This is a genomic window from Gelidibacter mesophilus DSM 14095 (genome assembly GCF_000423005.1).
In the GTDB taxonomy this organism is placed as follows: domain Bacteria; phylum Bacteroidota; class Bacteroidia; order Flavobacteriales; family Flavobacteriaceae; genus Gelidibacter; species Gelidibacter mesophilus.
In genome coordinates this window covers 115343-173013 of the sequence record NZ_AUHD01000007.1, presented here as the reverse complement: position 1 = coordinate 173013, position 57671 = coordinate 115343, and the positions used below count along the sequence as shown (strand labels likewise).

Genomic DNA, 57671 nt, shown 5'->3' with positions numbered 1-57671 from the left:
CGCTTGTGAGTAATTAGATGTGGTTTCACGAGACAATTCATTTCCGTCGGCATCTCTATCTACAATATACCATAATGGCAGTCCGTTTTCAGGATTAACACCAGCCCATTCTTTCAAATAATACGTATCCACCGGACGACCTGGCTCTAACATACGTTGCGCAGATCCGGCAATGCCTAATCCGTCACCAACTATGATTGGTCTGACCACATAATCGCCATTAGAATTTTTTGTTTTGTACAACTTGGTTAGCTTATTATTGTTATGACCTAAATTCAAATCAACACTCCAAGTCAAATCTTGATTGCGAATGATATCTCCTCCAATGGAAAGCTCAATCCCCTTGTTCTCCATTTCACCTATATTTTGCCATATACTTGTCACACCTGTTAATCCTGTAATAGGAACTCTATAAAGAATATTTTCTGTATTCTTTTCGTAATAATCAAAAGATAGTCTCAAGCGATTATCAAAAAATGCAGCATCTAAACCTGCACCACCGGTATAGGTCTTTTCCCAAGTTAAGTTTTTATTTCCAATTTGGCTTATCAATGCGCCTGGATTCTGATTATAGCTGGCACCACCAGATACGGCATATAAGTCATACTGAGGATATAATGCACTTGGACGATTTCCAACAGAGCCGTAAGAAGCACGGATTTTCAGAGAATTTATCCAATCAGCATCAAACCATTCCTCGTTGTGGATATTCCAACCCCCACTAATAGAATAGAAATTACCATACTTTGCATTATCACCAAAGTTGGAAGCACCATCTCTACGAAAAGAAACCTGCCCCAAGTACCTATTATCATACGCATAATTAGCATTAAAAAGAACGGATTGTACTGCCCATTCACTGATACCGCCTTTAGTACGCTCTGGTACTGCAACTACATCTAAAATTTCAAAACCTGGAATAAATCCAGTACCAGCCGCATCCAAAGTCTGGCTTGTGTAATCATTAAATTCATAAGCTAACAAACCATTTACGTCGTGATTGCCCCAACTTTTGTCAAATCTTAAAATTTGATTGGTGTATAAACGGGTGTAATCTGATCTGTACTCTTCAATACGTCCGCCTACACTTTCACCTCCACTGGATCGTGGGTCTGTGTAACCACTTGATTTGTAATTGTTATAACGGATGTTGTTAACAGACGAGAATGTCAACCAATCGGTCAGTCTGACATCAAAGTCCATATTTCCCATAAATTCATAGTTCTTGCTACCCCCATGATTCCACTGAAGATCGTACAGGTAGTTGGTACTGGCACTATTTACCCAACTGCTAGAACGGTGTCCAACCAAACTTCCATCTTCATTGTAAGGACTGTCCCATGGTAGATTAGAATACATGGCTGTTGTTGAATACTGACGATCATCCACATCACGTAATGAACCTGTTATCGCAGGTTTTATAGTCAACCAATCCACGGGCTTATATTCCGTTTTGAAACGGAGATTGTAACGCTTATAGTCATAGCCTTTTACAGCACCTTCTTCATCATACATCCCAAGCGACATAAATGAACGAAGGGTTTCAGTACCTCCTTGGATAGAAACATTGTAAGTACGGGTCAAACCTGTCTTCGTTGCCACATCCCACCAATCGAAATTGCTATTGCGCAAATCTGAATTCCAGCGTGGAAAGGAAATTTGATCAGCATTCGCAAACGACGCATAATAATCGTACAATTCAGCACCGTTCATCATTTCTGTGTTTCCGTTATTGAGCAGATTGATACCAACCTTGGTAGAAAAGCTAACACTTGTTTTCCCTATTTTAGCTCGCTTTGTTGTTACTACAATAACGCCATTGGCACCTTGTGAGCCATAAATAGCAGTTGAAGCAGCATCTTTTAAAACGGTCATGGAATCTATGTCATCAGGATTTAATTCTCCTGAACTTGATCCAACTATAACCCCGTCAATAACCCAAAGTGGAGATGTTGTCCCACTTAAAGTAGCTTGACCACGGATGACTACAGCACCTCTTGAACCAGGTTGCCCTGATCCTGATGCTACATATACCCCAGGTGCTTTTCCGTTAAGCATATTTTCTACGGAAGGCGTGGTAACGTTCCTAAGATCATCTCCTTTAACAGTGTTCAATGCGCCTGTTACACTCTCTCTTTTTTGAGTACTGTATCCTACAACAATAACTTCGTCCAAACTAGCAACATCATCTTGCAGAATAATTTTTATTTCAGAGCGACCGCTAACTGGAACCTCTTGTGTAACGAATCCCATAAAGGACACAACTAGTGTGGCGTCACTATTAACGTTTATAGTAAAATTACCATCAAAATCAGATGCAGCACCATTAGAGGTGCCTTTTTCAATAATAGTTGCTCCCGGAACAAACATTCCGGTGCTAGCTTCTGTTATTGTTCCTTTAACCTCAATTTTAGATTGCTGTGCATATGCAGAACCGAAAAGTAAGGTTGAGAATAAAACAAATAATAGTTTCTTCATAAGTATGATTTTAAGTTGTTTTCATTTTAAAAAAAAAATTTTATTGTACTTTATTAATAAGTATCCTTAATCCAATTGTATGGTTTACGTTTTACCCACATGCCTCTTGTAAAGTCAGGGATATCTTGAGGTTCACCATTGTTCTCTATAGAAACTTCTGAAAGCGGGGTAATTGAACTCCATGCCGCAGCATCATAAGCATCCATTGGTGGCGCTATCTTTTCTTTAGCCGACTCAACAAATGAATTCATGACAAAAAAGTCCATTCCCCCATGGCCAGCGTCCATAGCCATTTCTCCATACTTTTTCCATAAAGGATGATCATATTTTTTCAACCATTCGTCAGCCTCATCCCAACGGTGTGGCTTTGATTTGCCCTCTACATAAATTCTACTACCATCAGCTTCCCATAAACCATTGGCGCCTTGCACCCTGAATCCTAAAGAATACGGTCTTGGTAGATTAACGTCGTGGGTAATGATGATGGTTTCGCCATTCGTAGTTTCAACGGTTGTCGTGATAACATCACCCTGTTTAAATTTCAACTTGGCGTTTGGATGATCTTTCCCTCCATTATCAACTATATAATTATGTAATCCGACACCTTTTGAAGCATGGGACGTCAATGAGCTCAATCTATTTCCTCTATTAATATCACACATTACAGCCATAGGCCCCAATCCATGGGTCGGATAGACATCTGCATTTCTTAAAAGTGAATGTTGAGTTCGCCATGCAGATTCAGAAATACCTTTATCACCAAATTCAACGCCTTTACCATAAGCCGATTTACCGTCATTAAATTTTACGCCTCGCAAATCATGTTGATAGCCACATCTAAAGTGCACCAATTCACCAAATACATTTTGTTTGACCATATTTAATACCGCCATAACATCGCGACGGTAATTCACATTTTCAAGAATCATAAGGTGTGATCCTGTTGATTCGTGTGTATTAACCAAATCCCAACATTCTTCCAAAGTGTTGGCCGCTGAAACTTCTAAGCCGGTATATTTTCCAGCCTTCATACTATCTACCGCCATTCTGGTGTGCCATAACCAAGGCGTAGAAATAACAACCGCATCAACCTCTTTCAAATTCAATAGATTCAAATAATCTTGGTCATCTTTGCTAAAAACCTGTGGTTTGGCAAAACCTGCATCCTTGATCATTTTCAATGCAATTTCAATTCTAGCAGGATCGACATCACAAATTGCAGTGATTTCCGTATCCTTTCTTAACAATGCATTATTTAAATGGTTACACCCTCTAAGGCCCACGCCAATAAAAGCCATTTTTAATTTTTGATCAGCGGAGCCTAACATAGCACCAAAGGACAAATTAGGGAGCATCATAATGCCCGCACCAGCCAACGCTGTTTTTTTTACAAAGTCTCTTCTTGAACTCATATTTTGAAATCGTTAATTTTTCGTTAAATAATCTTAACACCAAATGTGAAGTATTACTAATATAATTCGGGGGAAATTTTAGGCGTTTGGGGGGACAACAATTGAAATGATGAAATAATCCCCCTATTTGACGAATATTTTCCTCCAAATTAACCGATACATATCACCGGAAGTCTCTTTGCTTTTATATTATTAATATATTTACAACAAAAGGCAACTCCCGTACATGAGTTGCTGAACCATATGTATCACGTCAGATAATAGCCCTCAATAATTCAAGAATTTGTTCATGTTCAATTTAAAACATTACCTTTTTACGTCCTGTTTTCTTATATTTTCATTTATTCCTGTACGAAGTCAAGATCATGTCAACTTTACCCATTTAACACCTTCTTCTGACAATAGAGCGATTGCAGTAAATAAAACAATCCAGGATGCTTCTGGAAATATATGGATGGTACAAAGTGGCGATATTTACGTCTATGATGGCTATAATTACCGACTCATCACCAACAGTACTATTTTCCCAAATTCGCGAGATTACGAAACCATAAAGGATATTCTGATTGATGATTTCAAGAAAATATGGTTGGTTTCAGCCAAAGGATCATTAACCCAATATGACCCTGATAAAGGCTTTAACGATTTAACGCCACTCATAAAGAAGGAAAAAGTCAGTGCAATCACTTCAAAAAACAAAGAAGTTTGGCTAGCCACAACTAAAGGCAGCATCTATACGTATGTCAACTATAAAATGGACAGTATCACCACTTTCCCGGGACTAGGCAGCACTTTAAAAAACGTCGTGGATATAGCTGTTGGAGAGTCAAGAGACATTTTCTTAAGCACAGGAGATGGTAATGTCATGATGTACGTAATACCATCCCAAAAGCAAGAATATCTAGAGGCACCTTTTAACAATTATCCGGAAAGCTTAAGGTTATTGACGGACAGTTACAATAGATTGTGGATTGGTACAGAAACAAGCGGGCTTTTTCTATATGATATCGCTCGCAAACAGTTTATTCAAGATTCATTTTTTAAAGGAGATACGCAAACTATTAAAAATGAATTATTTCTGAATCTCTATGCTGATTCCAACGGCTTTTTATGGGCCGGAACAGACGGCGGTGGCCTGTATAAAGTGAATTTAGCAACTGGCGAAGTCTTTTTATTCACCAAACAAGTTAATAATGAATCATCCTTAAGCAGTAACACCATTTTACATATCAATGAGGATAATCATCAAAACATTTGGATCACACCTAATTACGGCAACCTAAATATCTTACCCAACGCAGATAATAATATCAATTATCATGAAGGATCTGAAAATCGGGTGCCCAGCAGAATTTTGAGTATTTACAAAGGCACTGACGATGTGCTATGGGCAGGCACCGATGGTTCGGGACTTACTAAAATAACTTTCAATACCGATGGCGGCTCAAGCGAAAAACAGTTTTTCAATGATTTCAATACCAACAAAGGGTTTTATGTACAAAGTATAACTGAAGATAACAGAGGTAATATTTGGATTGGCACCTATAAAAATGGTTTATGGTATTATGATTCCAAAAAAAATCAATTTCGTGAAATCTCAGTTTTAAACAGTAAAAATCAAAAAGCTACTGACGTTCGGACCGTTTATAAAGACAATAAAGGTCGTATATGGGTAGGTTCCAATACCTGTCTGAACATTTATTCTGACAGCTTAGAACTTCTAGCGTCTTTCGAAAACAATCTAAATAGCTTGAAAGGCACTATCGTTGAAAGCATTATGGAGCTGAAAAACGGCACCTTATGGTTTGGAATCTTTGAAGGAGGGCTTTTTCAATTTAATGAAAATCAAAATGAGCTTGCGGCCTCTACTTTTTTAGATTTTTCTATAATCAACGCCAATTTGGACAGACTAAAGAGTGTAAAATCAATTGCAGAAGGCTCCTATAACACTTTATGGCTCATCAATGATGCTGGTAAATTAATGAAATACGATATAAAAAAGAACGCTTACTCTGATTTTGAAGACTTAAAGACACTATCCAACAGGTCGTTAACTGCGGTTATTAACGAAGACAATGATAACTTATGGATCAGTTCAAATAACGGCATTGTCAATTTCAATACGCGAGATTCCATTATAAAAACCTATTACATTACTGACGGACTCCAAGATAATATGTTTTTAGCTAGAAGCGCCTTTAAGGACAAAATGGGGATCATGTATTTTGGGGGATCTAAAGGGCTAAATTATTTCTATCCCAAAGATTTACACAAAAAAAAATCACAGCCCAACCTACAAATAAATAGCATAGAAGTTCTTAACCAACCTGCCGAAGTCTTATTACCGCAACAAGTTAGCAGTGGCGTTGCCAACGTAAAATCATTGCAACTAGAATACAATCAATCTTCATTTTCATTTCGTTTTGCTGCTTTAGACAATATATTATATCCTAAACACTTTTATGCGTATCGCTTAAAAGGTTTTGACAACGATTGGATCTATAGTCATTTGGAACGTTCTGCAACGTATACCAATATCCCTGCAGGCAATTACACCTTTGAGGTTAAGGCAGGCACAAGGGACGACATTTGGGATATTCCTGCCAAAAGTATAAACATCTCTATTGAGCAACCTTTTTGGAACAAACCTTTTGCTTGGGCCATATATGTGTGCTTTTTAATTTTGGGAATTTATGGAATTAGACGTTGGTATGCCTTAAAAAAGAAGCTGTTCGTTGAGAAAGTCAGTCATCAAAATCAGAATGAGCTCCATGAACTAAAAATGAACTTTTTTGCTAAAATGTCCCACGAAATACAAACGCCACTAACCTTAATCCTAGGCCCCATCCAAGACATGATTCTCAACGCCGAAAAAAATGGAAATTTGCTTTTAAAACAGCGTTTAAATATCATTGCTTATAACACCAAGCGTCTTTCTAAAATAGCGTATGAACTGACCTTGGTAAGAAATAAAGAACTCGATAAATCAAGATTGAACGTTATCAAAACAAACTTGTTTAAAAACATTGACGATATTTCACAATCATTTAAGGAATTAGCAAGGAAGAAAAACATAGACTTTACCATTAATTGCCCTAAAAACTTAACGGAAGCATGGTACGACAAAGAAAAAATTGAACATATTATTTACAACCTCCTTTCCAATGCTTTTAAATTCACACCAAAGGAGGGCAACATTCAACTGACTGTAACCCCAATAAATTCAAAGAGAATGGTAAAGGTCTCAGTGACTGATTCTGGCCCAGGGGTTTCAAAGGAAGAACTAAACACCATTTTTGAGCTTTTTTATCAGTCGAACATCGGAAAGAAAAATAAAGGAACCGGTATTGGTTTAGCGCTTACAAAAGAATTAATTGACTTGCATAAGGGGAAAATTGAAGTCGAATCATCAGCAATAAGCGGCACCACATTTACCATAACGTTTCCAATACACGAGGATGCCTATTCAGATCTAGAGAGGATTACAGCCGATTATGACGATGAATCCACACCACTTCTAACGAAAGAGAAAGCAGAACCTACAAAAAACCAAGATCTCAATGTATTGAAGAAAACCATACTCATTGTGGAAGATACTTTAGATTTACAACTCTTTCTAAAAGAACTCTTACAGGATCAATACAATGTCATTCTAGCAGAGAATGGGAAAGAAGGCTATCATTATGCAAAAAGCAACATTCCAGACCTTATTTTAAGTGACATTATGATGCCCGAACTCGATGGCATAGAAATGTGCAAAAAATTACAAGAAGAGCAGCTTACCCAACATATTCCTATTATTTTATTGACCGCAAAAAATTCAACGCAGTCTAAAATAGAGGGATTAAAATCTGGCGCCATAGAATATATCAACAAGCCTTTTAATACGAATGAATTGTTGCTGAAAATTCAAAATATCCTCCTGGCTACAGAGCATATCATCACCAAATACCGTAAGGAAGCTATTTCTAGACCGGCTGTTCCGTTACAAAAATCACAAGATGAGTTATTTCTAGAAAATCTAGTGGCTACTATTAATTTAAGAATGGAAGATTCCAGTTTTAAAATGGAAGATCTGGCAGCCCCGTTAAATATGAGCTATTCAACAATATATAGGAAATGTCAGGCCTTAACCGGACATAGCTTAGTAGATTTTGTAAGAATATTACGCCTAAAGAAAGCAGCAATTTTAATTACTAAAAACGGATTCACAGTTTCAGAAGCAGCTTTTATGACCGGTTTTAACGATCCTAAATATTTTTCAAAATGTTTTAAAAAACAGTTCAAAAAAAATCCTATGAACTTTAAAAATGAAGCACAAAAACTCGGAATTGATGAATATTTAAACAAACATGAAGTGACGTTGTTTTAGTAAAAAACATCTTGAGTATCATTGAAATGCTTAATACTTGAACTCTTAATCAATCATTAACCTATAGACATTAGTTTCTCGTTTCACAAAGCCCAGCTTTTGGTACAGCGTATTAGCTGCAACCCTTTCAGGACTGGAGGTCAAATTAATACTTTTCATACGTTTATTCTTGGCATACGTCATAGAAAAATCCATCAGTTTTATACCAACACCTTTACCCCTGACCGAAGTATCCACCACCACATCCTCTATCCAAATTTTGTCGCCTGTAGGTATTTTGTTCACCACCAAGGTCAATGTGCCCACAATTTCATTGGCATCTTCTGCTATAAAGAGTAAAGTGTTGCCAGAGCCTACAATCGCCTCTAAGTCTTCCTTAGTAGGTAAAACAACATCAGGGGCAAGTAGAGGTATTAATTTCTCAAATGCAGTAACGACTTTGTCTGTAACGGTAGTAAGTTTGTAAATCTTCATAGTACCAAATTTAAGAATTTATTTGACACCAATTCCGTGATCATAATTGAATTCGTACTTTATTATACATCAATGAGTTACATAAAACTAAAGTCGTATTTCGCATCTTTTACTTATTTTTGGACAGATTTTAGTTAATTTAGACAGAAACGAATACCTATGCCAGAACTACCAGAAGTAGAGGGTTATAAAATCTACATAGACAGCACCTGCTTAAATAAAGAAATCACCGCATTTGAATGTCGAGATGCCCGATTGCTGAAAACCGCATCAGCAGATTTTGAAAAGTATCTTGTTAACGAAAAACTGACCGGCACCAAACGGATTGGAAAGTATTTGTTCGTCAAAACTTCGGGCAAAAAAATACTGGTTATCCATTTTGGCATGACCGGTCGTCCCAACTATTATAAGGAAAAAGAAGATCGTCCAAAATATGGCCATATCGTTCTAACCTTTGAAAACGGATTTCACTTTGCCTTTGAAAACAAACGTAAGTTTGGTTGGTGGGATTTGACAGACGCTATTGCAGATTACAAAGCAGCTCGCAAACTCAGTGATGATGCCAGAGACTTAAGTTTAGAGGATTTTAAGACCGCATTGGGCAAACGGAAAACCGCTATCAAAGCTGTTCTTATGGACCAAAGTGTGGCAGCTGGAATTGGTAATTGGATGGCCGATGACATTTTATATCAGTCGAAAATACATCCTGAAAGCAAAGTGCAAGACCTCTCAGAAAAAAACATTGACACCATCTTTAAGGCCATGAAAAATGTGATTGAAGTGGCTATTAAAAACGAGGCCCACTATCCTGATTTTCCTGAATATTTCTTAATCCACAATCGCAAAGAAGGTGCAAAATGTGTTCACACAGGCGCAGAAATAAAGAAAATTAAAGTGGGCGGACGTTCCACATATTTTTCTCCTGAATGGCAAGAATTAGTAAAATAGCACGAATTGGACTCATAAACACCACTGTGGTTGTGCCTTATTTGGGCGTGCCCCAAAAGGGTCGGGCTATCCGTTCCAAGTCCTCGCTTCCCCATTAAAAATCGGGTCGCTCCGGGCTTTCCACTGCTATCCCTCACGCAAAACGTTCAGAACTTTTTAAATCGGCATGACACTACATAAAAGCTTGACGAAGTTTTAAATCATTATTCAATTTGCTCCTGATTTTCTTTATTAGGAAACATCAAGCTGAACATATACCCAAAACCAAAGCAGGATGCTACCCCAAAAAAGGAATACATCAAAAAGTTGATTTCTGTAAAAACGCTGATGTACCATATTAAAAGCGCACTGACCACCAAGCCCATTAAAGTACCTTTGGCATTTGCTTTTTTGGTGAGCATTCCCAAAAGAAACATACCTCCAAGACCTCCCGTAAAAAGCCCTAAAAACCGGTAAAACTGATCCCAAAGCGATTTAATTTCAGAACTTGCCATCCACAGTGCCAAAAGAACACCAAGAACACCCGTTACCATAGTGGCGGCACGCGCAATACGCAAGAGCTTGGTATCATTAACTTTAGGTCTAAAATGTAGATGGAAATCGTTGCAATACGCAGTGGACACCGAATTTAGACTACTACTGATACTCGACATGGCGGCAGAGAAAATTCCCGCTACCAACAAGCCGGAAACACCCATTGGCAACTCTCTTACAATATACCACGGAAAGATGGAATCGTTATTGGAAATGGCTGGCGACAGTTTGCTAGGCATTTCAGAATAAAATATAAACAAGAGCGTCCCTATTCCAAAAAATATTATAGTTGCTGGTAAGGTCAGGACGGCATTGGTATATAAGGTTTTCTGGGAATCCTTAACGCTGGAACTGGTCAAATACCGCTGCACAATAGTTTGATCCGTACCTTGGGTGACCATCGCTGAGGCGAGTCCTCCGATAAACACCACCCAGAATGTGGATTCCGTAAAGTTGAAGTCCATATTGGCAATGTTAAATTTATCCCGTTCCGAAGCATAGGTAATCATATCCCCAAAAGAGGTTTCAGTATGCAACATGATCCATACTACCGCCAAGACACTACCACCAAGCAGTACAATTACTTGCATAACATCGGTCCAAATCACCGCCTCAATCCCCCCAAAAGTCGTATAAAATATGCACAGCACACCCATAATTAAAATACTCGTTTCCACAGGAATTCCGGTGACGATGGAAATGGCCAAAGACGGCAATAACAACACGATCCCAATCCGTCCTAACTGAAATAAAATAAATGAGAGACTCCCAAAAGCACGCGCGGTATAATTAAAACGGTCCTCTAGATATTCATAGGCCGTTTTTATTTTTAGTTTATTAAAAAATGGAATAAACACAAAAGCGATTAAGGGCGTGATGAGTATCGCTGTAATATTCAGGAAAAAGAAAGACCAATCCGTTATAAAAGCTTTGGCAGGAATCGCCATAAAAGTGATGGCGCTCAACAAGGTACCAAAAACGCTCAATCCGGCCGCCCACCACGGAATGCGTCCTCCACCAACAAAGTAATCTTCAGTCGATTTTTGTTTCCGTGCAAAATAAAGACCGATCAAAACGGAGATTAACAGGTATATCGCAAGAATACTATAATTCAAAATTCCGAAAGGATGTGCGGCATCGGCAATTTTGAAATTTTGGACCCCTGAGGTTCGAATCCCTGGCGAAACCTCTCCGGAAACAATTATAAAATCGTCGTTATTTTTAAACGAAAGAGCCGTAACTGGTATTTGGGAAGGCAAACTGGCATAAACAAACCACTTTTTTGTAATAGTATTGTAGGCCAAAATATCCTTCGAAAAACCTGGATGGGTATTTAGAATAGCGTCTCGCCTAGCTATTAATCCATTGGTAATAGAATCGCTTTCCGTACTCCCAATTTCCAAACCAATGGTCTCCAATTCATCAAAAAGCAACGCATCACTACCGCCATACACCATAATATGCATAGACCCCATGACTTCGGCCGAGGCACCCATCAAAACCCTAGGCGCATCTTTTATGAGCAAGTCACCTTCATTGGCCCAGGTTCGGTTTTTAAAATCATAAGATAAATAGGTGGTTACGGCTTCTGACTTCTGACCGGCGATCTCATTTCTACCACCAATCACGAAAAGTTTTTTAGTGGTTTGGGTTTCTTGAATTGCAGTAGCATGAAGTGCTCTTGGAAGTCCAGGAAAATCAGTTAGTTTTTCCCATTTCTGCTTATCTTTTAAAGTTAATCTATAAAATGAATTCGTGCTCCCTTCAGAATTGTTACCTCCAATTAGGTATACAGCATCCTCAAAAAGAACTGCCGATGAAAACGACAAAGGCTCTGGAAGTTTTGGATATTCATTAACTTCCACCTCTTTAGTGGCGCTATTATAAGTCATTAGAAATACTTGGTCACTGATCAGGCTTTCATTATTGCCACCCATGCATAAAATACCTTGGGCTGTAGAAACCGAAGCCGAATAGGCCAATGGGATTGGCAATTGTGTTGCAGATAACCGCCATTGCCCATTCTCAAAAATAAAAATGGCATCGGTCCATGCCTTTTTTCCACCTTCCCAAGGCCGTCCCTCAGGAAAATTGGCACCACCGGCCGCTATATAAACACCATTATGGGTACCGCCAAGCATCCCTGCATAGCCAATGGATTCACTAGTGCCATTTTCCGAAGGTAAACTTGGAAGATCTGCAAGTTCCAATTTTGAAATTTCTTGTCCAAAGAAAGGTATCCAGGCAAGAGTGATGACTAATAAAAGGACCGTTTTCTGAATTTTCTTCATTTTAGGAAAGATTACTTATAAATATTACTGCTTTATTCGGATACCATTTAAATTTCTCTCAAATTTGTAAGACCATGGTTTTACTTAGATGAAACAAACCTAAATCGACAAAAAATCATGCTAATATAATAAAATAGAATTTAATGTATTATGTATTACATAATAATTTGTTAATTTGGGCTCTAAGCCATTTTAATTCTTCAAAAGCCTGTAAATCAAACCATGAAAAAAACACTTGTATTTTTAGTTTTAATATTTATCTATCAAGCTTCGTTTTCGCAAACCGACGTTACTGAAAATGAAATCAAGGCCCATATTCTATTCTTGGCCTCAGAACAGAATGCAGGGCGCTACCCTGGTACTAAAGCCAATCGTGATGTTGTTAACTACATCATCAAAGATTTTAAAGTCCATGGCCTTCTTCCTTTGGAAAAAAATTACCAACAGAAATTTAAGGCTCGTCTCCGTGTTGCCCAAGGAGAACCTGAGAAATCTCTTGCCAAAACCTGTAATGTTGCGGCCTTTCTTGAAGGCAATGACCCTATACTGAAACATGAATATATTATTTTAGGCGCTCATTATGATCATTTAGGAATGGGCGGACCTTCTTCAAAATTCGATAAAAAAAATACAATTCATTATGGTGCTGATGATAATGCCAGTGGCATTGCAACACTCTTGGAAATTGCCGAAAAAGTTGCTGCAAATAAAAAACGCTTAAAACGTAGCGTAATTTTCATTGCTTTTGGTGCCGAGGAACAAGGCTTATTGGGGAGTCAGTATTTTGTTGATAACCCACTTGTGCCATTGTCCCAAATAAAATTGATGATCAATATGGACATGATTGGCCGTTTAAATGAGGCAAATCACGTGTATATGAATGGTGCTGGAACTTTTCCCGGTGGTGTTGAATTTATGCAACAATTAGGCGATTCCTTAAGACTGACACCTATTGTGCATGCAGGTTCCGTAGGAGGCTCAGACCACGTGTCGTTTTTTAAGAAAGATATTTCTGTTTTAGGCATCCATACAGGCGCACATCCACAATACCATAGACCAGAAGATACTGTTGATTTGATAAATATTTCTGGTCAAAAACAGGTAAGTGATTATATTTACAAAGCATTAATGACTTTTACCGCTACTGAATATAAAATGGCGTTTATCCCACAAGAATAAAATACCTTCGTCCATCACCTGTGGTCGTCTGTCGAATTCTTTTCCAAAATTCCCTGTAAGTTTCTATATTTTCAGATTGTTTTTTTTTTAAAATAACGAACCGTAACTAAACATTTATAACCATCAAAAAATGAAAATCACCTTCTTAGCATTAATTGCAATTTTCACGCTCACTAATTGCGAACAGAAAACCAAGTCTTTTACAGCCTCTGAAATTGTGCTTCTCCCACAACCCAATTCTTTAACTGTCAGCGAGGGCTCTTTTGCCATTAAAAATGGTCAACAGATTTTCGCTGATCTTGATGAACAACAAAATGCAGCTGCATCCTTTCAATCTTTTATTTCTGAAACTTCAGGTGTGGAAGCCTCATTGGTCAAAAGTTATGGTGCCTCCATCAGTTTTGAAAAAAATGAGGATGTCATTCCCGAAGGTTATGAGTTAATTGTATCTCCTAAAAAAATCAGCATTTTGGCCAATGATGCCGCCGGCTATTTTTATGCGGTACAAACCTTAAAACAATTAGTTGTCACTGAGAACCAAGAAGGTTCCCAAGACGCCCTTACTTTAGTGCCATCGGTTAGCATAAAAGATAGTCCCAGGTTTAAATGGCGCGCCTTTATGATTGACGACGCTCGCTATTTTCATGGTGAAGCGTTTGCAAAACAGATGATAGATCAAATGGCATTGCTAAAAATGAACACGTTGCACTGGCACTTAGTAGATGATGCAGGCTGGCGCATCGAAATTAAAAAATATCCAAAACTAACTGAAGTGGGCGCATTTCGTACAGATAGCGAAATTGGCACTTGGAAAAGCGGAAAAACATCAGGAGAACCACATGGTGGTTTTTACACCCAAGAACAAATAAAAGCTATTGTAGCCTACGCGGCCGCTCGAAATATCAATGTGGTCCCAGAATTTGAAATGCCCGGTCATGCAAGTGCCGCCATTGCTTCGTATCCTTGGCTGGGCACTGAAGGTAAAGCTATTGACGTTCCAATCGTATTTGGACGTTTGTATGATAATTATGACGTCACCAAACCAGAAGTCATCACCTTTGTCAAAGATGTCTTAGATGAATTATTTGAGTTGTTCCCTTCAGAAGTGATTCATATTGGGGGCGATGAAGTTGGCTATGAAGTTTGGGAGAAGTCGGCGTCTGTTCAGAAATACATGAAAGAACACCACATCAAATCACCTGCTGATTTGCAAATCAATTTCACCAACAAAATCTCTAAATATATTGAAGACAACGGACGACGCATGATGGGCTGGAACGAAATTTTAGGTAAAAACATTCACGCGGATTTTGCGGAAAAGAAAAATGATGCTGAAGCAGAAACCGAATTGGCTAAAAATACCATCGTGCATTTTTGGAAAGGTGATTTGGAATTGTTATCCGATGCCGCCAAAAATGGCTACGCCATCGTTAACTCCTTGCATAGTAGCACTTATTTAGATTACAGTTACCAATCTATCCCTTTAAAAAAAGCTTATCATTTTGATCCTATCCCAGAAGGGTTGGATGCACAGTACCACAAAAATATTTATGGTACAGGCGCCCAAATGTGGAGCGAATGGACCCCAACCAATGCAGACGTTGAGCGTCAGACATTTCCAAGGATAGCGGCTTATGCCGAAGTAGGTTGGACGGAACTTGAAAATAAAGATTACGACAGTTTTAAGGTGGCCCTTAAAAAAATGGAAAATCACTGGGATAGTTTAGGCATCAATTATTTCAAGGATTCTGATAAGCTTGAAGCGGAAGTGGAATAAAATTCATGGCTTCTAGTTTCTAAATAAAAACAAAACCGTCTGAACAATACAAGTTTAGGAAACCATCACTTTTAAAATGATTTCATATATGAAGTATTTCTCATCCTTAGTCGTACTATTACTCATTCTTAATAGCTGCGACACAAAAAAAACAAAAACATTTTCAAATGATGAAGTTTCCATAGTTCCGAAACCTTCAGAAATGGTAATTGCAGAGGGTAGTTATAAGTTCACAAAAGAAACCAAAATATCTGTCGCAAATGATGCTCAAAAACCTGCAGCCAAATATTTATCTGATTTATTTAAAACGGCTATTGGCGATTCTATCACCATTGTGAATACCAAGGAAGATAATGGGGTCATTTTTAGTGAGGATGAATCGCTGACTCGTGAAGCTTATACTCTAGAAGTCACTCCAAAGAAAATAGTTATCAAAGCCAGTGACGCCGCAGGTTACTTTTACGGGGTGCAAACCTTACGTCAATTGCTTCCTCCGAGTATTGAAACCGAAAACAGCGAGGAACAAAATTGGCTGGTTCCGAGCATCTCGATTAAGGATGGACCACGTTTTGCATGGCGGGGGATGCACATGGATTTTAGCCGTCACTTTTTCAGTATGGACGAGGTCAAAACCTTTTTGGACTATATGGCCCTTTATAAACTCAATACCTACCACATGCATCTCACCGATGATCAAGGTTGGCGCATTGAGGTCAAAAAATACCCGTTATTGACCGAAAAAGGGGCTTGGCGCGTGGAAAGCAGCCATGACAAAGCCTGCAAGGAATTGGCAAAAACGGATCCGTCCTTTACCATTGACGAACGGCATTACCACGATCGGGATGGGAAAAAAATGTACGGCGGTTTCTTTACCCAAGACGATATCAAAGACATTATTGCCTATGCTGCTGAACGCCAAATAGAGGTCATCCCTGAAATTGATATGCCCGGACATTTCAAATCGGCCATCGATAATTATCCCTATTTATCCTGCACTGGGGAAGCAGGTTGGGGCGAGCTTTTCTCAACACCAGCCTGTTTGGGAAAAGAGACAACCTATGATTTCACAAAAAACATCCTATCGGAAATCGTCGATTTATTTCCGTCAGAATACATCCATATTGGCGGTGACGAAGTGAATATACAATCGTGGAAGGAATGTCCGCTCTGCCAAAAAGCCATAAAAGACAATCATTTAAAAGATGAACACGAACTACAATCTTTTTTCAACAGAGAGATTGAAGACTTCTTAAAATCAAAAGGAAAACGCATGATGGGTTGGGATGAAATTGTTGAAGGTGGCATCTCTGACAAGACGTCTATGATGTGGTGGCGCAATTGGGCACCGGACATGCTCACCAAAGCTGCCAATAACGGCAATGATATCGTGATGACACCCTGTTTTGAGTATTATTTTGATGCACAACACGAGGTTACCCCTTTTGCGAAAGTGTATAACTACGAGCCCATTCCCGAAGGATTTAACCAAGACCAAAGTAAGTATATATTAGGGGTTCAAGCCAACTTATGGTCGGAAATGATCCCTAATTTCAAGCGCTTGCAGTATATGGCTTTTCCGAGACTATTGGCCTTGGCAGAAACAGCCTGGACTTCAAAAGAGGATAAGGACCATGAGGATTTCGAAAAAAGAATGTTGCGCCAATACGACCGATTGGATGCCTTGGACATCCAATACCACATCCCTTCCGTGACAGGATTTAAGGACAAAGTGGCTTTTTTGGATAAAGCGACCATCGATTTACAAGCGCCTTTAAAAGGTATGGACATCTATTACACCACCGATGGAAGTGTACCGTCTAGGGATTCCAAAAAATATAGTGGCCCATTCGAAATTTCAGAAACGGCCACCTTAAACACGATTGCCTATCGAGGGGAGATTGCAAGCGATGAGAGAACAGCATTGATTGAAAAACAAACCTATATGGAACCTGTTGGGATCACTCCAAAAACAGGTTCCATCAAACGTTGGGCTGGGGAGAAGCAATTTTCTGTAGTGGATGAGGTCACCTTACCAAAAAACGCCAGCTTTACACCGGTGGAGACGATTGATTTTTCAGGTTACGACGGCAAAGAACAGGTGTCCATGGTATTTAAAGGTTATTTTTATGCCGCGGAAGACGGTCTGTATGAATTTGCTACCACATCTGACGATGGGAGTTTGTTATATATCGGCAAAAAAATGGTGGTGGATAATGGTGGAAACCATTCGGCCATGGAGAAAAACGGGATGGTAGCCCTTAAAAAAGGATGGCACCCCTTAATCGTGAAATTCCACGAGGCAACTGGTGGAGGAACTTTAAAAGGGTGGTATACTGCTCCAAATAGTGAAAAACAAGTCTTGGAGGGCGCTGTTATTGGGGAGTAAGAGTGTAAAAACATCAATTAAAGAAGTTTAACCGCAAAGGCCGCAAAGTAAAACCGGACGGAACGCAAAACTATACAAATTGTATCTTATAAAAGCATTGCGACCTTTACGTATCCCGTTGCGATCCTTACGGTTAAAATCAGAATCATGAGAACTAATAAATACCGACTCTCGAAATAAAAATAAAAATGAAACTACTCTTTAAATCGCTTCTAGTTTTTTCTATCTTATTGGCTTTTACATGTCAAAATCAAAAAGACTTTACCGTAGCCCAAACCTACGAAGAGCCTCAAGACCCTGCGCCAACTCCTGGCCAGAATTGGTCGGCTGTTCCGACAGGCTTACAGGCTTCGGTAACCTCAACTGATATTCGTTTCGTACCTAGTGAAATCCCAAAAGTGGCACAGCAAAACAGTTGGTCGGGAACCGCGTGGAAAGGCGAACGCATTTCTGCACAAGTTGTTCTATGGAGTAACGATTCGCTGACTGAAGTCACTACCAAGTTTTCCGAATTCAAGTCGGATTCAGGTGACATCTTACCATCGGATATTGCCAAAATAAATTTTGTAAAACACGTGATTACGGATGAATTTGCCGAAGGTTGCGGTTACAGAAAACCTGAAGATTTCGATGCCTCTTTAGCGGCCGATGTCTTGGATCCAATCTCTTCGTACGCCCTTAAGGCACAGCAAACCCGTCCAATTTGGGTAACCCTCGACATCCCTTCTGATGCCAAGGCAGGCACGTACAACAGCACCTTCACCATCGACATAAAAGGACAGGCAAGCAAGACCATGGCCTTTTCCATTGGGGTGATCGATCAGGAATTACCCCCAGCTTCCGATTGGAAATTCCATTTGGACTTATGGCAAAACCCCTACGCCGTAGCACGTTTCCACGACGTAGAGCCATGGTCTGAGGCGCATTTTGGGCTCTTAAAACCCCTCATGAAACGCCTTGCCGATGCCGGCCAGAAAGTCATTACCGTATCGTTGAACAAGAGACCTTGGGGCGGACAGACCTACGACCAGTTTGAAGCGATGGTTGAATGGCGCAAAAAGGAAGATGGAACTTGGAGTTATGATTATACCATCTTTGACCAATGGGTGCAGATGATGATGGATTTGGGGATAAAGAACCAAATCAGTGGCTATTCCATGGTGCCCTGGGGGAATGAGTTTTATTATTTTGATGAAGCCGAAAATAAGGATGTCAAGATAAAAGCGGCGCCAGGAACCCCCGAATATGATGCTTTATGGATTCCGTTTTTGGAACAGTTTAAGGCCCATTTAGAAGAAAAAGGCTGGAACACCATTACACGGATTGCTATGGACGAACGCGGCCCGGAAGAGATGAAAGCCATGTTGCAATTACTGAATGAACATGCGCCGGAATTTGGCGTGTCGTTTGCCGACAACCATAAAAGCTACAAATTGTATCCTGACGCATTGAAAGACATGTCCCCCGCTTTTGGTCACCCCGTAGATCCAGAAGATTTGGCCTATAGAAGAGAAAAGGGATATATCAGTACCTTTTATTTGTCCTGCGCCCATGAATTTCCAAACACCTTTACCTTTTCCCCTCCCGCTGAAAGCACCTTTATTGGCTGGTACACCATGGCCGCTGATTTTGATGGCTTTTTACGTTGGGCCTACAACAGCTGGACCGAAAACCCAATGCAGGACTCCCGGTTCATCACCTGGCCAGCTGGCGATACCTCCCTTGTCTATCCAGACAACAGAAGCTCCATACGTTTTGAAAAATTAAGGGAAGGCATCCAGGATGCTGAAAAAATCAGGATTTTGAGAGAAGGACTTGAAGCGCAAGGAATGCTAGATGAATTGGATCATTTAAACCAAGTCGTTGCGCAATTTAACGTGACTTCAAAACCTGACAATTTTGAAAAAATGCTCCAAGATGCCAAGAACCAACTCAATATCTTAGCTCAAAAACTTAACAAATAAAATTAAATAATAGATTTCTCTTAACCTTTTGCTTTTATTATGATTAAACTACAAGTGCCTAAAAACAATTCTCTTTTCAAAACGATGCTGCTCTCAGGAATTTTTATGTTGACTAGCATATTTGGTAGTGCGCAGACCATCGACATTCATCCCGTACCACAACAAGTTGAGTTTTCAGAAACTATCACTACCCCAAAGCAGTTCCATCTGGAGCAGAAAAATGAAGATAAGGCTACACAAAGTCTTTTGGCTACTTTTTTTAATGAAAAGAATAGTTCCAAAACGGGATTTTCCATTACTGTTGGAGAGGTCAATGACAAATTTTCTAGAAAACTCCTAAAAAAAGTACCTGAAAACCCAGAAGGTTATTACATCAATAGCACCAATAAGAACATCACCGTTATTGGACGTGATGCCCGAGGCGCCTATTATGGAGTGCGGACCTTACTCAGCCTATTGACAGCAGATCAAATGCCTTTGGGCGAAATTTCAGATTATCCTGATGTGCATGCACGAGGGACCGTTGAAGGTTTTTATGGGACGCCGTGGAGTTTTGAGCACCGCATGCGCCAAATCGACTTTTACGGATTGAATAAGTTGAACACTTATATTTATGGACCAAAGGACGATCCTTACCATAGCTCTCCAAACTGGAGAAAACCCTATCCTGAAGATGAAGCCGTCCAATTAAAAAAATTGATTGACCGTTCTGAAATGAACCATGTGGATTTTGTTTGGGCCGTTCACCCGGGGAAGGACATTAAATGGAATGATGAAGACCGCGCTGCCCTACTCCACAAATTCGAACTAATGTACGATTTGGGCATTCGCTCCTATGCGGTGTTTTTTGATGATATTTCAGGAGAAGGCACCAATCCAACCCAACAAGCTGGGTTATTGAATTTCTTACACAACAAATTCGTAACCGTGAAAAAAGATGTAAAACCATTGATCATGTGTCCTACCGAATACAATAAAGGCTGGTCTAACGTGGAAGGCGGTTATTTGGCCACCTTAGGCAAGGAGTTGGACCCTTCCATCCGAATCATGTGGACAGGAAACACGGTGGTTTCCGATATCAATAAGCAAACCATGGCCTGGATCAACAACCAGATCCAACGGAAAGCATTTATTTGGTGGAATTTTCCAGTATCTGATTATGTTCGGAACCATCTGCTTATGGGGCCGACCTATGGCAATGGTCAAGATATCGCTAATGACGTTTCTGGTTTTGTGTCCAACCCAATGGAACATGCCGAAGCTTCTAAAATCGCCATTTACGGGGTCGCGGATTATACGTGGAACATGACGGAATACAATGCAGGACAAAATTGGTCGAACGCCATGAAAGTGGTGATGCCAGAAAGTCACAATGCCTTGGAGATTTTCGCACGGCACAATAGTGATCTGGGCCCCAACGGCCATAAATACAGACGGGATGAATCCGTGACCTTTGCACCATTAGCTGATGACTTTCTAAAACAGCTTGAAGCAGGTCAACCTGTCGGCAATTTTGCTGCAGTAAAAAAGGAATTTCAAAATATGGTGGAAGCCTCCTATATCCTACTGGGTAGCACCGATAATGCTGTGCTTTTGGATGAGATCAGACCTTGGGTCAAGCAATTCCAACTTCTGGGACAATCCGGATTGACCCTCTTGAATATGTACGAAACTCTGGAAGCCAAGAAAGCAGACGATTTTGAAAGGAGCTATCGCGCGCTCAATGCCATTAAAGCACAAATGTATGTGATTGATCGTAGCGAAAACCAAAATCCGTACCAACCAGGTGTGGTGACGGGCAGCTTGGTGATGCAACCCTTTATTGACAAGGGTTTTGCCTATTTGACCAATGCCTATAACCAAGCCTTCGATAAAAATCTTGAGGTGGAAGGCCATTACAACCCCCACAAATTATATACCGACGTGGCGCAACTCCAAAACCAACAAACCACGTTGAGAGAACGAACGCTTACGATGAATGCACCCCTAGAGGTCATCCGGTTTGAAGCCAACAGTTATTTTGGTTTTGAATTGCAAGATTTAGTCCACGTAAATAGAGTGGCTTTAAAAGTATCACCGACTTCTAGTTACGCCAATTTCAAATTAGAAGTGTCCACAGATAGCACCGAATGGAAATCGATAGTTACCAAAGAAGACAAGGATATCCTACAGGGTAACGTGAATCAATCGGTGAAATACATTCGCATTGTCAACACTGCTATTAATACAGTGGAAGCGCGTATCGAACAATTGACCGTGAACGTAAAATAAAAATCGAAATACTTAACCACTTTTAATTTTAGTTAGCACAGATAAAACATAAGACAATACATTATTATACGAAATTTAAATAAATTAAGAGACCTAAAAACCTCCTATAACATGGAGACAATTGATTATTATATTAAAAAGCTATGAAAAGGTGACTTTCGATTTATTAGCGTGAGAAGGTAATTGGTCGATAAGAATTTAAATGTTGCAAGGTTTTAAATAAAATCGAAAGGGGATCATAAATAATTAATTAAATCATCCCTTAAATTCATTTTGAGACCTTTAGGAGGTTTTTAAAGTTTAGATTGAAAAGATAAAATATGACGTTCTTTATAGCACTTTTTTTTATTATCGCTTGCAGCGTATTTTAATATGTTACACATAATGCATTGCGACTGTTATAAATAATAATCAAATAATTAGTATGTTGATTTATTCTTTTGTAATATTGATTTCTGCTGAGTAATTTTCATATATAATTTTTTATAGGTTTCTACCTAACAACTTTAAACCAAATAACTCCTTCTAATAAAACAATTTAGCTAAGGATTAGACATTCCTTTAAACTAAAAAACGTATTTTAATTAATGAGTACTAAAGAAATACATAACGAGAAGTTATTAGTTAATGAACTTAGAGTTGGCAATCATAAAGCATTTCGGAAGCTTTTCGACACCTACAGAAACGATTTATACAGATACAGTTTAAGCATGGTCTTTTCAGACGTATATGCAGAAGAGATTGTTCAAGATGTGTTTTTAAAAGTATGGATTAAACACGAATCCTTAAATCCAGAACTATCCTTTAGAGCATATCTCTTCACCATAACAAGGAACAAAACCATCAAGTTTTTAAAGAAAGCTGCCAATAACCGAAAATTGTGTGAGGAAGTGTTTTACTCTAGTCAGAATGTCACCAATATAACAGAGCACACCATACGTGAATCGGAGTTGGAACTTATAAAAAACGACGCACTGAATAAACTACCTCCAAAAAGACTCATGATTTTTGAAATGTCTCGAAATGAAGGCAAAAGTTATGATAAAATTGCAGAAGAGCTTCAAATCTCTCCGCATACGGTCAGAAACCAAATGAGCAAAGCCTTGGAATCACTTCGAATTTCTCTATTAGAAAACAAGGATATCGCTTTTGTTTTGTTAGTCTTTTTAAATTACTTCCTATAATAAATATAGAGCAACTCCCGGTAAATAGATTTTGAAACAACTATTTTATTGATTTCAATCTAACTCTTCCCAACCTTATGTTATATCGAGTTTGAAGTCTATAATAACGAGTACGTCTCAACTCAAAAAAAAGCTAATACCTTTTATGCAAAAATAAATTAATTGATTCTTTTCTATCTAATTCACTAATAATCAAACACCTGAACCCAATCAACCCATTTTCATATGAAATTATTAAGAAAAAAGAAATATTGAGTAGTATTAAATGGCTTCTCAAAGGTATTATAGGTACAGATTATGATCAGAATGCTTAAACCAACGGAAATTAAAAGTCTATTTATAAAATTCGCAGGGCGAAAATGCTCCCCCGAAGAAACACAGCAAATTTTGAGCTATATTAACAACTCAAAAAAAACCTCAGAAATTCCAACTGAAGAGGATTTACATGAATTGATTGATGATCTTCCTGGTATGCAAGATGCTCAAGCAGACAAAATCTTTAAAAATATTATAGAAACTACGGCTCCCACAAAAAAGAAATCACAGTTCTGGAAATATACCGCGGTGGCAGTTGTTGTCATTGCTTTAGCTTCGGGCTACTTTCTTAAAATTAACACCGTAAAAAGACCTTCAGAGGCTGCTCCTATTATAGTAAAAAACAAGATACAGATAGGAACGGATAAAGCGATCCTGACCTTAGAAAATGGTGAAGAAATTTCTTTAGAGAAAGAAACCAATGTTGTTGTAAATCATGCTACTAGCAGTGGCGAAAAATTAGTATACGATACTAAAACCAACACCACATCAGAAATAGCATTCAACTATTTAACAATTCCCAGAGGTGGTCAATTTCAGCTTGAATTAGCTGATGGCACAAAAGTATGGTTAAATTCAGAAACGAAACTGAAATATCCAGTAGCTTTTGTAGATGGTGCACTGCGCCAAGTAGAACTCATGTATGGCGAAGCTTATTTTGAGGTTTCTCCAAGTTCAAAGCATCATGGCAGTAAGTTTAATGTGAAATCACAAGTTCAGAATATAGAAGTACTAGGAACTGAATTCAATATAAAAGCTTACAAAAATTCCTCTAATATTTATACCACATTAGTGGAAGGTAAAGTGGCACTAAATAGTAAGAACTCAAGACAAAATTTGATTCCAAGCCAACAAGCCATACTCAATATAGACAGGGAAAAATTAACTGTAAAGACTGTAGATGTTTACGATGAAATTTCATGGAAGAATGGATTGTTTAGTTTCAAAGGAAAACCTTTAAAAGAAATCATGGTCGTATTATCGCGATGGTACGATATTGAATTTGAGTTTCGAGATCACCATATGGAAAACATCAAGTTCAATGGCGTTTTGCTAAAAAGACAAAGTATTGAAGATATATTAAACATCATTAAAGAAACAAAATTCATTAATGCCTATGAGATAAACGACAAAAAAATCATCATCAATTAAAAGAAGGGAAGAAAGCCTAACCTTGAGAAGTAATGTGTGAATCTCCCCCCTTAATATTATTAATTAATAAAAATGTATAATTAACTAACATGCAAATCTATGAAATTTCAGACTACTAAACAGCCCTCCCATAAACGGAGAGGTCTCTATCAATTTATTATGAGAACATTTATATTATTATTTTGTACCTCAGTTTTTAGTTTTTCTTCAGGCACACTCTTCTCACAGGACGTAAAAATTATAATTGATCAAGACAAAACCGTCGCCATTGATGAGGTTTTTGACATTTTGAGAAAACAAACTGATTTCGCCTTCATTTATCAAGAAGATATTTTTAAAAATCTACCTAAACTCAAATTAAAAAAAGGTCAAATTGATGCTAACGAATTATTAAAACAAGCACTTTCTTCAAAAAACTTTGAATTCGAACTTAGCAACAAAAACACTATTATAATAAGAGAAACAGTCCTTCTCAAGAGCCAACAACACGAGATAAAAGGAAATGTTACTGACAGTAATGGAGCACCATTGCCGGGAGCCAGTGTTCTGGAAAAAGGAACTGCGAATGGCGTGCAAACCGACTTTGATGGTAATTTCTCCCTTTCAGTAGCCACAACAAATGCAACTTTGGTAATTTCCTATATGGGTTTTACAACGTTAGAGGTTCCTTTAAATGGGCAATCAACGGTTTCAGCGCAACTAGAAGAGAATGCCGCTGCATTAGATGAAGTGGTTGTTGTTGGATATGGCGTACAGAAAAAAGTAAACCTTACAGGTTCTGTTGCGACAGTAAGTGGTGAAATGCTTGAAAGCAGACCTATTACCAATGTATCCGCTGCATTAGCTGGTCTGTTGCCTGGTGTATCTGTAAATCAACAAACTGGAAGACCAGGTGCTGATGGAGCCACTATCAGAATCCGTGGTACAGGTACTTTAAACCAAGCGTCACCTATGGTATTGATTGATGGTGTAGAAGGATCATTGAATGATGTACAAGCCAATGACATTGCTAGTATCTCCGTTCTTAAGGATGCTGCCTCAGCTGCAATTTACGGTTCAAAAGCCGCCAACGGTGTTATATTAATTACTACAAAATCCGGTAAATCTGGTGAGCCTGTAGTGAGCTATACAACCGATGTGGGTTGGCAACGTCCTACTGAATTACCTGATTATTTAGGATCTTATGATTATGCGCGTTTATACAACGAAGCTTTAGTCAATAACGGAAAATCACCTAAATTCACAGATAATGACATTGAATTATTCCGCAATGGTACTGATCCATTTGGTCATCCTGACACAGACTGGCAAGATCTTCTTTACCAAGGCTCAGGTTTTTTAATTACAAATAACTTAGGCGTTTCTGGAGGATCAGAATTCACAAAATATCGTGCCTCTATTAACCATCAAAAACAAGAAGGTATCATCCAATATACCGGTAAAAACGAATATAACGGACGTGTCAATCTTACGGTCACACCTAAAAAATGGTTGACCACCAACATGAATTTGTCCTATACTCAAATGGACCGCGAGGAGCCAAACAATGCTTATGTAGGCGGCGGAATAGATCAAATCATCAGACAAGGCAATAGAATTGCACCATGGATTCCTTACAAAAATGAGGACGGTACTTATGGGACTATTTCTGATGGTAACCCGATTGCATGGTTAGACTTAGGACCTCAAATTAATTATCTGCGTAAAACATTTGTTGGGATAGGTTCAATTCAAGCAGATATATTTGAAGGATTTAATGTTAAGGCATTATTCTCCCATAGAAATGTGAATGAGGAAAATTCAGAAATGAATAAAGAGGTGCAATACAATCCTAACAAATATCATGGTCCTACTAAATTGACTGAGGTCATAAATACGAGTACCCGTAACACTTTTGATTTGACTGCAAATTATTTTAACACGTTCAACGATGTGCATAATGTAGCGGTCCTTGCAGGGTATCACGCTGAAGCTTTTAATTTCAAACAAACGACCGCTTATCGCGAAAATTTCCCGAGCACTGAACTACCCAATTTAGATGCGGGATCAACTAGTGGGATGAGGAATAGTGGTTACACACGCGAGCTTAATATGATATCGTTTTTTGGACGGATCAACTACGATTATGATGGACGTTATTTATTTGAAGCTAACGTAAGATCAGACGCCTCTTCTCGTTTTGCTGAAGATAACCGAGTGGGTGTGTTTCCATCATTCTCTGCAGGTTGGAGAATTTCTGAAGAAGCCTTTTTTGAAAACGCTAAAAACTCAATCAATGACTTAAAGATCAGATTGTCTTGGGGGCAACTGGGGAATCAAGATGCCCTAAGTGATGGACAATCTGCCTATTATCCTACCATACCTACTTTAGGACTTGGCCTGGACTATCCGTTCAACAGCACCATTCAACCAGGCGCAGCAGTGACAAGTGCCAAAAACGGTGCTTTGATCTGGGAAAAAACGACGAGCTACGGGATTGGTTTGGATGTCCGTTTATTTAGAAAAATTGATATGACTATTGATCTTTATAAAAAAGAAACGGAGGGGATCATCATGCAAGTGCCTTCACCTAACGAATTTGCTTTAGGTAATTTCTTCGACAACGTAGGTATGTTAGAGAATAAAGGAATTGAGGTCAGTGCAAGTTATAGAGACACCTTTGGAGAAGTAGATTTCAGTTTTGGAGGAAATATCGCCTATAACGAAAACGAATTGGTTCAATTAGCGGGAACAGATCAAATTATCAATGGGCGTAAAGTTCGTCAATTGGGTGAAACTCTTGATTCTTGGTACGGCTATAAAACGGATGGTTTACATCAAAGCCAGGCGGATATCGATGCATACCCAACAAACACAATTTATGGGAACCAAATTAAACCGGGAGACTTGCGTTACGTAGACACCAACGGCGATGGTATCGTAGACGCGGACGACCGTGTTTTGTTAGGTAATTCTACACCAAATTTTAACTTCGGATTTAATTTAAGCGTAGGGTTTATGAATTTTGATTTGCAAATGCTTTTCCAAGGTGCGACAGGCGGTAAAGGATATATGGATTTTGACGCTGTTGGTGCCGTTAACGGTGATGGTCAAAAACCTTCGGCAATTTGGTTGGATCGTTGGACTCCAGAAAACACAAATACTAGTGTACCTCGTCTTATTGACGGGATCAATGGCCCGAGTATGCCTCAAAATTCAACTACAAGTTATTGGTTGAGAAGCACAGATTATTTAAGAATGAAGAATTTGCAGCTAGGCTATACTATTCCAAGTGAAACTTTAGATAATTGGGGTATTAAAAACCTAAGAGTTTATTACAGTGCTCAAAACTTGTTTACGGTAACCAACTATCTTAAAGGTTGGGATCCAGAAGCACCTTCAGGACGTGGTAGCAGTTACCCTGTAGTGATGACCAATTCACTCGGAGTTAATTTAACTTTTTAATATATAGTACAAGATGAAAAAATTAATATACTTATTAGGAATCGTGGTCACATTTAGTGCTTGTGACGATTCATTTTTAGATACAGCGCCAAACGATGCGCTTTCACCTTCCACATTTTGGAAATCGAAGAAAGATTTAGACTTGGCCTTGACTGGTTGTTATAATGGCTTCGCAGACGGAGGAGATCTTATGTATCGTGATTCTGGCTCAGATAACGCCTACAACAACTTCCCATGGGAAGGTTGGACAAATATTGGAAATGGTAATCTTTCTCCTGCAGACCCAGGTGCCTCTTATTACAATTTTGGGACCATAAACCGATGTAACGAGTTTTTAGCCAATGTTGACAATGCAACCACAGTTTCAGAGGAAGACAGAGCTATTTACAAAGCTCAAGTTCGTTTTATTAGAGCCTATAGATATTACATCCTAACGACAAGTTATGGAGATGTGCCTTTAATAGAACAAAATTTTGCAACGCCTGAAGAAGCCAAAGTTCCAAGAGACCCGCAAGAGGTGATTCGTACATTTATAGAAGAGGAATTGACTACAGTGATTGGCATGTTGCCAGATTCCTATCCTGGCGATGAGTATGGCAAAGCTACCAAAGGAGCTGCCCAAGCATTATTAATGCGTTATTTTCTTTACTTTAAAGAGTATGATAAGGCATTAAGCACTGCCAAAAGTATCTCTGGTTATGCGTTGAACGCTACTTTTGAAGGTCTTTTTGATCCAGCAAATGAACAAAATGAAGAGGTTATTTTATCTATACAACACACAGCAGATAACTATTCACTTGATTTCACACCATTTATGCCCAACGGTCTTGGAGGTTGGTCTTCTGTTGTACCTACCCAATCATTGGTTGATGCGTTCGAAATGGCAAATGGTAAAACAATTCAAGAGGCTCTAACGGCTGGAGAATATGATCCCAACAATCCGTACGTAAACAGAGATCCTCGATTAAGGGCTTCAGTAGTTTACTCCGGACAAGTATTTGCAAACAAAGTTTACCGTTCTGTGGAAGATACTAGCCCAGATTATTATAACAAAGCTGATAACGCTTCTAAAACCGGCTATAACTTTAAAAAGTACACCACCTTTTTAGATCTTAACCCAAGTTCTCCTTATTGGAATATGGGCAATGATATCTATATTTTTAGATATGCTGAAGTACTTTTAACCATTGCAGAAGCAAAAATTGAATTGGGAACAATCGATAGTGAGGTTTATGACGCTTTAGATGCTGTTCGATTAAGGGCCGGAATGCCGGCAGTTGACAGAGCGAAATATGCTGATCAGGCAAGTTTAAGAACACTATTAAGAAACGAACGTCGCGTGGAATTTGCCATGGAAGGTCTTAGAAGAGATGATATTATCCGTTGGAATATCGCGACAGATGTTCTTAATGGAGACCTATTAGGCACAAAAAGAGGTACTGTTTTAGAAACAACACAGCCAAACGGCGATTATAATGTTTCTTTAACCTTGCCAGCCAATTTGGTTGAAAGCAGACAATTCCAATCACCTAAAAACAATCTATTACCGATACCTCAAAGTGCTATTGACAAAAATCCAATGTTGACCCCTAATAACCCAGGATATTAGTTAGTGTCTGAAAAAAAGACATAAACAAACGATCAATTACACATCCAGACTAAATTAAATAATCCCGTCAACCTTAAAAATGGATTGGCGGGATTTTTTATGATATTATCTTGTTTTATCAACCTATGAATCTGAATAAAAAGAAACGGCACATCTAGTTTTGACTTTTTCCCAGATGCCAACATCGCAAATTCCGTTATTATTTCAAACTTCACTTTGGCCTAAAAGGTTTTTCATTTGCCTATAAATACTTTCATCATATAATTAATACACGCATTTAAAATCATCGTTACCTTAGAGTTATAACTATTTTAAATCCTGAATTATGACTGAAACTTTTTCAATCTCTAAACGGCATGCCACTAGTGTCATTTTATTAGTTCTTATATCAAGCTTTTTTATGTCTTATAAAGATAAAGAAGTCAATGGTAATTCACTGGACAATCAAGCTTTGAACAAAGAAGAACGCCTCGATTTATTTTTAGAATCGCCCATTACGGTAAACACCAAACTTAACGAACAGCGCTTAAACGCTATCAAATTCCATAAGAGCTATATCTTAAATAAAAACCCGCATGTAGATGCAGATGGAGACTCCCTTTTGAAAGCCAACTCAAATAGCTTTGTGGTTATTGGTAAACGAGATTTTGATAACGGACGTGATTCTTTAATTCGGTTCGCATCAGACATCGATATTATCGAAATTTTAAAAAATAAGTATGTGGAACGCATTACCTATATGCGATTACAGTCCGAAAACCTGCAACTCAATTATGGCGTGCGTTTAGGAATGGATTTAGATAGTTATACCAAACTCCTTCCGTTAAAAGTGGACGCTAACCACGAGGCAACCTATAGAGACAATGATGCTTTTGAATTAAAATTCGTCTTTGATCCAAACGATAAAACATTACAAGAAGTTTTTTATGTTTCCGTTATCGACTGATTTACCACTTCAGATTTAGTAGGCAGCCATCGTAAAACATCAAGCTAAAATCGATTTAAAAAAATCAATCTTTAAGTTCCCAAACCTTCACATAATCAATAGCCATTTCAAGCGGAAAATTCTCTGTAGAGGTCACAGGCCCTGGCCAAAAGTCAACCCCCGATTTTCCTTTATCGGCAGAGGCGTGGTTTAAAATGAGGTAATAATCGGTTTCAAAGGGCCATCTCGGCGCAAAATCATCTTTGGGCTCATGCACCATGGTCAATTGATCATTGACATAAAACTCGATGCGGTTGGGTGTTTTTATAATGCCGTAGGTATTATAATCTGTTGGGGAAATAGCTTGGGTGATCCCGATCGAATTATGCTTGGCTTCACCATTGGTTTGATGCACCACTTGATGCACAAAGCTATCGGTGTTGAGGCGTTCCATAATATCAATTTCGCCGCCATTGGGCCAGCCTGGGTAGATTTCATTCTGGGGCATCAACCATATCGCTGGCCATCCGCCTTGTTCGGCACGGTTAAACTTTGCTCGCACTTCAATCTTTCCGTATTTAAAACTGAATTTGTCCTTGGTCTGGATGGCGCCCGTTTCCGGATGCTCCGTTTCTGAATTCCATCGAGCCCTAATGTGTAAATTCCCGTTTTTCACCTCAGCTAATTTAGGGTCATTGATCACAAACCGGTTCCAAGGTGCCTTGCCTTGTTTCTCTGGGTAACTCGTCCAATACTTTTGACTGTATGCATCACCGTTAAACTGGTCCTCAAATAGTAAACGGTATTCCTCCGAAGCAGATTTTCCCTTTCTATGTTTGCTGACCGTACAAGACGTTAGTACCCCGCAAAAACATATCAATACTGCCAACCGATATTTCCATAAATATTTTTTCATACGATCCTTATATTTAAAATTTCCAAAACCATTTTTCTACAATTTTAAAGTCCGGGCACCCCTACCTACTACCCACTACCCTCTACCCACTACCCTTTACCCTCTACTCCCTATTATACTGCTCAATATACTTTTTATCAAGCGCTTCCGAATCCTTATACTTTTTACGAATGTCCTCCAGTTTCTGCTTCATGTTGGCCACCACCTCGGCATAGTCAGGATGATCAATCACATTGTTAACTTCATGCGGATCCTTTTTTCTATCGTACAATTCCCATTCGTTCACATCATAATAAAAGTGGATAATCTTATAATCCTTGGTAGCGATGCCATAATGTCTTTTTACGGCATGTTCCGCAGGGTATTCATAATAGTGGTAATACACGGCATCTCTGTCCCAGCCGTCTTTATCACCGGTTAAAATCGGCACCAAGCTTTTGCCCTGCATGTCTTCAGGTGCGGTGACACCAGCCACTTCCAGAAAAGTCTGGGCGAAATCCAGGTTCTGCACCATTTCATCTTCGGTAATTCCCTGTTTGATCTTGTTGGGCCATTTGATCAACAACGGTGTTTTAAACGATTCGTTGTACATAAAACGTTTGTCAAACCAGCCGTGTTCACCCAAATAAAAACCTTGATCGGAGGTATAGACAACAATAGTGTTATCAGCCAGTTTTTCTTCATCCAAATAATCCAACACCCGGCCGACATTGTCATCAACCGATGCAATCGTTCCTAAATAATCCTGCAAATAGCGTTGGTATTTCCAGACCGTTAGCGTGGAATCGTTCATGGTAGGGTATCGTTTTTTAAAATCCTCATTGATGGGCCCGTAAACGGCGTCCCACTTGGCACGTTGCTCGGCATTCATCGTATATAAGCTTTCCCCAAGGCGGCTCCATTCTTTGATGTCCAATTCCTTTACCGTTTCTGGCGTGAGCTTGTTATCATTGATAAGTGACATGTGCTTTAAAATGCCCATCTCGGCCGTTTTAGCTGCCGACCCTCTTGTCTTGTAATCGTCAAACAAGGTTTCCGGTAGTGGAAAGGTCTTTTGGGTATATTCTTTATAATACTTTTCACTTGGCAACCAGGCTCGGTGGGGCGCCTTATGCAAATACATCAACATAAAGGGCTTGTTGGGATCCCTGCGGTGCTTCATCCAATCCAAGGTCAGATCGGTGGTGATGTCCGTGACGTAGCCATCGATAATGGTATCCCCCTTTTGGGTAATGAATTTCGGATTGTAATAATCGCCTTGCCCTGGTAAAATCTTGAATTCGTCAAACCCCTTTGGATTATTACCAAAGTGCAACTTGCCAAACATCGCCGTTTGATAACCCGCCTTTTGAAAAAGCTGCGGAAAAGTGACATTGGTGGTATCAAACTTGCTCAAATTATCGATTTTCCCGTTGATATGGCTGTGTTTTCCCGTAAGGATAACTGCTCTAGAAGGTGCGCAAATAGAGTTGGTCACGCTGGCATTCGTAAAGAGCATCCCTTCATTAGCAATCCGATCAATATTAGGCGTATTGATCAAGGTCTTATCATACGCACTTATCGCTTGATAGGCGTGATCATCTGACATGATGAAAATAATATTGGGTTTTTCGTATGCTTGACTTTCAGATTTTTTACTGTTGTTTTTTTCTTGACATCCTAATAAGGACAGCACAGCGATACAAAAAGGTAATAGATTTAGATGTTTCATGAAAATTTATTTTTTATGTAATACTTTCTGGAGATTTAAAATTTATATTTATTTATATTCAAAGATGGGTACATTTTTTTCTATTTCATGCGCTATTTCCGACCAAAGCAAGGTAACATCTGCAAAACCATGATCACTAATAATTAGACACTTGATTTTTTATAAGCGACAGCAACTTCTAATCATTTCAGTTATAGTTTTACTTCAAAAGCCATCAAATCCACTCAAAAAAAACTTAGTCTATAAAGTCACTATTGCACTGCGAGCTCGATTTTTGCCGGCTTCAGTCCCTTTCCAGAAACCGTCAACTCAACCCTCCCTTTATTTTCGCCCGACTGCACCAACACCACCAGCTTTCCACTGAACAATTTCATGGTGGGCAGATGGAATAGTTCCAAAGATGTTGCATCGCCATTTGCCGCTGCTCGATACGATCCAGCACCTTTTACTTTAAACTTTAACTGATGGGTAGCGGTGGGGCAGGGAATTCCGTTTTTATCCACCACGGATACGGTGACAAAAGCCAAATCCTTGCCGTCAGCGTCCAATTGTTTTCTATCGGTTGCTAATATTAATTTGTAGGGTTTCCCCGCAGTATGGACTTCCTCTTCTGCAGCAGCTTGCCCCTCCTTATCATAAGCGACCACCTTAATGGTACCCGGTTCATATTTGACATCCATCCACATCAGGCGGTACCGATGGGTTGGCGAGCTTTTATTCTTTTTCTGAACGCCCATGCTTTTGCCGTTCACAAACAGTTCAGCACTGTCATAATTGGTATAAACGAAAACCGGTGTGACCTCACCCTCACGTCCTTCCCAATTCCAATGGGGCAATACATGCAAGGTTTCATCTTTTGTGTTCCAACGGCTTCTGTACAGATAAAAACGATCCTTGGGCAAGCCGGCCAAATCATTAATCCCGAAATAGGAACTTCGCGATGGCCATGCCGTATCGTACGGCGTAGGCTCTCCCAAATAGTCGAAGCCAGTCCAGACAAATTCGCCAATCACCCAGGGCTTGTCATCCTGTAACACAAAATCCTCATCAGGGATGTTGGACCAGCTACAGGCTTCCAAATCATAGGACGATGATTGAAAGTCATCATATTGTTTCATTTTTGCCGGTATTACGGGAAATTTATAAATCCCTCGGGAACTCACCGTCGAGGCGGTTTCCGATCCTAAAATCAACCCTTGGGGAAAGGCCTTGTAAGCCTCTTCATAAAGATGCACCCGATAATTGAGACCAGGAATGTCCAACACCGCCCCAAAGCCTGAGGCCATGGTGGCTTCTACCTGATCCATACCCACGGTTACGGGGCGGGTGGGATCTTCACGGTGAAAAATGTCCTGTAGCCATTTGGCACGTTTGGCGCCGTCGCTTCCCCATTGGTCTGGCACTTCATTACCCGAGCTCCACATCACAATACTGGGATGGTTGCGGGTGGCGCGAACCAAATTGACAATATCCTTCTCCGCATCGGTATCAAAATAAAGATGGTAGCCGTTTTCCACTTTCGGTTTTGCCCATTCGTCAAAACTTTCGGCCAAAAACATAAACCCCATTTCGTCGCATAATTCCAATTGCTCCAATGACGGCATATTGTGGGAACTTCGGATGGCGTTGGCCCCCATATCCTTTAAAATCCGTAATTGACGGCGTAAGGCTGAGGTATTGACAGCGGTGCCAATGGGACCCAAATCATGGTGCAGGCAGACGCCTTTAAATTTGATGATCGAATCATTAAGGCTGAAGCCTTTTTCTGCTTCGTAGCTGATTTTGCGAATGCCGAATCGGGTTGTGGTTTCATCTTTTAAAAGATCGCCGGAATAGAGCTGGGCAATCGACGTATATAAATAAGGGGTTTCCGGGCTCCATAAGATGGGATTTTCAACGGCGATATTCTGCTCAAATTCGTTCCCATACCTAGCTTGGGTCGTATCGACCGCTATTGTTTTTCCGGTAGCATCCTTAATTTGCGTGATTAGTTTAAGATGCTCCCCGGAAGCTTTCGTTTTGACATTGACCTTGGCTAAATCAGAAGTAATTATTGGTGTGGTTATAAAGGTGCCCCATTGATCGATACTGGCGGTGTTCTTAACGATCACCCGAACATTGCGGTACAATCCCGCACCAGGGTACCACCTCGAGGACAATGGCCTGTTGGTCAGTTTAACGGCTAGGAGGTTGTTTTCGTTGCCACGGATATGAGCGGTCACATCAAAATAAAAGTAGCTGTACCCATAATTCCAGCTGCCCACTTTCTTGCCATTCAAGAAGATTTCCGGCTCGCTCATGACACCTTCAAACAGTAGGATGACCTTTTTTTCGTCGGAAAAATTCGGGATGGAAAACTGGTTGCGGTACCACCCCACTCCTATATAGGGCAAGGCTCCGGTGCGCCCGGTTTTTTCGGTAGCGACCTTTTCACCATTTTGGACAATGGCCACGGTCTGTTTGTCAATCTCTTTATCGAACGGGCCTTTGATGGCCCAATCGTGGGGGACGGTAACGCTTTCCCAATTGGAATCGTCAAACGTTGGCGAAAAGGCATCTTTCACATCGCCTTTATGGAAGCGCCAGTTTTTTTCTAGCGTCAGTACATTTCTAGCTGACTCCTGACTGTAAACAACACCCGTAAAAAGCAAGCTAACCAGCGCTAAAATGAAGTACCTGAGAGTATGAACATTTTCTTTAGAGAGCTGTTTTATTAACACTTTTATATTCATTCTTAGTAATTTGATTTTACTTGATTATTTGATACTTCATATAAGTGATGTGTGTTTTTGTACTAAACATTGATGTGTTTTTTGATTGAAAAAAGTTGATCAATAAAAAATTCAAATCGAACAAATAAGATTCCAGTTTTTGCAATTAGTCCTACCCACCCATTCTTTAACACTAATTTTGTACCTATTGCCACCAGACTCATTTCTAATTATAGCGAATTCGCCATAATTAAAATCACGATTATTTAAATTCTCCCAAGCTGCCAGATATAATCTTCATCCTTGACCTTGGTAATTGATATTTCTAAATCCTTAACTTTTAATTTTTGGAATTTACTCATAGATCAAGGTTTAAAACTCATTAAACTTTATGCAGTATTCAAAATTAATTAATTGTCACAATTGATTTGGCTATCGATGATTTCTTAGCTACTTATCCTGAAAACTATTAAAAGGCTTTGAAGTACCGTCCAATGTCAACACCACCACCCCATATGGCGCCACTTCAAAACCCAAGTTTTCCTTGGTCGATTTATCAAAATCCTTCTTTGCCCATACATCGCGGTAACTATACCCTTCTGAAGCGATCAGGCCAACAAGGTCCAGATCAAAAGAGATGGTTGCTGGTTTATCCGACCGGTTCAACAAGGCCACTGCCACTTTGCCGCTCATGGTAGAAACCAATGGTTTTGCCCAAACCTCCAAATCGCCGTTGTCCACCAACCTACGGGCTTGATATACTAACGGATCTTGGTTTAAAGCGATAATCTCTTTATTGGTTAAAATGGCGATGGTTTCGTCGGTCATATATCGCAAGTCATTCCCTGCCAAAAGTGGCGAGCTCATCATACACCACATGCTAAAATGCGTTTTATCTTCCTCATACGTCATCCCACGTCCCACTTGCAACATGTCCATATCATTGACATGGCCCGGCGAGGCATATTTCCAAAGGTCAGCGTTCAAATCGATAATGTGCAGAATGGAATTAAAATCATTGCTAATATCCCCCGAGATCCGCCAGGAATCGGCAATTTGAAGCGCCCAAGTGCCCGGGAATTCCCATCTACAGATATTAACAACGGTGTTGGGCTTGATTTCCTTAATGATATTGGCAATTTGGGTGTAACGGGTTTCTTCATCCAGGCCCAACCAATCACCACCGCACCAATCGACTTTGATAAAATCATAATTCCACTCGTTGAGCATCAATTTTAAATCCTTCCGATCGTGGCCCATAAGTCCTGAACCCACGCCAATGGTATCCTTGTCCCAATGTGAGGCACAGGTGTTGATCCCGGCATCGGAATAAATTCCCGCTTTCAGCCCTTTGGAATGGATATAATCCGCAACCACTTTCATGCCGTTGGGGAACCGTTCGGGATGCACCAGCAAATCGCCCTGGGCGTCGCGACCTCCAAAAAATCCGTCATCGATATTGATGTACGAATAGCCCACATCGGCCATCCCGGAAGAGACCATAAAATCGGCTTGGGCCTTGATCACCTCTTCGTTGATGTCCACATGGAAGTTGTTCCAGCTGGACCATCCCATGATTGGGGTTTGGGGTTTATGGATTTCCTGTGTGTTAAGCTTGCTTGCGGCAAAAGGATTTATATCCCGTTCTTTCTCCCAACACGAGGTCAAAACCAAAAGCACTACCAACAGACCGTATCTCATCATTTTATGTCCATAAAAAACAATATCGACCTTCGGGATAACATAGAAGGTCGATATGGAGTTGTTTTGATTGATCTTTACTATGTTATTTTTCAATAGGAACCATCCAATAGGAATAGGAATAATCCTTGTAAGGCAATCGATATTGCTCCAAAGGCAATAATCCCCAACTGTTGATACTTCCCAGGCCTTGTTGGAAGCCGTCAATATTGACATACACTTCCTTACGAGGATCAATTTCTCCGGCATGCTCCTGCTGTCGCTCGTCGCCACTGTGCAAATCGTCTTCACTATAATTAAGTGCCTGCACAAAAAATGGTGTGTCACTTAAAAACCGTATTCCAGAACCGTCTTGCTTAGTGAGTGACGCCCATCGTACTTCCATTTTATTCCCGTTTTCTTGCGGACGTAGGTATGGGAAATATTGCTCAGCAATCGTTTGTTTGTACAACCCGACCTTAGCCGCATGCTGTCTATCCGTATAGGCCTCAAAAGGGCCTTTTCCGTAATAAGTAATGTTCTTATAAGCTTCTGGCAAGACCAATTTATTACCGAATTTGTAAAAATTTGGGTGTTCCCCCTTTAAAGCCTTTAATTCATTGGTCACTTTTACAGCACCGTTACCATCCACTACGTATGTTTCAATTAATTTGGCATCGCCATCAAACAAATTCCTGGTAAAGGTGATTTCAACTTGGGTTCTTGAAAGTTGCTTGGCTGAGGCAGTCAACTTGCCCGAAGTACCGGCATCCTTCCAAATTTTATAACTTTTTTGGGTTCCTGCACCGTAGTCATTATCGGTAGGCGCTCTCCAGAAGTTCACTACCGGACCACTTTCTAAAAGACTTTTGTTTTTAAATGTGTAATCTGTTAAAGTGCCTTCTTTTTGATTGAATATCAGTTCAAAGTCGGTTCCGGTAACGTTTATGATATCACCCTTCGTTTTAAAACTCACCGCCGCCGTGGCTGCTTCGGGCAGTTCAACCTTAGCTTCCTGTAATTGGAATTGCTCATAAGCTATTCGATAACCCGCTTTCAATAAAGGCTCGTCTGCTTTTAATACCGCAGATACATTAAGGAAATATTCAACACCGTCTTGAAATTGTGTTTTAAAAGGAATTTTAATCGCTTTTTTAGTTTGCGGTGCATAGTCCAAATCATTTAGTGTTCCAGACTCGACGACTTCACCATTAGCAATGACTTCCCAATTTAATTTGTAATTAGACAAATCCCTAAAGAAATACCAGTTTTTGATGTCAATCAAACCTTTGGAAAGATCGTTTTCATAAAACTTAATATTCTGTTGGATATGCGCCACCTCATGGATGTGTGGATTAGGCGTACGGTCTGCCTGTACCAATCCGTTGAGTAAAAAGTTGTTGTCACTTGGCGTGCCTTCCGGACCAAAATCCCCACCATAAGCAAAGATTTCCCGGCCATTTCGTTCGATCCTAAGGCCTTGATCTACGTAGTCCCAGATAAAACCACCTTGAAGTTTATCGTATTTCTCATATAAATCCCAGTATTCCTTAAATCCGCCCATACTATTTCCCATGGCGTGTGCATACTCGCACTGCACCAACGGCTTGGTTCTTCTGTCGTCCTTGGCATAGGCCTCCACATCGGCCGGCGTGGCGTACATAGGCACAAATAAATCTGTATTCCACTCGTGGACCGCGCGTTCATGCTGCACTGGCCTGGTATCGTCAATTCTTTTAGCCGATAAATAGGCTTGATAAAAATTGTAGCCATTTCCAGCTTCGTTGCCCAAGGACCAAATAACGATGGAAGGATGGTTTTTATCCCGCTCCACCATTCGATTGACGCGTTGCAGATGTGCTTCCAACCATTCAGGATTGTTGGCCAGGGTCCTGTCCAAGGCGTACCCCATTCCGTGCGATTCAATATTGGCTTCATCTACGACATAAATTCCATATTCATCACACAATTCATAAAAATAGGGATCATTGGGATAATGTGCGGTACGGACGGCATTGATGTTATATTCTTTAAAAATCTGAACATCCCTTAACATGTCTTCACGGGAAATGACGTGGCCAGTATCAGGATCATGCTCGTGACGGTTGACCCCTTTGAAGAGGATAGGCTTACCGTTGAGCAGGTAATTGCCATCTTTTACTTCGGAGGTCCTAAAACCTACTTTTTTGGAAATGGCCTCCAGCACGTTGCCTTTCTTGTCCTTGACGACAATATCCAGGACATAAAGATCCGGAATTTCGGCCGACCAGGTTTTTACCTTGGGAAGGATTTTATTGAAGGTGAAGGATTTTTTTGTATCGGGAGCCAACTCGAAATTGGCCGAATTTGTATAAACCGATTGGTTGTTCTTGGACAGTTCAACGGCAATGGATCCACTCTGTTTTTTGGAATCGCTGCTTTTAAGATTGACCGATAGATCAAATACCCCATCGGTATAATTGTTTTCCAATCCGGCCTTGGCAAAATAATCGGCCAATTGGATTTTTGGTCGTGCGTACAAATAAACATCGCGTTCAATGCCCGAAATTCTCCAGAAATCCTGACACTCCAAATAACTGCCATCACTCCAGCGGTACACTTCCAAGGCAACGGTGTTTTTACCCGGTTTCACAAAGTCGGTCACGTTAAATTCTGCCGGAAGCTTAGACCCTTGGCTGTAGCCTACTTTCTTACCATTGATCCAAATATAAAACGCCGATTTTACCGCGCCAAAGTGGATAAACAGGTCTTTCCCATTCCAATCATTGGGAACATCAAAGGTTCTCTTGTAAGATCCTACGGGATTATCGCCATCTGGAATCTCCGGCGGATTTAAAGGTCCTTTTTGGAACGGATAGGTGGCATTCACATAAATAGGAACCCCAAACCCTTCTACTTCCCAGTTGGAAGGAACCTTAATCGTGTTCCAGTTTGACGTATCATAGTCTTCTTTATAGAAATCGGCCGGTCGTACGTCAGGCGTATCACTATAATTAAATTGCCAAGTGCCATTTAATAATAAATAGTTTTCAGCTTTTGACATATCGTCTTTCTTTCCCAATTCCAAAGAATTGTACGGAAAAAAGGTGGCGCGTGCATCCAATTTATTTATGCCCACAACGGCAGGATTTTCAATAACCGGGTCGAGCGTTTGCGCCGCAGCGGGACGTAATCCCCAGAAAAGCATAACAGCGATTAGAATTGATTTAAAGATGTTCATTTCAACAATGTTTTTAGATATTATGATAAAGTATTTTGTTCTTCGGATTATTTTTAAACCGAGCCAAGGGTGTCTAGTGTCCATTTACAGCTCACAATGGCTTGAGGGTTTTGTTTTAATTGACATATTTATATATGATCTTCTTCCATTTTTGATACCCCTCTTCCGTGAGATGCAACCCGTCGTGCGTGTATTTTGGTTTCAGGTGCTTTTTTCCATCGCTCATCGGGGTATGCAGATTAATATAATTTATATCATAGTCTTTTGCAAGCGCTTTTAATCGTTTATTGGCGGCCATAATTTTTTCATGGTTGTTTTTATGTCCGGGGAATTTTTTTCCAACATTAGGATTTATCGGTAAAATGCTTTGCAGGTATATTTTGGTGTCTTTGGATTGCTCTTTTATTTGGGCAATTATTTTTTCGGTGTTTTCCAAAACATAATCGATGCTTTTTCCTTTGGCCATGTCATTTGTTCCCACCAACAAGAACACTTTGGACGGTTGTGACGCCGTCACTTCTTCCAATCGGAATAAAATGCCGTCAGTCACATCCCCACTAATCCCTCTGTTCACTACGTTTCTATCGGGAAACAAGGCTTTCCAATTGCCACCTTCGGTGATACTGTTGCCTAAGAATATAATTTCGTCCGGTGTGTCCACACTTTTCTCAAATAATTCCTTTCTTTCGTAATAGTGCTTCGAGTAGGTTTGGGCAAATCCAAAATTCACCACTAACAGCACAACGAGAATCAGAAGTTTTTTCATCTTTTAATTATATAGTGTTAGTCATCTATTCATCAACCCTCAAAGAAACATTACCATTTGTTTTACCCCATTCACCTTTGCCTCTAGCGGTCTGTCCAATAGGGTTAGTTTTGATTGCTGTATAACTTGCTCCATTCTACAAAATCCTTTACAGTTCCGTTTTTAAAAGGAACCAAATAAAAACTGTAGGCATGTTTTTCCTGTCCTCGGATCAGGTATTCCTCTTGTGGTCTACCTCCCCAGCTATTATCTCCTGCCACCCCACGTTGTCCCAAATCAATATTGAGTTGCACTAAATCTTGTTCTTTTATATCATTGATATGTTTGGACGCATTTATTTGCGGAATCCCATCCGTTCTAAATTCTTCCTCCAAATTTTCATTCCCACTATAAGCGATCCCAGAAGTGGTATCAAAATCTTCGTTTGGCATGTGCAAGGCACTCATACCTAAACCTTGAAATTGGTTTTGTGCCACCACTAGCAAACCATTGTTGTTAGCATCTGTAAACGCTGACCAGCGCACGTCTGTTTTATAACCATTTTCTTGTGGTCTTACGTAAGGCACGTACTGATCTTTAACTTTTGACTCATAAACGTCAAGAAACGCAGAAGCTTTTCTATCCTGATAGTTTTCCCAAGGGCCACGACCAAAATAGGTCATGTTTTCGTAAGCCTTCGGCAACTGCATGCGCATGCCTACCCGTGGCAGATCGGCTTTATACTCGGTTTCGTGAAGGGTATTGTCGATTTTAATGGCACCATTCCCCAGAATGTGATATTCCGAATCAAAAGTGGTATTGACACCTGGCAAGTTATAATTCACATTAATGGTAACACTGCCATCATTATTGGTTTTCGAAGTTAACTTTGCCACTTTCATAAATAGCGAGGCTTTTTTCCATTCGATATTTTTGGCTTGCATTTGGCTACCAAAATCATTATCCGTTGGGGCGCGCCAAAAGTTTGGTTTAGGGCCATTTCCGTCTTTCAATAGCTCAGTCCCTTCATAAACGTAAGAGGTTATTTGTCCTTTTGTTTTATCAAAAACAACTTTCACGTCCGCATTGGTAACCTCTAAAGTTTCTTTGGAGTCCTTAATTTTTAAAGTGCCTTTCGCATCCAGCTTCGTGCTTTCTTTTTTATACTTGCCTCTCAATGAAAATTGCTCATGGGCCACTTCATAGCCTTTTGGAAGTATGCCCCAAGGCGCTTTCGTAGTTGCTGAAATCTCTAAAAAGTATTGGGTGTTTTCTTTATAATCCACATCCTTTAGGGACACTCTAATTAATTTGCCGGTATGTGTTTCCACCGATATATCTTCAATGGGAATGGTTTTTAGAACCTTACCATCTGCTTTTATTTCTGCAGTAAAATTGAATTGATTGAGATCCGTAAAATCATATAAATTCTCCACCAAAATTCGGAGTTCGTCATGACGGTTTACACCATGATCCCTGAAATTGATAAATTCGTGTGCTTTTTTAACTTCAAACAACCCAGGCTGTGGCGTACGGTCCGGGAAGACAATACCGTTATTTAAAAAGGTATTATCGGTGGGCATATTCTCACCATAATCGCCGCCATAGGCATAAAAGCGTTCGCCTTTTTCATTGGTTTTCCAGATCGATTGATCTACCCAGTCCCAAATAAAACCACCTTGGAGGTTGTCATATCGTTCAATAATATCCCAATAATCCTGAAAATTTCCCGTACTGTTTCCCATCGCGTGGGCATACTCACTCGGAATATAAGGCCGGTCCGTTTTGGTCCTTCCTACCGCTTCAAACGTTGCTGGCGTTGGATATTGCGGCACGAGTATATCCGTATTGGTATCCATGTCCCAAATGCTGCCATCGTAATCTTTATAAGGGCGCTCGTACTGTACAGGACGTTTGGTCTTATCATTTGCTTTCATGGCATCATAACCTTTGAAGAAATTCACCCCATTTCCGGCTTCATTCCCCATGGACCAAATAATCACCGACGGATGGTTTTTGTCGCGTTTTACCAAACGGACCATTCTATCCACATGTGCGTTTTCCCAACTTGGTTTTTTTGCCAAGGAATGTTCGCCGTAATACATGCCGTGCGATTCAATATTCGCTTCATCCACGACATATAAACCATACTCGTCACAAAGTTCATAAAACCGGCGTTGTTGTGGGTAATGGCTCAACCGTACGGCGTTGATGTTGTTTTCTTTCCAAAGCTTGATATCTTTCATGATCAAGGCTTCAGGTACCACATGCCCGGTTTCCGGATTGGTTTCTTGGGTATTCACTCCTTTTAAGGTGATGCGCTGCCCGTTGACCAATAACAACCCTTGTTTGATTTCAACCGATCGAAACCCTATTTTAGAGGTCGTCACCTCTCGGGTCTTTCCCTTACTGTCCTTGGTTTCAATAAGAAGGGTGTACAGATTAGGATGTTCTGCACTCCATTGCTTCACCTGGGGAAGGGTGGCAGAAAAATTGAATTCATGTTGTTTTGAACCGTTAATAGTAAAAGATTTGGAATCTGACGCCACAGTTTTTGAGTCGGCGTCCAAAATTTTATAAGACACACTGCCTTTATCCGATTTTGAATTGGCATTTTCAAGAGTGACATCCAATTCAAATACCCCATCTTTATAAGCCCCATCCAAGATGGACACCACTTCATAATCCTCAATGCGCAATTTGGGTTGGGCATACACATATACGCTGCGCTCAATACCGCTAATCCTCCAAAAATCCTGGGCTTCCAAATAAGAACCGTCCGTCCATCTAAAAATCTGAATGGCAATTTTGTTCTTTCCCGTATGTGCCGCGGCTGTAATATTGAATTCCGCAGGTAATTTACTTCCTTGCGAATAGCCAATGTATTTGCCATTGAGCCAAACAAAACCACCGGATTTCATGGCACCAATCTGCAAGGAGATTTCCTTGCCTTCCCAATCGTTTGCTATCGTAAATTCGCGCACATAAGTTCCAACAGGATTATATTCGCTGGGAACTTTCCCAGGATTGGCAGGATAGATACGGTCCACAAGTTCCATATCATCGGCCACCATGGCTTTATAATCGGAAAATTCGTACTGATGGTTCACGTAAATAGGAATCCCGTAACCTTCCACTTCCCAGTTGGACGGCACTTTGATGTCATCCCACGAAGAGACATCCTCATTGGGATTCATGAATGTAGTTGGTCTGTCTTTGGGATTTCGTACCCAATTGAATTTCCAGATCCCATCCAGTAATTGGTAGTATTTTGGGGTATTGTCCAACGCATCCTTTTCTGAAGTAAACGAGGTGAAAGAGGCGTGTGCGTCCATTTTGTGTTCGCTGATCACGGCCTCGTTCATAATATAATCCACGTAATCTTTAATAGGATCTTTAGCTTGACCATTAACGTTTAAAACGGCAAAGCAGATAAATACGATTTGCAATACACCTAAAACTTTTTTTCTTGAAAATGTGATCATTTGTAAAATATAAAGTGTGAATACTATAAATTGAAAACTCATTCTTTCGTGAAATCTTACAAGTAGAACATCGCAAAAAACACAGAATTTTCGATGTCCTATAGAGTGAAAAATTTCAAAAAAATCTAAGTGACCAATTTACTCAAATTATTACCATTTGCCTCGGGTATTCCCTAATAAATCTACGAAAACGTTTTCTTAAAAGGCACTTTTCAAAAGGGCTGACACCTTGTTTTATAGGATACTTTTCTATTGATAGGTCAAATAAGCAGAAACCAACCAATGATTCAATTTATCCCCATCAACAGGGGTGGCTGGAATTTTTATTTTGACATTGAAATGACCCGCTTTCAAATCTCCTAAATCTACAACCATCGGTTCCACAAAAGATCTTGGACACCAATTGGAACGTGATAAATCAAAAGAAACAATGGGCGGCTTGATGCTTAGATTAAACGCCAATACCAACGCCGCTTGCCCCTATTATTGATCGATCTTGAAAAACAAACAATTTCAACCTGATTGTTCTAACATTTACAGTGTACGATATTGTAGTAGTGCAAACTACAAAAAAATCCCGCCAATACTATTGAGCGGGATTAATCAAACTAACTATTATCAAATTAAAAACTTAAATATAATCTTCTCTTTAGTTTATTCCCATCCTGGATTCTGTACTAGACTCCCTTGGCTCAAAACTATTTGTTCTGTAGGTATTGGAGAGAGATAATCTCTTCCAAGTTTAAATCCATAACCCTCTGGAATTGTATTTATATATGGATCAATGTAGCCTGATGAATTCACCAATATTGAGGCATTAATTTCCTCAGAAAATTCAGCTTCCATATCACTACCGATAATCTTGAAGCCCATTAATCGCTTTCCAACGATGAGTTCATCTGCTGCTGCCCAACGCATTAAATCATCAAAACGCTTTCCTTCCAAAGCTGTTTCTACGCGGCGTTCCCTTCTCACCTCATTGATAAGATCACTTAACCCAGGAAAAGCTTTGTTTGGATCTGAAACAGGAGTTATACTTAATGACGGCATCCCAACACGCGCTCTTAGTAAGTTAATGGAGATATCAAGATCGCCTTGAGTCAAACTTCCAAGTTCAGCCTTTGCTTCTGCATAATTAAGGAGCACCTCAGCGTATCTAAAAATGATGGCACCTGTATAACTATTCGTTCTTTGGTCATTATCTGTAGTTCCTCCCTTGTAAATTTGATACCCGGTGGTATTTGTAATTTCATTATTTCCTCTGAAGGTTGGAAATTCAAATAGTTCATCTGGAACACCAGAATTTACGGTTAGCAAATCGCCAGGAGTAGCAATTGTTTGCCTCAGTCTAGGGTCTCTATCTTTTATAATAGTAGTCAAACTGCTTTCCTGACTGGCACTATACAAAGGACTTACTGAAATAGGCTGTCCATCAATAGCTAAGTATGAGTCTACCAAAGATTTGGTCACACCTGTACCTGAACCCGTATGAGGAAGATAATGTCCTACATAATGACTTACGCCATCTGATACATTATATTTTTTCCAGAACATGACTTCAGAAATTCCAGAATAATCAACCTGGTTAAACAAATCCCAATAGGTTTTAGCCGTTCCATTATTATAAATAGAGTATTCTCCTTGATTGATTAGCATTTCAGCTGCATCAGCCGCCCATTGTAAAAATTTCGTGCTTTCATTTTCTGGTGCTGCAAAATCATCACCGGTGTGATACTTTTCCCAAGTTCCTTCATAAAGACAAACCGACGATTTTAAAGACAGGGCAATACCTTGGTGTACCCTAAATTTCTCTGCAGTACTTCTTGGTTTTAATTTGGCTATCGCCTTATCCAAATCTTCAACAATTTTTGTTGCCAATTCATTTCTTGGCATTCTTGCTGTATAGAGTTCAGGGGAATCCGTATTCAGAGTCTTGTCTATATACGGCACGCCTCCATATCGTTTAAGTAGATTATAATAAAACATGGCTCTAAAGAAATACGCTTCTCCATCATAATGGTCTATTAATGCAGCATCACCTTGTGCCGTTCCACTATTTTCAAGGTAGAAATTCACACTTCTAATCAATCCGTATCCGTTATTCCAAGAACCATCTGATGTTGGTGCATTAGAAGATGTTCCAACAAACCGATTGTTTATAAAAATATCTGCAAGGTTGTCACTATTGTTATCAAACTCAAAGATACCACCGTTGTATCCATTGTGTACAGGAAACGAGGTGTAGAATTGGTTGAGGAAAAGTGCCAAGTCATTAGGAGTTTTCCAATACGCCTCAGGAGAAATTTCGTCTTCGGGCAGTTTATCCAACAGGTCATCTGAACAACCAATACTGAAGGTCAGAATAAATATTAATGCAATGAATTTTGTATGTTTCATAATATGATGTTATTAAAATTGAATATGTAGACCAAGAGAATATGACTTTTGGAGTGGATAAATTTTTCCATTCCCCCAACTTCCTCCAGTAGCTTCTGGATCAAAAATTGTTGACATTTTAGTGAAAGTAAATAAGTTTTCTCCAGCCATAAAAATTCTAAGTTTTTTAAGATGCAGTTTATCTAAGATATCTGGAGAAAAACTATACCCAAGGGTTATATTTTTCAATCTCAAATAAGCGCCATTTTGTAAATATCTGGTTTGGACTTCTTGATTTCGCCATGCACTTCTGAAGGTTGGTCTAGGTAAGAATGCGCCAGGGTTATCGACAGACCAATAATCTTTATGCTCCTCAAATCCGGCAGATTGCCATTGGTTGCCAACGGCTCCAAAAGTATAGGCGTCTCCAGTCCATACTTCTCTTTTTCCAATGCCTTGCCAAAACATTGAAAAGTCAATTCCTTTGTAGTCGATACCTGCAGTAAAAGAATAGAGATATCTAGGCGTTGAGTTGCCTATTACCTTTAAATCTCCCGGATCGTCTGAAGTAGATTTACCCCAATCAACAAAGCCATCGCCGTTGAGGTCATTGTAATGTACATCACCAGGAAACCATTGACCACCATAAAACTTGGATAGGTCTGGACCATTATCTATTTCGGTTTGGTTTTGATACAAACCTATAGTTTCAAAACCCCATATTTCACCAAGTGTCTGTCCTTCACGATAAGTGTTCAGCAAATTGTTTGGATTACGGTATTTAGTGACTTTCGTTACGGCATCAGATAGAATGAGGCTAACATTATAATTCACTTCTCCCAAATTGTCTTTCCATTGGATACTAAAATCAAACCCTTTGGTTTCCAAAGAGGCGTTGTTAGATTGTGGTGATGTGGTACCTAATATTGCAGGTAAACGCTCTGCCGGTCCAAACATATCGTCAGTGGTTCGTATGAAATATTCAAAAGTTGTTTGCAAACGGTTATTAAAGGCTGCAATATCAAGACCGAAGTTGTCCGTTTTTACAGTTTCCCAAGTTAAATCTGGAGTAATTAGACCCGGGGTTAAAGTGTAATTAGGTCTTCCGTTATTCCCGATCCACCAAAGATTGGTCCTAATAGGCATTTTTTGTATGTATGGATAATTAACGATATTACCTCCTTGATCCTTCACATTTTGGTTTCCAATGGATCCAGTTGAATAACGAATCTTGAACATATTTACTTTGTCAAGAGGCCAAAAGTCTTCTTTGGCAATATTATACCCAGCAGAAATTGATGGGAAAAAATTCCAACGACTATCTGCAGAAAATCTTGAAGAAGCATCGTAACGACCATTCACTTCAAAAAGGTACTTTTCTTTATAATTATAGTTCAATCTTCCAAAATACCCTTGAGTTGCGAATGCCCCTTCGGAATCACTCACGTTATCCTCACCTACTGCGGTTGAAATGGAAGGCACATTGTCAGTAATCAAGTCATTTTTAGAACCTTGTATGGCACTATAATCGGTATTCTCCTGTTGAAACCCTAACAGCCCCGTAAAATTATGAGTATCATTAATGGTTTTATCATATGAAACGACTACGTTAGGCGAGATATAGTTGCGTTCATACGCATACCGAGCAAAACTATTATTTTGTTGAATTAAACGTTCCTGACCATCTGGTTCAATAACGCCTACTTTTGCAGTATGCGAAGAAATATTAGTAGTCTCCCGTTGGTAATACAAACTTGTTTTGATCTTTAAATCTTCTATCGGTTCAAATATCAAATCAATACTTGCACTCGTGTTGAAATCTCTTTTTAAACGTCTCCCACCATCTAAAAGAAAAGGAATTTCAGAACCATCACTATAACTACCATTTGGCATCACCACACCGTTGGTTGGCCATCTTCTGGCGATATTATGAAGATAAAGACCGGGATCATAGCTAGGCCTGTCCAAATCTTCTCGAGACATCCTCAAATTGGCGTTCACAGTAAACCAATCATTCATCTTACTTGAAACCTTACTGTTAATGGTATAGCGTTGGTATTCGTCGTCTCCAAAATTCATAATACCTGGGGCGTCAAAAAATGAGCCCGACACGTTGTAGTTCAATTTCTTTTCATTTCCAGAAAAACTAAGATTGTGCTGTTGACGCATAACCATACTCTTATACATCACATCAAACCAATTTGTATTGGCATTGGAACCGTTATATTGCTGCCATTGGGTACCTGCCTCATTAGCAACTGTTACCGGTGTATTTATCGGATCTGCGATATAAGCTCTTATTCGACCCAAAACGGCATCACTAAATATAGGTGCACCTCCACCATTAGTAGCTGCTAAGTTAAAATAATTGGCAAAATCCAATGAATTCATCATATCCGGAATGCTCGTTGGCGAAGAATAAATATAATTATTGGAGTAGGTTATTTCATGCCCTTGAACCCCTGCGCCACTCTTAGTCTTCACTAAGATGACACCAAATGCTGCACGAGACCCATAAATTGCTGAAGACGCGGCATCTTTCAATACAGAGATGCTTTCAATGTCGTTTGGGTTAATATTATTCAAACCTGAAGGATCATTTAATGGAATATCATCAACGATCACTAATGGCGCACCAGTTCCTTGAAGATTACCAACACCACGGATGCTAATGTTCATACTAGAACCAGGTGAACCTCCACTATTTCCTACACTTAACTGTAGTCCGGGAGCAGACCCCTGAATGGCTTGCATGACGTTGCTCACAGGTCTATCTTCTAAAACCTCAGCATCAATCGTGCTTATTGCACCAGTAAGATTACCCTTTTTCTGTGTTCCGTAGCCTACTACAATAACTTCATTCAATCCTTCACTCTGCTCTACCATAGCTACATCAAGTGCGGTTTTGCCACTTACGGAAATATCCTGTGTAGCGTAACCCACATAACTAAAGCGAAGCGTCGCTCCTGAGCTGACCTCAATTGAATAGTTTCCATCAAAATCAGAAACCACCCCTTTGCTTGTTCCTTTTTCCGTAATGTTGACTCCTGGAATAGGCCCTCCATTATTGGCATCGGAAACTGTTCCTTTTACAGTGACTTGAGCTTCAACGGAAACAAATCCGAACAGACAAAATACCACCAGTATCATGCTTAATTTTTGAATCATAAAATTCGTATTAGAGTTAATTTTTAAGTATTATGTAACACATAAGGCAATAATACTTAAAACTATGTTAAAAACTGTTCTAATTCGTCAGACAACCAATCAACTGCCCTACATAGCAATTTATAAGGGTCGAGTGGAATTTTAAGCACTTCCCATTACAAAATCAGCCAATCATTAAAGTTTTTTAATAATTGGCTGATTAAATTAAATCTTAAAAAGGTGTTTTTATTCGTAAGTCAAATAAGCAGAAACCAACCAATGATTCAATTTATCCCCATCAACAGGGGTGGCTGGAATTTTTATTTTGACATTGAAATGACCCGCTTTCAAATCTCCTAAATCTACAACCATCGGTTCCACAAAAGATCCTGGACACCAATTGGAGCGCGATAAATCAGAAGAAGCAATACGCTCTTCAATCTCCTTAACTTCGTATTTTCTGGTTTCAGAACTGATATAGGAAGCTGAATCCTTTTTGATCCATACGCCTGATGTTGGGTTAAAGCGTCTAAAGGAGGCACAATCATCACGCCAAGGGATGGTATCTAATACCAATTTGTCATCAAAATAGACGCTGTTTTTGATTTTGATGAATTCATCACCACCGCTATGACCACCGTGTCCTGTAGTGATATAATGTAGTTTGACATTTTTTGCATCCTTTTTTAACTGAATGGTCTGCTCCAAGTCTTTATGAGCAAAATTGTCAGGAATTTGCTGTCCGCCAACATAAGGGATGGTATTTACTAAAGGCAACACTTTTACTTTCTGTTGTTTTCTATCGGAATAGGTCAATTCCATATCAAAGTCATAACCTTCTGCAGTCCAAGTATCAATCCAAACACCCACATAAAACGTACCTGTGACCAAGCTTTCCAAATCGGTAATATCATGTTCCCAAACCACTTGTTTTTCCCAACTTGGGATATAAACTGGTTTTCGATATTTCACTTTGTTATCACTGTAATGACCAACACCAAAAGGGGTCATAAATCGCATCAATTCCACAACAGGATTATAGTTTTTGCCAGTGACGAATCCGGCGTATTTATCATCGACATAAGAATCGGCCGGAAATTTTTCGCTCTTTTCCGCAATGGAAAGAATGGATAGTTTTTCTGGATCGGTGACCACAAAGCAAGATCCGGATTTGTCCCATCGATCACCAGCGGAACGCACGGTCAATTTGATTTTTACATCAGTTCCATTGGCAAATGTGGGCACCGTCACTTTTTTGTAGACCAAACGTCCGTCCATTAAACGGACGGCTTCGGCATCCTTGCCTTTTTCTCCACTAAAATTTAGAGGTTGCTTTTCAAAGACCTTGTAATTTGAGGGTTTTTGTGCGTTGGCAGAAAAGAGCGTCGCAAAAAGGAATGTTATGAGAAGGGATTTGAGTTTCATTTTTAATGGTGTTTATTTAATTTAAAATCTTTTTAAAACTTATAAGGATTTGTTTCATGAGAAGGCTGTTTAAACATTTACATAGCCTGCTACTAACCTCCAATATATTGCCACAAATTCACGAATAAATGAGTTCAGCTCATTTAAATTTTGTGAGTATTCAAGGCTAAATGCGCATTTAGGTGTTTTTTATATTTAGATTTTGTTAATTGGACAGACCTGTGTATTTACTTTAAAATTACTTTAAGTGTTTTAGCGTTTACCAATTCGTCATGGGTGATAAAATAACCCTTGTGCTTTTTTCCGTTGATTAAAACTTGGTTAATCCGACCTTTTCCAACTTTTTCGATTACCAATTGCTTATTTTTATAATATTTGGGATCTAATTGAATGGTGATTTTATCGAACAATGGCTTTGTAATGGTGTATTTTGGGTCGCCCGGAGACACGGGATAGAAGCCCATCATGGAATAGACCGCCCAAGCCGACATAGTGCCGGTATCGTCATTTCCAGGAAGCCCCTCAGCCGTGTTTTTAAAATGTTTCCTGACCAGTTCTTCAACCATTTTCTGACTGCGCCATTCTTCACCTTTCACATAATTGAAAAGATACGGATAGGAAATTCCAGGTTCGTTAGCCATATCAAATTGCTCGGTATCAAAGATCTTTTGCAACTGATCCGTAAAGCCTTTATTGCCACCCATCAATTTAATTAATCCAGGTATATCATGCGGAATCATGAACGAATATTGCCAAGCATTCCCTTCAATGAATCCAACGTTTTCAGCAAAGTTAGCTCCAGCGTTTGGATCAAAAGGCTCGTACCATTCACCGTTTTGTAATCTTGGCCGCAACATTTTTAAATCTTTATCGAAGAGCTTTCTATAGGATAATGAGCGGTTTTCAAATCTTTTATAATCGTCTTTTTTACCCAATGCATTTGCCAATAAAGCTATGGCGTGATCCGCCGCATTATATTCTTGGGTAGTAGACACGGAACCGCCATGATCGGTGGTGACAAAACCTTTTTCGATATAATCTTTTAGACCTGGTCGCAACGGATTGTTCTCAAGTTGATCGGCGCTTTTCAACATAGCTTCGTAAGCCTTATCAACATCAAAATCCTGAATCCCTTTTAAGTACGTATCGGCAATGACAATACTTGCCGGATCGCCCACCATGGTAAACGTTTCGGTGGAATTCAACTCCCATTTCGGGAGCCAGCCGTTTTCATCGTACATCTCCAACATGCTTTTGATCATATTGCTTTGTTGCTTAGGATATACGAGCGCTAATAACTGGTGCACATTTCGATAAGTATCCCACAAAGAAAACACCGTATAACGCGTGCCCTTGGTGTTCCCGATTTTTCCGGTTTTAATTTCTGGATAATCGCCATTCCAATCGTTTAAAGTGTTGGGATGGATTTGAGTGTGATACAATGCCGTGTAAAAAATGGTCTTATCTTCCTTTGTGCCGCCTTCTACTTTAATTTTTGAAAGCGTTTCATTCCATGCGTTATGAGTTTCCCTATAAACATCTTCAAACGACTTTCCTCCAGTTTCCTGTTCTAAGTTTTCACGTGCGTTTTCAATGCTCACATAACTTACGCCAATTTTAACCTCAATAGTTTCTGGCTTGTCGAAATTATAACTGAAATAACTTCCAATGCTATCGCCCACCACCATTTTGGTCGACTTTTCCATTATTCGTGTTTTGCCATTATAACCCATCCATTGCGCTTCTACGCCTTCATATAGCCCGGGTTTTTTCCAAACGCCAAAATTGTCTGCCGGTTTTGAAAACTTCGCCACAAAATAGACGGGATAAGCAGCTTCTGGACTGTTATAACAAAAGGTGCCCACAGAGCGCATGCCTTGAATTTCGGTATCAGATACAACTTGCACCATGGCACCTTCTTCATTGGTTAATCCCACGCCCAAATTCAATAAGATATTGGCTTGTCCTTTTGGAAAGCTGAATTTGCTCACGCCCACTCTTGTAGACGCTGTAAATTCTCCTTTAACATTGTATTTATCAATTTGCGTACTGTAATATCCTGCTCTTGCGACTTCATCTTTATAGGTAGAACCATATTTGAGATGATTGGTTTCCAATTCACCTGTAGTGGGCATCAATAATAAAACACCTAACTCTGGGCAGCCCACGCCACTTAGATTTACATGGCTAAAACCGGTTAAAAAAGTGTTTTCATGCACATACGGATTCGACAACCATTGGCTATCCTTTTCTAACGTATTCTGTGGTCCGGCAACATTAAACGGACTAATGCTGGCCATACCTCTTGGAGCAATAGGACCGGGAAAGGTGGCGCCATAGTTGGAGGTTCCAATAATTGGATTGACATAATCGGCGGGTTCTTCCTGTGCGACAACACTAAAATTGCCACAAAAAATCAAGAGAATAAATAATCTGAATTGTTTCATTTTTTAGGTTTATTTTTTGAAGTGCTTAAGGAATATGGTACGCTTTCATTGGCAGTTCCCCAAGTTTTATTTGGAGTCGCCCCCATATTAAAATCCAATGTGCCTCCGTTTTGAACGGCGTCAAATTTCAAAAAGGTATTGTTGTATGGCGCTCCGTTCAATGTAGCATTTTGAATATAAACATTTTCTTCTGAATTGTTCCGTGCAGTAATTTCGAATGAATTTCCGTTCTCTAAATGAAGGGTCGTTTTTTTAAACAGCGGACTCCCTATCACATATTCATCAACGCTTGGGGTTACTGAATAAAAGCCCAAAGCACTAAACACATACCAGGCCGATGTTTGTCCATTATCCTCATCGCCACAATAACCATCTGGAGTTGCCGCATATAATTTTGTCATTACATTTCTAACTTTCTCTTGTGCCTTAAAAGGTTGGCCCGCGTAATTATAGAGATAAATCATATGCTGAATCGGTTGATTGCCGTGAGCATAATTACCCATATTGACAATTTGCATTTCTCTGATTTCGTGAATGGTAAACCCATAATAGGAATCATCAAATTTAGGGGGCATTTCAAATACCTCATCCAATTTCCCAACAAATGCGTCTTTTCCGCCCATTAAATCAATCAGGCCTTGAATGTCGTGAAACACTGACCAGGTATAATGCAAACTGTTGCCCTCCGTAAACGCATCACCCCATTTTAAAGGATTGAATGGACTTTGGAAACTGCCGTCTATGTTTTTCCCACGCATCCACTTGGTTTCTGGATCGAACAGATGCTTATAGTTAAGCGACTTTTTATAGTATTTTTTGGCCAATTTGGACTTTCCCATCTTTTCAGCCATTTGTGCAATAGTAAAATCGGCAAATGCATATTCTAAAGTTCGGGCGGCATTTTCATTGATTTTAGCATCATAAGGCACATATCCTAAAAAATTATAATAATCCAATCCCGCCCTTCCTACAGAATTTACCGGGCGTCCATCAGCAATAGTAGCGTTTTTAAGCACCGCTTCCATTAAAATTTCAAGGTCCATTCCTTTAGCGCCTTTTAAATAAGCATCCGAAATAATGGTTGCAGAATTGGAGCCTACCATCACATCGCGATGTCCAGGACTCGCCCATTCTGGCAACCATCCTGATTCTTTATAAGTATTGGCCAAACCTTGCATGATTTTGCCATTGAGCTCTGGATACATCATATTAAAAAAAGGAAATACTGCTCTAAAGGTGTCCCAAAAACCATTGTCAGTAAACATATAACCCGGCAATACTTCGCCATTATACGGACTGTAATGTACCACCTCATTATTGGCATCGTACTCATAAAATTTTCTTGGAAACAATAACACTCGGTACAAGCTCGAATAGAAAGTTCTAATATGATCGATGTTATCATCTTCAATTTGAATTTTGCTTAATTCGGTTTCCCATGCTTGTTTTGCTTTTGTTTTAGTAGCATCAAAGTCATCTGCTCCTATTTCCCTTGACAGATTTAATTGGGCTTGCTCAGGACTGATAAATGAAGACGCTACTTTGACGTGGACCGTTTCGCCCTTTTCAGTCTTAAATCCAATGATGGCGCCTACATGCTCGCCTTCGCTTTCGGTTGTATTTTCTAAGAGATGCCAGCCTTCTTTCCAAGTATGGTTGACTTCAAAATCGGTATCGAATTCGGCCACAAAATAATTATGGAAATTCTCTGGCACTCCACCACTATTATTCCGAGCGTATCCAATGATTTTACGCTCTTCAGGAATGATTTTTACCATGGAGCCTTTATTAAAAGCATCAAGAATAATATAAGAATTTTCAGATTCTGGAAAGGTAAATTTAAAACTGGCCGCTCTTTCTGTTGGCGACACCTCAGCAGTCACATCATAATCTGCCAAATACACCGAGTAATGATATGGGGTTACGGTTTCTGCTTTATGCGAAAACCACGACTCGCGCTCATCTTCATTAAATTTCAAATCGCCTGTCACTGCCATTAATGAAAATGCGGCATAATCGTTTACCCATGGACTTGGTTGGTGGGTTTGTTTGATGCCGCGAATTTTATTTTCACGATATTTATAGGTCCAACCATCGCCCATTTTAGAGGTCATTGGCGTCCAGAAATTCATGCCCCATGGTGTGGCAATGGCAGGATAAGTATTCCCGTTGGATAAATCGAACGATGAATCTGTTCCCATTAAGGGGTTTACAAAATCGACTAAATCCTTACTGGCGATATAACTGTTGTTCTGTGCAATTCCGTTTGTATGGCTTATAAGGAAAACTAATAACAGGATCCACGAATATTTCATAATTAAATTTGGCATTCTATCGGTATATAATTTTTAGACAAGAATTTCACAGATTTTCACAAATCTATTCGTTCCTTGATAACGTTTATAAATGTGCTATTTTTTATTTCACGAACCTAACAGACTTTTAGTTTGAATTAAAAACTTCTACAGGCTTGTAGTCTGGTATAGCACTTCAAGTTTGATTTTATTATTTTCTATTTAAATCCAATCCCCCTGAAGATTTCAGGAGAAAAAAAAATTCCCGAACTCTAAAACCTAACGAACCAATCTTGATTCTTGATTCTATCAGCGCAGCGGTCTTAATTCTTTCTTTTCTAATTCAACTCCACCGCCTGTCCGTGACCTCTATATAATTTTAAAGGCCCTTCCAATTCCACTTCTAAAATGGTCACATTCGCATCTAAATTCTTTGCTTGAGGCACTTCAATTCTCAAAATCCCAGGAATATTATTCCACGCCGCACCACCATTTCTTTCAAAACTGAGTTCTTTACCATTTCCTACAACTTTGATGGATTTCACTTTATTTTGAATCCCTTTTAATGAGATATAATTATTCGGTGTATCAAATAAGGCCAAATAGATTTTAGTTTCATCCTTACTTAGCATCGTTGGACCATAAAAATGCCCATAAGGCAAACCTGCTTTCGTACCGAAAACCGCCGACTCGTGTTTATTGACCCATTCTCCCAAAGCTTCCAAGCGTTCCATTTCATTATCTCCGATAGTACCATCAGGCTTTGGACCAATATTTAATAATAAATTGCCTCCTGAAG

Annotated in this window: 30 protein-coding genes (2 of these 30 running past the window's edge); 12 read left to right on the top strand and 18 right to left on the bottom strand. The window is 39.6% G+C overall.

Annotation, left to right across the window (positions count from 1 at the left end; genetic code table 11):
- Together G525_RS20655 and G525_RS0109500 are read right to left on the bottom strand one after the other, a co-directional pair.
- Nucleotides 1–2478 carry the 5' portion of a SusC/RagA family TonB-linked outer membrane protein gene (locus G525_RS20655; RefSeq protein WP_084647739.1) on the bottom strand. 528 nt of this gene lie to the left of the window's left edge, so only the first 2478 of its 3006 coding nucleotides appear in the window; the start codon lies at nt 2476–2478; its stop codon lies off the left edge, out of view.
- A gap of 53 nt (nt 2479–2531) precedes the next feature.
- Nucleotides 2532–3890 (bottom strand): Gfo/Idh/MocA family protein, encoded by a 1359-nt coding sequence (locus tag G525_RS0109500; protein WP_027125964.1) that lies wholly within the window; start codon nt 3888–3890, stop codon nt 2532–2534.
- Between the two features lie 289 nt (nt 3891–4179).
- Here G525_RS0109500 and G525_RS0109495 point away from each other — a divergent pair, with 289 nt between their 5' ends.
- Nucleotides 4180–8262 (top strand): hybrid sensor histidine kinase/response regulator transcription factor, encoded by a 4083-nt coding sequence (locus G525_RS0109495; RefSeq protein ID WP_027125963.1) that lies wholly within the window; start codon nt 4180–4182, stop codon nt 8260–8262.
- 45 nt (nt 8263–8307) lie between these two features.
- Here G525_RS0109495 and G525_RS0109490 read toward each other — a convergent pair whose 3' ends face one another.
- Nucleotides 8308–8736, bottom strand: a complete 429-nt coding sequence (locus G525_RS0109490) for a GNAT family N-acetyltransferase (protein ID WP_027125962.1) — start codon at nt 8734–8736, stop codon at nt 8308–8310.
- Between the two features lie 159 nt (nt 8737–8895).
- Between G525_RS0109490 and G525_RS0109485 the strand changes: the two genes are divergently transcribed.
- Nucleotides 8896–9684 carry an Fpg/Nei family DNA glycosylase gene (locus tag G525_RS0109485; RefSeq protein ID WP_027125961.1) on the top strand — a complete coding sequence of 263 codons (789 nt, stop codon included), beginning with the start codon at nt 8896–8898 and terminating at the stop codon, nt 9682–9684.
- Between the two features lie 203 nt (nt 9685–9887).
- Here G525_RS0109485 and G525_RS0109480 read toward each other — a convergent pair whose 3' ends face one another.
- Nucleotides 9888–12509 carry a sodium:solute symporter family protein gene (locus G525_RS0109480; protein ID WP_035479385.1) on the bottom strand — a complete coding sequence of 874 codons (2622 nt, stop codon included), beginning with the start codon at nt 12507–12509 and terminating at the stop codon, nt 9888–9890.
- 222 nt (nt 12510–12731) lie between these two features.
- On the opposite strand from G525_RS0109480, the gene G525_RS0109475 reads away from it, so the two are divergent.
- From G525_RS0109475 to G525_RS0109425, 10 genes are all read left to right on the top strand, one after another.
- Nucleotides 12732–13688 carry a M20/M25/M40 family metallo-hydrolase gene (locus tag G525_RS0109475; RefSeq protein WP_027125959.1) on the top strand — a complete coding sequence of 319 codons (957 nt, stop codon included), beginning with the start codon at nt 12732–12734 and terminating at the stop codon, nt 13686–13688.
- 130 nt (nt 13689–13818) lie between these two features.
- A complete protein-coding gene (locus G525_RS0109470; protein WP_027125958.1) occupies nt 13819–15465 on the top strand; it encodes a beta-N-acetylhexosaminidase in 1647 nt (548 codons plus the stop codon).
- An 88-nt stretch (nt 15466–15553) separates the two neighbouring features.
- Nucleotides 15554–17851, top strand: coding sequence for a family 20 glycosylhydrolase (locus tag G525_RS0109465; RefSeq protein ID WP_051209874.1), 2298 nt, complete (start codon nt 15554–15556; stop codon nt 17849–17851).
- Nucleotides 17852–18039: 188 nt separating this feature from the next.
- Complete coding sequence (locus G525_RS0109460) at nt 18040–19815, top strand: DUF4091 domain-containing protein (RefSeq protein WP_084647738.1); 1776 nt, start codon at nt 18040–18042, stop codon at nt 19813–19815.
- 39 nt (nt 19816–19854) lie between these two features.
- Nucleotides 19855–22086: a beta-N-acetylglucosaminidase gene (locus tag G525_RS0109455; protein ID WP_211222925.1), complete on the top strand. Its 2232-nt coding sequence runs from the start codon at nt 19855–19857 to the stop codon at nt 22084–22086.
- Nucleotides 22087–22673: 587 nt separating this feature from the next.
- The gene (locus G525_RS0109450; protein WP_027125954.1) at nt 22674–23270 is read left to right on the top strand and encodes an RNA polymerase sigma-70 factor; all 597 of its coding nucleotides are present in this window, start codon (nt 22674–22676) and stop codon (nt 23268–23270) included.
- A 387-nt stretch (nt 23271–23657) separates the two neighbouring features.
- Nucleotides 23658–24737 (top strand): FecR family protein, encoded by a 1080-nt coding sequence (locus tag G525_RS20650; protein ID WP_169514434.1) that lies wholly within the window; start codon nt 23658–23660, stop codon nt 24735–24737.
- A 159-nt stretch (nt 24738–24896) separates the two neighbouring features.
- Nucleotides 24897–28181 carry a SusC/RagA family TonB-linked outer membrane protein gene (locus G525_RS0109440; RefSeq protein ID WP_035479382.1) on the top strand — a complete coding sequence of 1095 codons (3285 nt, stop codon included), beginning with the start codon at nt 24897–24899 and terminating at the stop codon, nt 28179–28181.
- A gap of 13 nt (nt 28182–28194) precedes the next feature.
- Nucleotides 28195–29790 (top strand): RagB/SusD family nutrient uptake outer membrane protein, encoded by a 1596-nt coding sequence (locus tag G525_RS0109435; RefSeq protein WP_027125952.1) that lies wholly within the window; start codon nt 28195–28197, stop codon nt 29788–29790.
- Between the two features lie 325 nt (nt 29791–30115).
- Nucleotides 30116–30736, top strand: a complete 621-nt coding sequence (locus tag G525_RS0109425) for a hypothetical protein (protein WP_027125951.1) — start codon at nt 30116–30118, stop codon at nt 30734–30736.
- 64 nt (nt 30737–30800) lie between these two features.
- On the opposite strand, the gene G525_RS0109420 is transcribed toward G525_RS0109425, so the two are convergent.
- The 14 genes from G525_RS0109420 to G525_RS0109345 form a co-directional block, all read right to left on the bottom strand.
- Nucleotides 30801–31631 carry a glycoside hydrolase family 16 protein gene (locus G525_RS0109420; RefSeq protein ID WP_027125950.1) on the bottom strand — a complete coding sequence of 277 codons (831 nt, stop codon included), beginning with the start codon at nt 31629–31631 and terminating at the stop codon, nt 30801–30803.
- Nucleotides 31632–31734: 103 nt separating this feature from the next.
- Nucleotides 31735–33342 (bottom strand): sulfatase family protein, encoded by a 1608-nt coding sequence (locus G525_RS0109415; protein WP_027125949.1) that lies wholly within the window; start codon nt 33340–33342, stop codon nt 31735–31737.
- A gap of 251 nt (nt 33343–33593) precedes the next feature.
- Nucleotides 33594–36074, bottom strand: a complete 2481-nt coding sequence (locus tag G525_RS0109410) for a DUF4982 domain-containing protein (protein WP_051209872.1) — start codon at nt 36072–36074, stop codon at nt 33594–33596.
- A gap of 429 nt (nt 36075–36503) precedes the next feature.
- Nucleotides 36504–37850, bottom strand: a complete 1347-nt coding sequence (locus tag G525_RS0109395; RefSeq protein WP_245577763.1) for a glycoside hydrolase family 27 protein — start codon at nt 37848–37850, stop codon at nt 36504–36506.
- Entirely contained in the window at nt 37840–40953 is a 3114-nt protein-coding gene (gene lacZ / locus G525_RS0109390; RefSeq protein ID WP_027125946.1) for a beta-galactosidase, LacZ type, read from the bottom strand. Before lacZ ends, G525_RS0109395 begins: the two co-directional genes overlap by 11 nt.
- Nucleotides 40954–41068: 115 nt before the next feature.
- On the bottom strand, nt 41069–41719 hold the full coding sequence (locus tag G525_RS0109385) for a GDSL-type esterase/lipase family protein (protein WP_027125945.1): 651 nt from the start codon (nt 41717–41719) through the stop codon (nt 41069–41071).
- 104 nt (nt 41720–41823) lie between these two features.
- The gene (locus tag G525_RS20645) at nt 41824–45183 is read right to left on the bottom strand and encodes a glycoside hydrolase family 2 TIM barrel-domain containing protein (RefSeq protein ID WP_051209881.1); all 3360 of its coding nucleotides are present in this window, start codon (nt 45181–45183) and stop codon (nt 41824–41826) included.
- A 249-nt stretch (nt 45184–45432) separates the two neighbouring features.
- Entirely contained in the window at nt 45433–45645 is a 213-nt protein-coding gene (locus G525_RS0109375) for a peptide-N-glycosidase F-related protein (protein ID WP_245577762.1), read from the bottom strand.
- 192 nt (nt 45646–45837) lie between these two features.
- Complete coding sequence (locus tag G525_RS0109370; protein ID WP_027125943.1) at nt 45838–47580, bottom strand: RagB/SusD family nutrient uptake outer membrane protein; 1743 nt, start codon at nt 47578–47580, stop codon at nt 45838–45840.
- A 12-nt stretch (nt 47581–47592) separates the two neighbouring features.
- Nucleotides 47593–50727 carry a SusC/RagA family TonB-linked outer membrane protein gene (locus G525_RS20640; RefSeq protein ID WP_051209871.1) on the bottom strand — a complete coding sequence of 1045 codons (3135 nt, stop codon included), beginning with the start codon at nt 50725–50727 and terminating at the stop codon, nt 47593–47595.
- Between the two features lie 225 nt (nt 50728–50952).
- On the bottom strand, nt 50953–52131 hold the full coding sequence (locus G525_RS0109360; RefSeq protein ID WP_027125942.1) for a PNGase F N-terminal domain-containing protein: 1179 nt from the start codon (nt 52129–52131) through the stop codon (nt 50953–50955).
- A 227-nt stretch (nt 52132–52358) separates the two neighbouring features.
- Nucleotides 52359–54578: a GH92 family glycosyl hydrolase gene (locus G525_RS0109355; protein ID WP_027125941.1), complete on the bottom strand. Its 2220-nt coding sequence runs from the start codon at nt 54576–54578 to the stop codon at nt 52359–52361.
- Nucleotides 54575–56908 carry a GH92 family glycosyl hydrolase gene (locus tag G525_RS0109350; RefSeq protein ID WP_084647735.1) on the bottom strand — a complete coding sequence of 778 codons (2334 nt, stop codon included), beginning with the start codon at nt 56906–56908 and terminating at the stop codon, nt 54575–54577. The genes G525_RS0109355 and G525_RS0109350 overlap by 4 nt, the downstream gene beginning before the upstream one ends.
- A 302-nt stretch (nt 56909–57210) precedes the next feature.
- On the bottom strand, nt 57211–57671 hold the final stretch of the coding sequence (locus tag G525_RS0109345; protein WP_027125939.1) for an alpha-L-fucosidase. The gene runs 886 nt beyond the window's last position; only the last 461 of its 1347 coding nucleotides appear in the window; its start codon lies beyond the right edge, outside the window; the stop codon is at nt 57211–57213.

What these genes read in the sequence shown, in the direction of transcription:
- G525_RS0109435 (WP_027125952.1), top strand. Translation starts at nt 28,195, where the DNA reads ATGAAAAAATTAATATACTTATTAGGAATCGTGGTCACATTTAGTGCT.
- G525_RS0109455 (WP_211222925.1), top strand. Translation starts at nt 19,855, where the DNA reads ATGATTAAACTACAAGTGCCTAAAAACAATTCTCTTTTCAAAACGATG.
- G525_RS0109500 (WP_027125964.1), bottom strand. Translation starts at nt 3,890, where the DNA reads ATGAGTTCAAGAAGAGACTTTGTAAAAAAAACAGCGTTGGCTGGTGCG.
- G525_RS0109350 (WP_084647735.1), bottom strand. Translation starts at nt 56,908, where the DNA reads ATGCCAAATTTAATTATGAAATATTCGTGGATCCTGTTATTAGTTTTC.
- G525_RS0109385 (WP_027125945.1), bottom strand. Translation starts at nt 41,719, where the DNA reads ATGAAAAAACTTCTGATTCTCGTTGTGCTGTTAGTGGTGAATTTTGGA.
- G525_RS0109425 (WP_027125951.1), top strand. Translation starts at nt 30,116, where the DNA reads ATGACTGAAACTTTTTCAATCTCTAAACGGCATGCCACTAGTGTCATT.
- G525_RS0109360 (WP_027125942.1), bottom strand. Translation starts at nt 52,131, where the DNA reads ATGAAACTCAAATCCCTTCTCATAACATTCCTTTTTGCGACGCTCTTT.
- G525_RS0109410 (WP_051209872.1), bottom strand. Translation starts at nt 36,074, where the DNA reads ATGAATATAAAAGTGTTAATAAAACAGCTCTCTAAAGAAAATGTTCAT.
- lacZ (WP_027125946.1), bottom strand. Translation starts at nt 40,953, where the DNA reads ATGAACATCTTTAAATCAATTCTAATCGCTGTTATGCTTTTCTGGGGA.
- G525_RS0109370 (WP_027125943.1), bottom strand. Translation starts at nt 47,580, where the DNA reads ATGAAACATACAAAATTCATTGCATTAATATTTATTCTGACCTTCAGT.
- G525_RS20645 (WP_051209881.1), bottom strand. Translation starts at nt 45,183, where the DNA reads ATGATCACATTTTCAAGAAAAAAAGTTTTAGGTGTATTGCAAATCGTA.
- G525_RS0109465 (WP_051209874.1), top strand. Translation starts at nt 15,554, where the DNA reads ATGAAGTATTTCTCATCCTTAGTCGTACTATTACTCATTCTTAATAGC.
- G525_RS0109460 (WP_084647738.1), top strand. Translation starts at nt 18,040, where the DNA reads ATGAAACTACTCTTTAAATCGCTTCTAGTTTTTTCTATCTTATTGGCT.
- G525_RS0109440 (WP_035479382.1), top strand. Translation starts at nt 24,897, where the DNA reads ATGAGAACATTTATATTATTATTTTGTACCTCAGTTTTTAGTTTTTCT.
- G525_RS0109480 (WP_035479385.1), bottom strand. Translation starts at nt 12,509, where the DNA reads ATGAAGAAAATTCAGAAAACGGTCCTTTTATTAGTCATCACTCTTGCC.
- G525_RS0109355 (WP_027125941.1), bottom strand. Translation starts at nt 54,578, where the DNA reads ATGAAACAATTCAGATTATTTATTCTCTTGATTTTTTGTGGCAATTTT.
- G525_RS0109450 (WP_027125954.1), top strand. Translation starts at nt 22,674, where the DNA reads ATGAGTACTAAAGAAATACATAACGAGAAGTTATTAGTTAATGAACTT.
- G525_RS0109470 (WP_027125958.1), top strand. Translation starts at nt 13,819, where the DNA reads ATGAAAATCACCTTCTTAGCATTAATTGCAATTTTCACGCTCACTAAT.
- G525_RS0109495 (WP_027125963.1), top strand. Translation starts at nt 4,180, where the DNA reads ATGTTCAATTTAAAACATTACCTTTTTACGTCCTGTTTTCTTATATTT.
- G525_RS0109475 (WP_027125959.1), top strand. Translation starts at nt 12,732, where the DNA reads ATGAAAAAAACACTTGTATTTTTAGTTTTAATATTTATCTATCAAGCT.
- G525_RS0109490 (WP_027125962.1), bottom strand. Translation starts at nt 8,736, where the DNA reads ATGAAGATTTACAAACTTACTACCGTTACAGACAAAGTCGTTACTGCA.
- G525_RS0109485 (WP_027125961.1), top strand. Translation starts at nt 8,896, where the DNA reads ATGCCAGAACTACCAGAAGTAGAGGGTTATAAAATCTACATAGACAGC.
- G525_RS0109415 (WP_027125949.1), bottom strand. Translation starts at nt 33,342, where the DNA reads ATGAAACATCTAAATCTATTACCTTTTTGTATCGCTGTGCTGTCCTTA.
- G525_RS20640 (WP_051209871.1), bottom strand. Translation starts at nt 50,727, where the DNA reads ATGATTCAAAAATTAAGCATGATACTGGTGGTATTTTGTCTGTTCGGA.
- G525_RS0109420 (WP_027125950.1), bottom strand. Translation starts at nt 31,631, where the DNA reads ATGAAAAAATATTTATGGAAATATCGGTTGGCAGTATTGATATGTTTT.